We start from the raw sequence: 55830 nt of genomic DNA, 5'->3' as shown, positions 1-55830 counted from the left end.
TGGCGGACGGCCCGTCCATTCAGCGGGCCGGCCTGCGTGCGCTCGCCAATCATACCAAGCTGATCGACGTGATCTCGCTCGTCGCGCGCTTCCGCGAAACCGATCAGGAAACGCCTGTCATCCTGATGGGCTATGCCAATCCCGTGCATTCGCTGGGCTATGCGGCCTTTGCCGAAGCGGCCCATGCGGCTGGCATTGATGGCACGATCCTCGTTGACCTTCCGCCGGAAGAAGACGCAGAGCTGCGCGCCGAATATGCCAAGCACGACCTCTCCGTCATCCGCCTCGCCACGCCAACCACGCATGAAGCCCGCATGGCTAAAGTGGCCGATGGCGCTTCTGGCTTCGTTTATTTTGTCGCCGTTAACGGTGTTACAGGCGCCGGATCGGCTGATCCTGAGTCCATCGCCGGGAACGTCGAGATGGTGCGACGCGTATCAGGATTGCCCGTCTGCGTTGGTTTTGGTGTGAAAAATGGTGTACAGGCTGCAGAAATGGCTAAAATCGCCGATGGGGTTGTCGTAGGCTCCGCTTTCGTGGAGCATGCTCAGTCAGCCCACGAATCGGGTGATTATTCAAAAGCGCCGCGGGGAATGGGCGCATTGGCAGGGGAACTGAGCGCAGCGATCGCTGCGGTGGTTAAAGCGTAGAGGCTGTTACGGTCTTTAAGGAGTTAAGGCATGAACTGGATCACGAAGGTCACTCCCCCTGGCCTGAAGACCATGCTCGCCAAGAAAGAGACGCCGGATGACCTTTGGGTCAAATGTCCTGCGTCCGGTGAACTTGTCTACAAGACGGACCTTGAAGAGAACTGGTGGGTCACGCCCGCCGGCGCACACATGCGCATCAGTCCGCGCACGCGCTGCCGCCTTCTGTTCGATGAAGAGCGCTGGGAGCCGATCCTGCTGCCGCCTGTTCCGTCCGACCCGCTGAAATTCAAGGACGACAAGCCCTATCCGGCCCGCATCAAGGCGGCCAAGGCCAAGATCGCCGCGCGCGAGAAGCGCGAAACCGAGAATGGCGGCGCGCCTCTTTTGCAGGATGACTGCATGGTTGCGGCCTATGGCAAGATCGGCGGCGTGCCCACCGTGTTGCTGGTGCAGGATTTTGACTTCATGGGCGGATCGCTCGGCATGGCGGCGGGCGAGGCCTTCGTCACCGCTGCGCAAATGGCCCTCGCCCGCAAGGCGGCCTTTGTGGTTTGCACGGCTTCCGGCGGCGCACGCATGCAGGAAGGCACGCTCAGCCTGATGCAGATGCCGCGCACAACGCTGGCCGTGAACGAACTGGCTGAAGCCAAACTGCCTTATATCGTTGTGCTGACCGATCCGACATCCGGCGGTGTCTCGGCCTCCTATGCCATGCTCGGCGACATTCATTTGGCCGAGCCGGGCGCGATGATTGCCTTCTCCGGCCCGCGCGTGATCGAACAGACCATTCGCGAAAGCCTGCCCAAGGGCTTCCAGCGCTCGGAATTCCTGCGCGAAAAGGGCCAGGTCGATATCGTTGTCGACCGCCGCGAGATGAAGGCGACACTGACGCGTATCCTGTCGCATCTCCTGCCCAATTCCCGCCGCCGCGATGATGCGCGCATCACGGCGCTCAGCCAGCCCAAGACCCATGTGCCCAAGGCCGCGGAGACCAAAGGCAAGACTGCTTGATCGGAAACAATGCGGCCCTTGCCGCAGCGCTGGCGCGTTTCGAAGGGCTCTATCCTGAAACCATCGAGCTGTCGCTCGGGCGGGTCGAGGCCGCGCTCGATGCGCTCGGCCGTCCGCAGGACAGGCTGCCGCCGGTCATTCATGTGGCAGGCACGAACGGCAAGGGCTCGACCTCCGCCTTCATGCGCGCCATGGCCGAGGCGGCTGGCCTTACGGTTCATGTCTTTACCTCACCGCACCTCGTGCGCTTCAATGAGCGCATCCGGCTGGCGGGTGAGATTGTCGACGATGCGCGCCTGATCGCCTGGCTCGACCGCACCTTCGAGGCCGTTCAGGGCCTCCAGATCACGCATTTCGAAGCAACCACGGCCGCCGCCCTGCTGGCCTTCAGCGAAGTGCCCGCAGACCTCCTCATTCTCGAGGTCGGCCTTGGCGGGCGCTATGACGCGACCAATGTGATCGCCAAGCCCGCGCTCTGCGTGATCACGCCGATTGATTTCGACCACAAGGCCTTCCTCGGCTCCGATATCCGCAAGATCGCGGGCGAGAAGGCGGGCATCATCCGCCCGGGTCGGCCGGTTGTGACGGCCATCCAGCGCAAGGTATGCGACGAGGTGATCGCCAACGAGGCGGCCCGTCTCGGCGCCCCGCTCTACCGGCTGAAGGCGCACTTCATAGATGCCATGCCGGACGACATTTCCCTGATCGGCGAACACCAACGCGGCAATGCGGCGCTCGCCGCCATGGCCATGCAACTCTTCGGCGCCTCCACCCGCATCAGCCAGGACGCCATCTTCGAAGGTGCGCGCACCGCCACGTGGCCCGCCCGCATGCAGCGGCTGAAGCCGGGTCCGGTGACGGCACTGGCGCCTGAAGCGGAAGTCTGGCTCGATGGCGGGCATAATCCGCATGCGGCGCGGGCGATTGCGCACCATCTGAAAACCCTGCCGGGGCGAACGGTGCTGGTGACGGCCATGCTCGCCTCGAAGGATGCGACCGGCTTCTTCCTGCCCTTCCGCCACCTGAAGCCGGACGTTTTCACCCTGCCCAATGCCCCCGGCCATCGCGGCGCCGAGCCGCACGACCTTGCCGATGCGGCGCGCACGGCAGGCCTGAATGTCACCGCCTGCGCTGACCTCAATGCGGCCGTCAGTGCCGCGGCCGCAACAGACGCCGACCGTATCCTGATCTGTGGCTCGCTCTATCTCGCCGGTGAAGTACTGGCGGCCAATAACGAGCCGCCCGCCTAAGCGTTTCGGTAGCCCTGCCATGCGCAGGGATCGGGTGGCTTGTCCTTGCGCGCCCATGCGACCAGACTGGTACGCAAACGGAGGGACACAGAGATGACCACGCAAAAGGACAAGGCTTTCGCCTTCAAGGCGCTGCACGACAATCCGGGCATGTTCGTGCTGCCCAATCCCTGGGATGTCGGTTCGGCCCGCGTGCTTGCCGGGCTTGGCTTCAAGGCCCTCGCCTCCACCAGCGCCGGCTTTGCCGCCAGCACGGGCGTCGCCGACTACCAGATCACCGGCGACCTGAAGCTCGCCCATATCCGCGCGCTTGCCCCGGCAACGCCGCTGCCGCTGACGGCAGACCTAGAGAACGGCTTCGGCCACAGTCCCGAAACCTGCGCCGAGACGATCCGCCTTGGCGCCGAGGCCGGCCTCGTCGGCGGCTCGATCGAGGATTTCACGGGCGACAGCGCCCGGCCGCAATACGGCATTGCCGAGGCGGCAGACCGCGTGCGCGCCGCCGTCGAGGCCGCCAATGCCTTGCCGTTCCCCTTCCTCGTCACCGCCCGCGCCGAGAATTTCTTCACCGGCGTGCCGGACCTGTCAGACGTGATTGCCCGCCTTCAGGCCTATCAGGAGGCGGGCGCCCATGTGCTCTACGCGCCGGGCCTCAAGACCATGGACGATATCAGGACCGTGCTGGGCGCCGTCGACCGGCCCCTCAATGTGCTGATGGGCCCGCGTAGCCGTTTCGTGCCGATGGCGGAGCTTGAAGCGCTTGGCGTCAAGCGCGTCAGCATGGGCTCAGCCCTCGCCAACACGGCCTATGGCGCGCTGGTCAGGGCAGGGGAGGAACTCCTCGGCCCCGGCACGCTCGGCTTCCTGAAGGGCGCCGCACCGGGCAAGGACCTCGCCGCCCTGATGGCCAGGGGCGCAGACAGCTAGCCGTCATCCGCGCCGACATCCTTCAGGAGATGTGGCGGCAGTATCGTGTGAAGGATCGCATGCGCGCGCCTTTTGTCGGATTGGGTATCTGAAGGGACCTTTGGTTTACCGGAAAAGGGCCAAACCCGTCTGGCGCGGCGCGCCAGCACGTGGAGAATGTTCATCTGAACCTGAAAGCTGGATGTGGAGACGGGGGCTGATCATGGCTTGGTCTCCTTTCAGAGCTTGGAGGTTGGGGCGCGCCGAGGTGCGCCAATGAACGAACACACGTGATACACGAAACGCAAACATTACAAAATGAAAACCGCGCCAAATTGACCGTTACGTCAACGTAAACCTTGCGTCTTTTGCGGTGGACGTCTACTCACGCCGCCATATGTCAAACGTCTCTAAACCAAAAGGGAGCACCGCATGAAGGTCCTCGTGCCCGTCAAACGCGTGATCGATTATAACGTGAAGGTCCGCGTCAAGCCGGACAAAACCGGAGTCGACCTCGCCAACGTCAAGATGTCCATGAACCCGTTCGACGAGATTTCCGTCGAAGAGGCCGTGCGCATGAAGGAAGCCGGCACGGTCACCGAGATCGTGGTTGTCTCCGTCGGCCCGCAACAGGCCCAGGAAACCCTGCGCACAGCGCTCGCCATGGGCGCTGACCGCGGCATCCTGATCAAGACCGACGCGACCGTTGAGCCACTTGGCGTTGCCAAACTGCTCGCCAAGGTCGTCGCCGACGAAAGCCCTGACCTCGTGATCCTTGGCAAGCAAGCCATCGATGACGATAGCAACCAGACCGGCCAGATGCTGGCCGCGCTGCTGGACTGGCCGCAGGGCACGTTCGCGTTCAAGCTGGAGAAAGACGGCGATAAGCTGAAAGTCACACGCGAAGTCGATGGCGGTCTGCAGACTGTCTCGCTCACGTTGCCGGCCATTGTCACGGTTGACCTTCGCCTCAACGAGCCGCGCTATGCGTCGCTGCCGAACATCATGAAGGCGAAGAAGAAAGAGATCGTCGAGAAAACGCCGGAAGAGTACGGCGTCGACATTTCGCCGCGCCTCACTGTCGTCACCGTCACCGAGCCGCCTGTGCGCCAGGCCGGTGAGAAGGTCGAAGACGTTGCGACGCTCGTCTCCAAACTCAAAACCGCAGGAGCTGTGTAATGGCCGTCCTCGTAATTGCTGAACATCACCACGGCGCCCTGTCGGATGCCACGCACAAGGTCGTCACGGCCGCTGCGAAATTTGGCGGCGACGTGGATCTCCTCGTGGCTGGCGAACACGCTGCCGAGGTCGTCCCAGCGGCGGCGAAGGTCTCCGGTGTCCGCAAGGTCCTGAAGGCTGAAGGCGAAAGCCTTCGCAAGCAGACCGGTGAATCCATGGAAGCCCTGGTTGTGCCTCTGATGGCCAACTATGACGCTGTCTTCATCGCGGCCTCGACAACCGGCAAGAATATCGCGCCGCGCATCGCCGCCAGGCTCGATGTCATGCAGCTGTCCGAGATCATCGATGTGGTCGACTCGTCGACCTTCACGCGTCCGATCTATGCCGGCAACGCCATCATGACCGTCAAATCCTCCGACGCGAAGAAAGTCATCACCGTGCGCGGTACGGCTTTTGAAGCGGCTGGCAATGAAGGTTCGGCTTCGGTTGAAGACGTTGCGGCGCCAGAAGGCCCGTTCAAGTCCGAATTCGTGTCCGAAGAGATGGTCAAGTCCGACCGTCCTGAGCTGACCGGCGCCAAGCGCGTCGTCTCCGGCGGCCGTGCCCTCGGCTCGGCTGATGAGTTCAACCGCCTGATCGTGCCACTCGCTGACAAGCTCGGCGCGGCTGTTGGTGCCTCGCGCGCTGCTGTGGATGCTGGCTATGCGCCCAACGATTACCAGGTCGGCCAGACCGGCAAGATCGTTGCGCCGGAACTCTACATTGCCATCGGCATTTCGGGTGCCATCCAGCACCTTGCCGGCATGAAGGATTCCAAGATCATCGTCGCGATCAACAAGGACGAAGAAGCGCCGATCTTCCAGGTTGCCGATTACGGCCTCGTGGCAGACCTCTTCAACGCCGTTCCGGAACTGACCGAGGCGCTCTAGTCATAGCGTTTCCTCCCAAACGTTTGAAAAGCCCGGCCCTCGCGCCGGGCTTTTTATGTTCGGGCGCCTCTGCCCCTTGTCGACGGTGCCTTCCGGTACTGAAGCGTGGTCTTTGACGCAGTGCACAAAAAGGATATGGCTAGGTGTAGCAAAACTTGCACATTCAGGATGGTATCGAGATGGCAGAGCTGAAAACTGTTGGCGTGATTGGTGCGGGCCAGATGGGCAATGGCATCGCGCATGTTGCCGCCCTTGCCGGCTATGACGTCATCATGACCGATATTTCTGACGAGGCACTGGCCAAGGGCGTGACCACGATCGAGGGCAATATGCGCCGTCAGGTCATGCGCGACATGATCACAGACGACGCCATGATGAGCGGCCTGAAGCGCATCCGCACTTCCTCCTCGATCAAGGCCCATGAAGATGCAGACATCGTCATCGAAGCGGCCACCGAAAAACGCGAAGTGAAGGAGCAGATATTCCGCTCGATCTGCGAAATCGTGCCCGCGCACACCTATCTTGCCACCAATACCAGCTCCATCTCGGTTACGCGCCTCGCCTCCGTGACGGACCGGCCCGACAAGTTCATCGGCATGCACTTCATGAACCCGGTGCCGCTGATGAAGCTGATGGAAGTGATCCGCGGCCTTGCGACCAGCCAGGACACATATGAAACCGCCATCACCTTCGCCCAGCGCCTCGAAAAGACCACGACCAATGCCGAGGACTATCCGGCCTTTATCGTGAACCGCATCCTGGTGCCGATGATCAACGAAGCCGTCTACACGCTGTATGAAGGCGTCGGCACGGTGGAGAGCATCGATACGGCCATGCGCCTTGGCGCCAACCATCCGATGGGCCCGCTGACGCTGGCCGACTTTATCGGTCTCGATACATGTCTCTCGATCATGCAGGTCCTGCATGATGGCCTCGCCGACACGAAGTATCGGCCGTGCCCGCTGCTGGTGAAATATGTCGAGGCCGGCTGGGTCGGCAAGAAAGTCGGCAAGGGCTTCTACGACTATTCCGGCGAGCACCCCGTCCCGACACGTTAGGCCAGCGCCGCCCTATTTAACGGGCGTCGATAGTATCTTGAGGGCAGCCGCGCCGAAAAACACGGCAAACACGCCGTCGAACCAGCGCCGCATCCGCGTATAACCGCGAACAATCGCCGGGCTGGAAAACACGATTCCATAGCCAAGGAAAATGCACGCGGCCATCAGTCCAAGCAGGGCGATGATCGTGAACAGGCTCTGGAACGGCGTGCCGACTGGAATGCCGATCGAGTAGAGCGACCCGAAAAACAGAATCGCCTTCGGGTTGGTCAAATGGAGGGCGAGCCCCTTGGCGTAGGCTGCTCTGAAAGACGCCTGCGCGATTCCCACAATCTCTGTCTTGTGCGGGCGGGTGGCCGATATGGCCGACTTGAACGCCAGAAACAGCAGATAGGCGGCGCCGAGATATTTCAGGATACCGAACACCCAGGCGTTCGACACCATCACGGCGCCAAGGCCATAGGCCGCCAGCACTGACCACATTACCGAGCCGGTCGTGACGCCCAGGGCTGTCGCGAGTCCCTGACGGCGCCCTGATGCCATGGAGGCGCCTGCAATGGCCAGTGTTGCGGGGCCCGGGCTCGCCATGACCATCAATGCGGCCAGCAGGATCAGGGAATAATTTACGCCATCCATCACAATCGACCCCTTTGGAAGATCAATAGGCGCGGGTGAATTACAGAGCAATCCCCGCCTTCTGCCGCAGACCTTAATCCGGGATTAACCCCTGCGCCCCAGTTTTGCCTCCTTTCGAGGAGGCTAGAATGGCTCACATATTCAAAGCTCCGCCGTGGCTGACAGCGGCGCTGGTTCTGGCATCAGGCGCGGGGGCCGTGGCGCTCGCTGCGCAGGCCGCGACAGGCGATCCCGCTCCGGTCTACTGGTCGGATGGCGACAGTGGCCGTCTGCCCGATGGTACAAAGTTCCGCCTCCACGGCGTCGACTCACCCGAAACCGGCAGTATGAAACAGCGCGGCGGCGCCAAGTGCGAGCTCGAGCGCATCAAGGGCTATGAAGCCAAGGAAGCCGCTGTCGAGCTGACCCGCGACAAGTCAGCCAAGATCGCCAAGTCCTACGGACCTGACCGCTATGGCCGCCTCGTTGTCGATCTGCAGGTTGCGGGCAAGGACGTGGCAACCACGCTCATCTCCGAAGGCACGCACAAGGCCTGGGATTATGATGGCGGCGAGCGCAAGCCTGACTGGTGCGCTGCGCAGGCCCGCGTGCCTGTTGCCTTCGTCGGCTAGTCCTCCGCCCAGCGCCTGACCAGATTGGAGATGACTTTCTCCAGCGCCAGGTGCTCCGGCTCATCGGCCGCCAGCTTCGTGCCCAGCGCCGCGCGCAAATTCTCCAGCTCGAACAGGGCTGCGCGCGCCTGAGGGTCGCGCACTGCGCTCGCGATCCATCCCACACAAGCCAGCCGCTCGCCGTGTGTCACGGGCCGCACTTCATGGATGTCGCCTGAGGCATAGAGTACGAGGTCGCCCGCTGCCGGCTTGGCCGCATGCGCGCCGCTCTGCGATTCCACTACCAGCTCGCCGCCATCATAGCTGGCCGGGTCGCTGAGGAAGAGCGTGAAGGAGAGGTCGGTCCGCACGCGCTCTTCGCCCGTACCAACATGGGCATTGTCGACATGTGGGCCATAATGGCTGCCGGGCCCTGTGCGGCTCAGCATCAGGCGTGAGAAGCGCGCAGGCTGGGCCGCCGCCTTCAGCACAGGATGGGCTGTAATCGCGTCCATCAGGAATGTGTGCAGGCCTTCGCCCGGCCCGCTTCGCAAATTGGCCTGCAGGTTACGCTTCACCACGCGCGCGCGCCCGCCTGCCGTGCGGGCACCGTCCACCCAATCCAGGGCATCGGCTTTCTTCTGGACGCGGGCCACGTCGCGCGGGCCGAGCAGGTTGGCGATGGTAAGGAACATGGATTGTCCGGACTGCGATTAGTGTTTGAGAATGACTTGCAGATGCCAGCGTATCGGGCGTAGGTTCGGGGCGCAATCGAAACTCCGGGAGCTGCGACAATGACCTACACTCCGAAACGCTGGGCCAGCCTTGGCCTTGGCGCCGCCTTGCTGGGCACGACGAGCCTGACGGCCTGCGGTGACCGCAACGAGCCCGTCCGGGCTGAAGCGCCCGTTGCGGCCCCGGCCCCGGCGCCTGCGCCTGCCGCAATGGCGGGCGAGGGCGGCGAAGGCGGCACGGAGAATGGCGCCATGGCTGGCATGGCGGACATGCAGACCCTGCCGGTCGACAAGCGTATCGCCTTCATGTCAGGCCATGTCGCGGCGGGGCTCGCCCTCTTCCGCGCGGGCGCGCCGGATCAGGCCTCTCGCCACCTGCTTCACCCGGTATCCGAAACGCACGCAGCTGAGCGCGCAGGTATCGATGCGCTCGGCTTTGATGCGGCGATCTTCGAGAAGGTCTCCGCCGACCTTGCCGCCGGCAAGTCAGCCGAAGAGATCGCGCCCGAACTCGACGCCGCCGAGGCAAATATCGCGCTCCTTCAGCAAAACGCGAACGCAGATCCCGTCGGCCAGATCGACTTCCTGATGGACACCTGCATTGCCGAATACAAAGTCGGCGTCGTCAATGGCGACATCGTTGAGGCGGGCGAATATCAGGACGCCTATGGCTTTGCCGTAACGGCCCGTGATATCGCCAAGCGTATCGACAAGCCGGAAGCCGAGGCCGTTGTGATGGAACTGGAACTGCTGGTGCGCATGTGGCCATCCGAGGGACCGCTGGCGGAAAGCATCCCGGCGCCGGTCAACGAGATCGCCGCGCAAGTCAGCCGTGTGAAGCTCGAACTATCCGACCTTCGCTAGGATAGCGTCGATAAAGTTCACCGCTTCGATGGATGACCAGTCGGCATCCCCGGCCAGCCGGGCGATTTCCTTGCCGTCCGGGCCGTAGATCACACTGGTCGGAAAGCCCTGCACGCCGGAATCATACACGATTTCGTAGTTTTCCGGGGGGGCAATATGGAAGGAGATATTGGCGGCGCCAAGTTCGCCGAGGCGCTGAGCGGCATAGTCCTTGTCCTCACTGGAATCGACGCTGACCGCCACGATCTCGAATGCGTCGCCCCCGCGCGCCGTCTGCAGGGCGCCAAGCGACGGCATTTCGCGCTCGCAGGGCGAACACCATGTGGCCCAATAGTTCACCAGCACGGTCTTGCCTTTCCAGGCGTAAAGTGTGACGGGTGTGCCATCGGCAGCAAACATGTTGGCTGTCGGCGCAGCTTCGCCCGAAGAGGCAAAACTCAGCTTCGCCATATCGCCTGTGGCATAGCGTTCGAACGCGTTGGAGGGCGGCTTTCCGCCTGCTGCGCTGAACAGCACATAGACAATTGCACCAAGGGCGACCAAGAAGAGGCCGATAAAGGCTAGGCGGGTCATCGGGAACGGTCTCCTCGCGTCGAATAAAGGATATGGCAATGAACCAGGGCAAAGGCCAGACAATGTGGGGGGGACGCTTTGCCGCGACCCCGTCCGAAATCATGGAAGAGATCAATTCTTCACTGGATATTGACCGCCGCATGGCCGCCGAGGACATCGCCGGATCCCGCGCCCATGCCGACATGCTGGCCGAAATGGGCATCATTACCGAAGCCGACAACGAGGCCATCCAGGGCGGCCTCGACAGCGTGCTCGCCGAACTGCGCGACGGCACATTCCCATTCCGCCGGGCGCTTGAAGACATTCACATGAATGTCGAGGCGCGTCTGAAGGAGCTGATTGGCGAGCCGGCTGGCCGGCTTCACACCGCCCGTTCGCGCAATGATCAGGTCATCACCGACTTCCGCCTCTGGACGCGGACTGCGCTTGATGGCGCGGGGTCGCTGCTGGCGGGCCTGCAGGCCGCGCTCGTCACACGCGCCGATGAAAACGCCGGCACGATCATGCCCGGCTTTACCCATTTGCAGACGGCCCAGCCGGTCACGCTCGGCCACCACCTGCTCGCTTATGTCGAGATGGCTTCGCGTGATCGTTCGCGCCTCGCTGATTGCGCCGTGCGCCTCAATGAAAGCCCGCTTGGCGCTGCCGCCCTTGCCGGCACCGGCTTTCCCATCGACCGCGACATGACCGCCGAAGCCCTCGGCTTCGCCCGGCCCATGGCCAACTCCCTCGATGCTGTTGCCTCGCGCGATTTCGCGCTGGAGGCCCTCGCTGATCTCTCCATCGCCGCCACGCATCTTTCACGTCTCGCCGAAGAGATCGTCCTCTGGACCAGTCCGCAATTCGGCTTTGCAGCTCTCACGGATGCCTGGTCAACCGGCAGTTCCATCATGCCGCAGAAGCGCAACCCGGACGCGGCTGAACTCGTGCGCGCCAAGGCGTCGCTCATCACCGCGAATTACAGCGCCCTGCAAGGCGCCATCAAGGCCCTGCCGCTCGCCTATGCCAAGGACCTGCAGGACGACAAGCGCCTCACTTTCGAGGCCTTCGACACGTTCAACCTCTGTGTCCGCGCCATGACCGGCATGATCGAGACGATCCGCTTCAAGCCGGATGCCATGCGCGCCGCTGCTGCCAAGGGCTTCTCCACCGCGACAGACCTCGCCGACTGGCTGGTGCGCGAGCTTGGCCTGCCCTTCCGCGACGCCCACCATGTCACGGGCACGCTGGTCGCCAAGGCCGAGGCGAAATCCTGCGACCTGGCCGAGCTGTCGCTCGCCGAAATGCAGGACGTGAATGCCGGAATCACGCAAAGCGTATTCGATGTGCTGACGGTCGAGGCGTCCGCCTCATCTCGGACATCTTATGGCGCTACAAGCCCTGTTCGCGTCGCTGAACAAGTGGCACAGTGGAAACAGAGATTGCGACTGGAGTAACCCGAATGAAACGTCCCCTTTTGCTCTGCGCCGCGCTGCTGGCTGCCAGCAGCCTGTCGGCCTGCGGCCTGACCGGCGACCTGAAGCGCCCGGCGCCCCTGTGGGGCGATCCGAACCAGAATACCGAAGCGGCCGACCTGCCGGATACGGCTAAATCCGACCTGCCACCGCTGCCCGAGCGCGATTCCGAAGCCACGACCGATGATGCCGACGACGAATTGCTCGGCGGCACCGACGGGAACTAATCCATGCGCAGGACTTTCGTGCGCATTCCCCGGCTAGGTGCCGGCACACTCGCCGGCGCCCTGCTTCTAAGCGCCTGTCAGGCACCCGGCCCGCGTGTGACGCCCCCTGCGTCGCCCGTCATGCCCCTCACCGTGCTCGTCGAGCCTGTCGAACAGGACGGTGATCGCATCAATCAATGGGGCGGCATCGTGCCGGATACTGCCCCGGCCGTGCCCGTCGAAGATGGCGGCCTCAGCGAACCGGAACCGCGCTAGACCATGCATCATTTCACCTATTCCGATGGCAGCCTCCAATGCGAAGGCGTCAGCCTCGACGCGATTGCCGACGCCGTTGGCACGCCCTGCTATGTCTATTCTGCCGCGACGCTGACACGCCATGCCCGCGTCATTGCCGAAGCCTTTGAAGGGCAGGACTGCCTGATTGCCTATTCGGTCAAGGCCAATGGCAACCTTGCGGTCCTTTCGACGCTCGCACGCGAAGGCTGCGGCGCGGATGTCGTCAGCGGCGGCGAATTGCAGCGCGCCCTGAAGGCCGGCATCCCGGCCAACCGCATTGTGTTCTCGGGTGTGGGCAAGACCGCCGTGGAAATGGATCTCGCGCTGGAAAAGGGCATCCACCAGTTCAATGTCGAGAGTGCCGGCGAGCTTCGCCTCCTGTCGAAAGTGGCAAGTGCCCTTGGCCGCAAGGCGCCGATCGCCCTGCGCGTGAACCCGGATGTTGCCGCCGGTGGCCACCCGAACATTTCCACCGGGAAGAAGGGCGACAAGTTCGGCATCCCGTGGAGCGAGGCCGAGGCCCTCTATGCCGAAGCCGCCACACTGCCCGGCATCCAGGTTGTGGCCGTCGACGTCCATATCGGCAGCCAGATCGGCGATCTTGTTCCCATGCGCGCCGCCTTCGAGAAGATTGTCGGCCTGACACGCCGCCTGCGAGAGGCAGGCCATGAGATCAGCCGCATCGATGTCGGCGGCGGTCTCGGCATTCCCTACAAGGCGGGCGATGCCCCGGCCCCCCCATCGGCCTATGCCAGCATGATTGCTGAAGTCATGCTGGGCATGGATGTTCAGGTCATCCTCGAGCCGGGCCGCGTCATTGCCGGCAATTCAGGCGTCCTGCTCACCACTGCGCTTTATGAGAAGCCCGCACCCGATCGCACATTCCTCATCCTTGATGCCGGCATGAACGATCTCATGCGCCCGGCGCTCTATGACGCCCATCACGATATCGTGCCCCTGAAAGAACCCGCCGCCGATGGCCCCACAGCCACCTATGACGTTGTCGGCCCGATCTGCGAGTCGACCGACAAGTTCGCCGTCGCACGCGAACTGCCGAAGGTCGCCCCGGGTGACCGGCTCGCTTTCATGTCGGCCGGGGCCTATGGCGCGGTCCTGTCCTCGGCTTACAATGCGCGCCCGCTTGTGCCTGAAGTGCTGGTGACAGGCGACAGGTTTGATATCGTGCGCAGGCGCCCGTCCTTTGACGAAATGATTGAGCTCGAACAGGTACCCGATTGGCTGACACAGACGGCATGAAGGCGATCAACGCCAAGGTTTCCGCCACGTGGCGGACACTGACGCTGTTTGCCCTCGGCCGGGCCTTCTGGCCGCTATTCGTGTTCACCTGCCTCTTCATCGCCATGGCGCTGGCGGGCGTGTTCGACCGTGTCCAGCCGGCAATCGGTGCGGTGATGACGCTGGTCTTCTTCATCGGTGGCGGCCTGTTGCTGCTCCGGGGCCTGCGCCGCTATGATGCCCCGACGCGCCAGGCTGCGCTTGAAGCCCTCGACCGCCAGTCAGACCTGCGCCCCCTTACCAGCCTCGCCGACCGGCCCGCTGATCCATCGCGCGGCGCCCAGACGCTCTGGCGCCACCATCGTGCGCGGCTCCTTTCAGAGCTTGGCAATCTCCACCCGCCTTCGCTCAGTGCGGCATGGAAAGCGCTTGATCCCTATTTCCTGCGGGCAATCCTGCCGGCAGCCCTTATCGCCATTGCCGTTATTGCCTGGAGCGATGCGCCCGGCCGTGTCTACCGCGCCTTCGCGCCAGACTATGGCGCGCTGATGGGCGCTGACGACATGGTCGTAGAAGCCTGGATCACGCCGCCTGAGCATACAGGCCGCGCGCCTATCTTCCTGAAGCCCGGCCTTGATGGTCTGCGCATCCCGAAAGGCTCTGAGGTCACTTTGCGGACGCAGGCGCCGTCTGCGCCCAGACTCGTGATGAAAGGCCGCAAGACCCACAAACAGGCTTTCGTCGCGACGCCCGATGGCGCCTTTGAGGCCAAAGCCAAGGTCATGGAAGACACGCGTCTCTCCGTCCGCTGGTGGGGCGAGCGGGCGGCCTGGCGGCTTCTTGCCTCGCCTGATGATCCCCCGACCGTCAAATTCGTCGTCATTCCGTCCGTCGGCAAGCAGGACCGCATCGAGTTCACATGGAGCGCCAGCGACGACTATGGTGTCACCGCCCTCGAACTCGCCATTTCGCTGCGCGACCCCAACCCCGCGGCGCCAGACGCTGAAGACCGCATGCCGGTGCCCATGCCCGGCGTCACACCCACTGAAAGCACGGACGCCGCCCAGCTCGATCTGACACGCCACCGCTGGGCAGGCCTCCCGGTCAATGTCCGCCTCGTCGCCACGGACGGCGCCGGTCAGGAAGGCACGAGCGACAGCGTTCCCTTCATCCTGCCAGAGAAACTCTTCCTCGAGCCTATCGCGCGCGTGGCGCAGGAAGTGCGCGTCACCGTCCTGCGCGAGCCGCGGCCCTATGCCGAACTGCCGAAAAACGAAGACGCCCTGCATCAGGATGCCCTGAACGCCGAGGCCGCCAACCGCCTCGCTGCCGCCCCGCCGGATGTCCAGAAGGCCGTGCTCATGCTGGACGCGGTCACTTATAAGGGCGAGCAATTCATGCCGGACCTTGGCGCCTTCTTTGCGTTTCGCACCGCGCGCGGCGTGCTTGCCGCGGCCAGCACCAAGGAAGAGGCCGACGCGATTGATCCGCTTCTGTGGGCTCTCGCGCTGAAATCCGAATATGGCAGTTCCGCCGATGCACTCCGCCGCCTCGAAGCCGCTCGCAAGGCGCTTGAACAGGCCCTGCGCGACGGCGCCTCGGAAGACGAGATCAAGCGCCGCATGGAGGCCTTCAAGGACGCGGCCAGCAATTATCTCGCCGCCAAAATGGCTGAGGCCATTGCCAATGGCATGCAGGATGCGCCCTCGAATGAAGACGGCCAGCAATCGGCCGGTGGGCCAAACCTGGGTGGGCAGGATTTTGAGGACATGCTCAAAGCCCTGCAGGATCTCACCGAAACCGGTGCGACAGATCAGGCCCGCCAGCTCCTTTCCGACATCACCAACATGCTGCAGAACCTGGAATTCCAGAAGGGCGGCGGTGGCGGCAAGGGCATGCCTGGCATGCCGGGCGAGAATGCCGAAAATGACGAAGACCTTCCGCCCGAAGAGCAGGAGCTGACCGACGCGATGAAGCGCCTGTCCGACATCCTGCGCGAGCAGCGCCAGCTAAATGATGATACGCTCGCGCAGGAACGCGGCGAACGACCCGGACAGCAACCGGGCACGGAGCCCGGCCAGCAGCAGGGCCAGCAACCCGGCGGCGAAGACCCCTCCGGCGATCAGCAGGCCGGCGATGGGTCGCAGCCGGGCGAGACGCCGGGTGAAGGTAGCGGAGATAGTCAGTCAGCCGACAATCAGCAAAACGGTTCAGGCCCTGGCAAGCCCATCACCGAAGGCACGCTGGCCGAACGTCAGGCCCGTCTCGGCGAACTGGTCGAAAAGCTCGCGCGTGAAAAGGGTCTGGGGCAGGGCGGCGAGGCGGGCGATGATGCCCTGGCAGGCCGTATCGACCCGGACGCAATGGAAGATATCCGCCGCGCCCAGCGTCAGGCCGAAGATGCGCTCAATCGCGGTAACGGGCGCAGCGCCGCCCGGAATCAGGAGCAGGCCACGCAGCTTCTCTCCGAACAGTCGCGCGAACTTGCCCAGGCGCTCGATGCTATCCGCGCCGCGCGCAATGGCGAAGGCGATCCCGGCAATGCGAAAGACCCGTTCGGCCGCAATGCCAGCGGCAGTGGCAGCAATGGCGACAACGTCAACATTCCCGATGTCGGCGAACGCCAGCGCGCCAAAGACATCCTCGACGAACTCCGCCGCCGCTACAATGACGCCGACGACGAAGACGAACGCGAATACCTCCGCCGCCTCCTCGAACGCTTCTGATCTTGCCCTGACGGGCCGACCCAAGTTCTGGGCCGGCCGCTGCTGAGGCACTCTTTTGAATCTGCGCTCTCAGGCCTTGATAAATGCAAGTAGGTCCGGGTTGATGACATCGGCTTGCGTCGTCGCCATGCCGTGCGGCAGGCCTTCATAGACTTTCAATTCGCCTTTCCTGAGGAGTTTGACGGCGAGCAAGGCGGTGTTGGCGATCGGTACGACCTGATCATCATCGCCATGCATCACCAGTGTCGGCAGGTTAATACTCTTGAGGTCAGATGTGAAATCTGTCTCCGACCAGGCCTTGATGCCATCATAGTGCGCCTTCGCAGACCCCATCATGCCCTGGCGCCACCAGTTCCGGATCGCGCCTTCAATGACCGTCGCATTTGGCCGGTTGAAGCCGTAGAAGGGTCCACTTGCGATATCGAGATAGAATTGGGAGCGATTAGCTGCCAGTCCGGAGCGGAAGCCGTCGAAAACGTCCATGGTGAGGCCGCCGGGATTCTCTGCGGTCTTCAGCATGGTGGGCGTGACGGCGCCGATAAGAACGGCTTTCGCAACGCGCCCCTGAGGCTGGCCGTAGCGCGCCACATAGCGCGCGACTTCGCCGCCGCCCGTTGAGTGTCCGATATGGACAGCATTCTTCAGGTCGAGATGCTGGACGACTTCTGCAACATCCGCCGCATAGTGGTCCATGTCGTGGCCGTCGGAGACCTGAGCGGACCGTCCGTGGCCGCGCCTGTCGTGAGCGATGACGCGATAGCCCTTGTTGACGAAGAACAGCATCTGGGTGTCCCAGTCATCCCCGCTCAGCGGCCAGCCGTGGTGGAAGACGATGGGTTGCCCGTCTCTGGGGCCCCAGTCCCTGTAGAAGATTTCGACGCCGTCTTTGGTTGTGATGGTACTCATGATCATATGTCTTTCGTTTAATGGGGGGTGCGGAGAAACGGATTGTGCTGCGGCGGGCAGTACGGCGAGCGTCGCTGCGCCGAGGCCGAGACCGAGACCGAGGAAGGTGCGGCGGTCGGTGTGAGACGGACCAGCCAATTCAGGTTCGGACATGTCTGTCTCCATGCTTCGATTTGTTCGTTGCTCGGTCATTCCTTGGCGCGACCGCTCAGCGACGCCGCGCGCGCGGCCTGATCAATGACGTCAGAGACGGCAAGCGGCTGCGTGAGAAACACGACATGGCTTCCCTCGATCTCCGTAATGTCAGCGCCGATGCGCTCAGCCTGCTGCCTCAGCAAGCGCGGGTCGATGGCGTTATCTTGCGTAGCGACAACGAACCAGCTGGGCTTGTCATGCCAAGCGGCCTGAGTCAGCGGCGTTCCGAATATCGCCATGTTGATCGGCACTTGCGAGTCCCGCAGGAAGGCCGCGTCACCCTCAGTCGTATCGTCGGCAAAGCCGAGCTTGAAGAGCTCGGTGTTGACGAAACCGAACCCGTCCGGTCCCGTCTCTATCACGAACTCGGGCGGCGCCGGAATCTCGGCGAACTGATCGCCCGTGGTCTCTCCGGCATCAGGCGCCAGCGCCGAGACATAGACAAGACCCGCCACGGTCTCGTCCGTTCCAGCCTCGGTGATGACGGAGCCGCCATAGGAATGGCCGACAAGGATGCTGGGCCCGTCCTGCCGCGCCAGAATCCGCCGTGTGGCGGCAACATCATCCTCGAAGGAGGTCAGCGGATTTTGCACGATGGCGACGTGATAGCCGCGTGCTGTCAATTCGTTATAGACGCCATGCCAGCCTGACCCGTCGGCGAAGGCGCCGTGCACGAGCACGATATTGCGCACCGCCTGGTCAGCCGGGACTTGCGGGGAAAGATGGGCGCAGCTTGCAAGTCCGATAACGGACGCCGCAGCGGCGGTTTGACGGAGTGTGTTGATCATGTCGGTTATCCTTGTTGATTTGATGCGTGCCTTTTAACTTAACCCTCCCGGAAGGTGCTCTCTAAGTTGACTGCCATTTTTTCATAATGGAAAAGAAGAGAGACAATTTCTGGGTAATGAAGTGAAATCTCTAGGTGATTTATGGAAGAATCTTTCAAAGGGGCATTGGACCGGATTGATGCGAAGATCCTGCGCGCGCTCCATACTGATGGCCGCTTGACCAATGCAGAACTTGCGGCGCGCGTGAGTGTCAGTCCCGCCACCTGCCATAGACGGACACAAAGACTGTTCGACGAAGGCTGCATCATGGGTGTCAGGGCGGATGTTGCGCCATTGGCGGTTGACCTCGGAACGCTTGTGATGGTCGGCGTTGTCCTTGACCGGTCTACGCCGGAAAGCTTCGCCGCCTTCGAGGCGGTCATCCTCAAGATGAAGGAAGTGCTCGATTGCAATCTGGTTGCGGGGGATTTCGATTATCTGCTGAAAATCCGGGTGCGCGACATGGCGGATTTCAACAAGCTGCACGGGCAGAAACTGATCGCCCTTCCGGGCGTCAGGCAAACCCGAACCTTCTTCGTCATGAAGGAGGTCAAGGAGAACGCGCGGTTGCCATTCTGACATGCCATCCAGGATGCGCCCCATATCGCCCCGTGCCCCCTACGCCGTCGGTATGGTGCCGCCGTCGATGACGTATTCGGTCCCGGTAATGGTGGCCGCCCGGTCAGAGGCGAGAAAGGCAATGAGGTTTGCAACCTCCTCGGGCTTCGAGGGCCGCCCGATCGGAATGCCGCCCAGCGCATCCATGATGAGCTGCTTGCCGCCTTCAATGTCAGTTCCCGCATTGCTTGCCACACGCTTCGTCAGTTCCACGGATGACTCCGTTTCGATCCAGCCCGGCGACACCCGCACGACGCGCACGCCCTGCGGCGAGACTTCCCTGGAGAGGCTCTTGCTATAGGTGGAAAGCGCCGCTTTGGCCGCCGCATAGGCGGTCGTCGAATCCGGCAGCGGTAGCTGGCTCTGGATCGACGTGACGTGCACCACCACGCCGCGCTTTCGCGCGACCATTGCGGGTACGAGCGCGCGATCAAGCCGTACCGCCGCCATCAGGTTGAGATCAAGCTCCTTGTCCCATTCGTCATCGCCCAGCGCGGTGAAGCCCCCTGCAGGCGCCGACGAGCCGCCCAGCATGTGAACCACTATGTCTATCTCTCCCAGCCGCTCCGTCGCCGCCGCCGCAAGATCGGCGCAGCCTTGCGCGGTGGTGAGGTCAGCCGCCACGAACATGTCTTCGGGCATGTCGTCTGGCCGTGTCCGCGCCGTGGTCACCACGCGGGCGCCAAGCGCGCGGAACAGCGAGACGGTTGCCGCCCCCGCCCCCCGCGTGCCGGACGTGATCAGCGCCCGCTTGTCCTGAAGGTTAAGGCGCTCATACGGTGATCTCCAGTTCCTTGATCTGGTCGTCATCGAGCTTGAACTTGAAGGTGAGCATGGCCGGGCTGCTGGGGAATTGCCCGGTCACTTCCGCGCGTACGATTGTCAGTCCGCCATCCTCGGAGAGTTCGAGCGGCTCCGAGCTGTGCTGGTTCTCTTCTTTCGCCTGGCGGAACCAGGTTCCTATGGCGGCGCGGCCGACATGGGTCTTGGCTTCGTCATGGACAATCGCATCATTCGCGAAGGCGTCCACGGGCGCTGCGCCATGCGGGTCCTTGTCGGCATCGAAAAAGGCTTGGACGGGGGCTGGAAGTTTCATCACTGTCTCCTTGGTATGGGTTGGTCCTGTCAATTTAGGTGTGGACAACCATCCCGATAATTAGGACAAATCGGGATCAGGAATTGCGATTTTCGGGATAATGGACAGGGTCAGCCTCACCGAGCTTGAAGCCATCGTCGCCGTTGCGCGCGAGGGATCCTTTCGCAAGGCGGCCCTGGCGCTGGGCATGTCGACGACGTCGCTGAGCAATGCCGTCGCCAAGCTGGAATCCCGCCTCGGCTCGCGCCTGTTCAACCGCACAACCCGCAGTGTCTCGCTGACCGATGCCGGTCGCACCTTCGTCCTGCAGGTGGAGCCGTCACTGCGCGACATTGAGGACGCCATGGCGGGCGTCCGTTCGCAGCAGCAGACGCCCTCGGGCACACTCCGTATCAACACGTTTGCGGCCGGTGCGCGGCAGATCATGTCACCGCTCGTGCTGGAATTCCTGCGCCGCTATCCGGATGTCCATGTGGATCTCGTCACCGAGGGCCGCATCGTCGACATTGTCGCTGATGGGTTTGATCTGGGCCTGCGGCGGGCGGACCTTGTCCCCGCCGACATGATTGCCGTGCCGCTCAGGCGCCCGCAACGCTACGCCGTGGTCGCATCATCGGCCTATTTCGAACAGCACGGAAAGCCGCTCACGCCGCCGGACCTCTACCGGCACAAATGCATCCGTGTGCGCCTGCCGAATGGCGCGCTCTTTCCATGGCATTTTGAGAAAAGAGGGCAGGCCTTCCAGATCGATGTGACCGGGCCGATCACACTTGATGAAGCCAGCCTCGCGCGGACGGCTGTTCTCGAAGGCGTCGGTATCGGCTTCTTCCTGGAGCAGAATGTGCACGATGATCTGGAGGCGGGCCTCATGCAGCGCGTGCTGGCCGACTGGACGCTCCCGACCGGCGACCTCTGCCTCTACTATCCCGGCCGGCGCCATCCCTCCGCCGCCCTCAAGGCCTTCATCGCCCTCGCCCGCGAAGTCAGCAAGACTGACAGGCGTTGAGGCTCACGGATCAGCGCGCAGAACAGATTCAGGCATGTTCGCGTATCGCTCCAGCAAGACGTGTTTGCGTATGTTCCAGTCTTCGGGTTGATCGCGAAGGTTGGGCGACTGTATCAGAGCCGCCAGAGCCATCGCCTGATCAATTGACAATGATGCAACCGACTTTCCGAACAGGCTGTTGGAGGCGACATCAATGCCGTACTCACCTGCGCCGAAATACAACTGGTTGAAAAGCGCTCTAACGATTGCATCCTTGTCGTGACGCGTTTCCAGCTTGCAAGCCAGGAAGAGCTGCCCGATTGCGGCTCCTAGTGTCCCACCTTGATATGAGTCGCCGTTCAACTCACGTGCCAGAAGGTCTACCGCCCGCATTCCTGCTCTATCAGATGAGAACCGTCGTTTGAGTGTCGGACAGAGCCAGCTTTCGCCCTGCGAATCTTCCCCGAAGATGACCATCGAAATCGCAATCTCTGAAGTCGATAGGGATCCCGTCGGCGCTCCCTCGAAGGCATCGGATATCTCCAGAGTTTTGCTGGCCTGGTTCCAATAGGAGGCAGAAATAGTCACCACAGTGACAATTAGCACGCTGGAAACAGCGGCTAGGATGATCAGGCCCCACTTTACCACGTCCTAATACAGATCCTTTATCGGCCCCTAGGCATTCTGTGAGCAAGTATGGATTGGGTATCTGACGAAAGTGAGACAGCAATGGGGCTAAGGGGCACTGGTCGCTACCGGTTCGCCCCCGGCACCCACTTGATATCATCCGCGCCATTATTGTTCGCAACGCGGCCGATGACGAACAGCCAGTCCGACAGGCGGTTGGCATAGGCGAGCGCTTCCGGGCTCACCACTTCGTCTTCCATTGCAAACAGTTCCGCAATCATCCGTTCCGCGCGCCGGCAGAGCGTGCGCGCCACATGCAGCTGCGCCGCGAGCGGGCTGCCGCCCGGCAGAATGAAACTGTCCAGCGGCGCGAGGTTCACGTTCATCGCGTCGATCTCGCTCTCAAGCCGCTTCACCTGCGACTCGATAATCCGCAGCGGCGTCCATTCCAGCTTCGTGCCCCGGTCCGGTGTCGCGAGGTCCGCGCCAAGATCGAACAGGTCATTCTGCACACGCCTAAGCGCTGCCAGCGTTTCGCCCTCGGCATGCAGCGCGGCCACGCCGAGCGCCGCATTCACCTCGTCCACCGTGCCATAGGCCGCGACGCGCGGATCCCACTTGTCCAGCGGCTCGCCGGTCGACAGGCGCGTTTTGCCCTTGTCGCCGGTCTTGGTGTAAATCTTGTCGAGCTTGACCATGATGGCCTCCTAGAAGCCGATCTTGAAGGCACCGGCCAGCGCGCCGAGCGCCACGAGAATGGCAATCACGATGGCCTGCACGAATATGCGCAGCCGCATCAGCTTGTTCGAACGGCTCGCCTGATTGTCGTCCGTGCGCGCGAGGTTGGCGATACCAAGGAACAGCACGATCACGAGGGCGGCAATGCCAACATAGAAGGCAATCGACAGGAAGGTTTGCATCTGGGTCTGCCTTTCCGGCTGTGTCAGCCCTCAATATGGGCGCTTGGGGCCTGCTCGGCCATGCGCAAAGGGTCGCGGGGTCTGCTTTTCAGTGGCTGCCTTCAACCCGCGCCGCCAGTGCCTCGATCCGCGCGGCGGCATCGCTCAGTGCCTTGGCCACCTTGGCTTCAGCCGCCGCATTGCCCGGCACAGCCCGGCGCGAGGCGTCCAGCTCGTCGAGCAGGGCGAGCGCCGTGATCAGCAACAGGCGCTCCTCGCCAATGTCGCCCACCGCCCCGGCAATCTGGTTCACCCGCGCGTTCAGCTGCTCTGCCAGCATCTGGATGCGGGTTTCCTGGCCGGGCGCGCAGGCGATGGCATAGGCCTTGCCGCGCAGGGAAATGTCCGCTTTTGCCATCTATTCCGGGCTTTCTTCGGGTGTTCCGCCGGCCAAATCGCCATTGCCCAGCGCCGCACGCACCTCTTCTATGGCGGCGCCGAGCGCCTCGCTGGCCTCGTCGGCGAGGGACTGCAATTCCTCCTCCCGGGCGAGTGACGCATCCAGCTCTTCGGCCATGCGGGCACGGTCTTCCACCAGCGCCGCCAGCTCTGCGCGGGTCACGGCCGGGTCGCCCGTTCGCGACATGAGCGAGTCGAGCGCGCCCTCAAGGCGCTTCAGGGCCGCATCAAGGCGGCGGGCAGATGGGTCAAGGTCACTCATTTCCTCAATGAAGTAACGGCATTGCTGCCATCCGCCAAGCGGCTTGACGTTGGGGCGGGAGTCTGGCCTACGACACGCGAAGATTTTTTTGGAGATAGCAGAATGGCTGTTACGAACCGGGATATGGCAAATGCCGTCCGCGCCCTGTCGATGGATGCAGTAGAAGCGGCCAAGTCTGGCCACGTTGGCCTGCCGCTGGGCATGGCCGATGCGGCGACGGTCCTGTTCCGCAAATTCCTGAAATATGACCCGACAGACCCGAAATGGGCCGACCGTGACCGCTTCGTGCTCTCCGCCGGTCACGGCTCGATGCTCATCTATTCGCTGCTCCACCTCACCGGCTACAAGTCGGTCAGCCGCGACGATATCCGCAATTTCCGCCAGGTCGGCTCCAACACGCCGGGCCACCCGGAGAATTTCGTCACCGAAGGCGTCGAGACGACCACCGGCCCGCTCGGCCAGGGCATCGCCACCGCTGTCGGCATGGCCATCGCTGAGCGCCACCTCAATGCGCGGTTCGGCGACGACCTTGTTGATCACAAGACCTATGTCATCGCAGGCGACGGCTGCCTCATGGAAGGCGTCTCCCAGGAAGCCATCACGCTGGCCGGCCACCTGAATCTCAACCGCCTCATCGTCCTTTTCGACGACAACCATGTCACCATCGACGGCGCCGTCGGCCTCTCGGACAATACAGACCAGTGCGCCCGTTTCGAAGCCTCCGGCTGGGTCACGCGCAAGGTTGATGGCCATGACGAAAAAGACGTCACCGCCGCCCTCAAATGGGCCCAGACACAGAAGAAGCCGGTCTTCCTTGCGGTCAAGACGATCATCGGCTTCGGCGCGCCAAAGCTTGCCGGCACCGGCAAGGCCCATGGCGGCCCCTATGGCGCCGACGAAATCGCCGGCATCCGTGAAAGCCTGAAATGGCCCCACGCGCCGTTCGAAGTGCCTGCCGCCATCGAAGATGCCTGGAAAAAAGCCGGCCAGCGCAGCAAGGATGATCGCGCTGCCTGGAAGAAACGCCTCGCAGCCTCCCCGAAAAAGGGCGAGTTCAACGCTGCGATTGCTGGCCGCCTGCCCAAGAATCTCGGCAAGGCGCTGGTCAAGCACAAGAAGGCCGTTGTCGACGGCGGCCAATCGAAAGCCACCCGCCAGTGGAGCGGCGACGCGCTCGAAGTCATCACCGGTCTCGTGCCGGAAATGATTGGCGGCTCGGCCGATCTCACCGGTTCGAACAATACGCTTACCTCGCACACGCCTGCGCTGACGCCCACCAATTGGGGCGGTCGCTACATCCACTATGGCGTGCGCGAGCATGGCATGGCCGCCGCGATGAATGGCATGTCGCTGCACGGCGGCATCATCCCTTACTCGGGCACGTTCCTCGTCTTCGCTGATTACAGCCGCCCGGCCATCCGCCTCGGCGCCCTGATGGGCACACGCGTCATCCACGTCATGACGCATGACTCCATCGGCCTCGGCGAAGACGGCCCGACGCACCAGCCGGTCGAACATGTCGCCAGCCTTCGCGCCATGCCGAACATGCATGCCTTCCGCCCGGCGGACGGTGTCGAGACCGCCGAGTGCTGGGAACTCGCGCTGGAGAATGCCGAAGGCCCGTCCACGCTCGCCCTAACACGCCAAGGCCTCAAGCCTGCCCGCACGACGCACACAGAGGAAAACCTCTGCGCCAAGGGCGGCTATGTCCTGTCAGACTGCAAGGGCAAGGCGCAGGCCGTCATCATCGCCACGGGCTCGGAAGTCGAAATCGCCCTCGCCGCGCAGGAACAGCTTGCGAAAGACGGCGTGAAAACGCGCGTCGTCTCGATGCCCTGCATGGAGCTCTTCGAAGCACAGGACGCGAAATACCAGTCCGACACGCTGGGCGGCGACACGCCGAAAGTGGCCGTCGAGGCCGGTGTCCGCTTCGGCTGGGATCGCTGGATCGGCCACACTGGCGGCTTCGTCGGCATGGACGGTTTCGGCGCCAGCGGCCCTGCCAAGGACCTCTACAAACACTTCGGCATCACCGCCGAAGCTGTCGCAGAAGCCGTCAAGGCGCGGGTCTAGTTCCGCAACTGCGGCTGCCGAAACCGATCCACCGCCACTGACTGGCCCGGCCGCCGCGCGCCGGCCAGCAGGCGTTCCGTCAGGCGCTGGTAGTGCAGGATGAAGCGGGAAACCCATGCCTGCCGCTCAGGCGCCAAGCCGCCCGGCGCGACGCCCCGCGTCGTCTCCTCCTGCTGCATGCGCCAGTCCTTCACCACGTCAAAGCCCGGCGCGTCGATATAGAGAAACGCGTCGGCCATGTTCCAGAGGCGCTGATAGGGCCCGGCGAGCTGCGGCTCCTGATACGTGCGCCACGCACCGTCCACATCCTCCGCCTCCACCGCATTCAGCGGCGGCCCCGCAGGCGCTGACAGGTCCGCCGCGACGCCCATCATCCAGCCTTCCACGAAAATCACGCGCGGCGCCCCCGCCAGCACCGGCCACTCCGCCTCAGGCCGTCGCTCATCGGCCGCCTTGTCAAACGCAGGCACGGCAATCCGCTCATCCGCGCCCGACGCCTTGAAGAGCGCGATTGTCTCCATCAGCAGCGCCACATCATGCGTGCCCGGTGGCCCGCGCGTTCCAAACAAGGGGTGAACGTCCCGCGCCAGCGCCAGGCGCTCGCCGCGCGTCAGGTAGAAGTCATCCAGCCCCAGCACCACCGATCCCGGTATGGCCTCCGTCAGCGCCGCCATCGCCGTCGACTTGCCCACGCCCTGCGGCCCGGACACAAAGATCACCCGCGCCCCGCGCGCCATTTCGCCAGTCGCCAGCGCCAGCAGCGCCTCGGCCAGCGGCGTCACGCGGCGGTCTCCTTGTCCTTCCATCGGAAGCTCCACAGGCAAAGACCGAACATGGTCACCGACATGGCGAGCGCCAGCAGCGCCGTGCCATGCCAGCCAGCCGCATCATACACCGCCGTCCCGGCCCAGCTTCCGGCGCCGCCACCGAGGAACATGATGACGATATAAACGGTCATCAAACGGGTGCGGATGTCGGGCGCCCGGTTCAGGAACGTCATCCGGTTGCACACGTCCAGCGCAGGCCCGCCGACATTCATCATCACGATCGGGATCATCAACAGCCACAGACTGCTGCCGACGAAGAACAGCATCGACACGCCCAGTAACTGTGTTGCCGCCAGCACAACGCGCGCCCGCCGTGGCCCCACCTTGTCAGACCAGGCGCCAAAGCGGGGTGTCGTATAGAGGTTCACCACGCCCAGCACGGCCAGATAGCCCACAACATCCACGCCATAGCCCATTTCCGGGCTGGTCAGGTGTAGGCCGATCCCCATCCACACCGCGAGGAACACGCCAAAGCCGAGCGCCTGTATCGCGCCCGACAGCAGAATTTCCGGGAAGTCCCGCACGATCCCGCCAATCGAGAGGATGAGCCGCCAATAATTCTGCCCGGCCTGGCGATCATTGCCCGCCTCACGCGGTTCCATGATGCGCGGCAACAGGAAGGTCACGGCCAGCATGAGGCTTGCGGCAATGAAATAGACCGTGCGCCAGCCGAAATATTCCGCCACCACGCCCGCCCCCGCGCGCGCCACAAGAATGCCACCCACAATGCCCGTCGTGATAATGCCCGTCGCCCGGCCCAGGTCGCCCGGCGCAACGCGCTTCGACACATAGGCCGGCAGCAGGTAGGGCGCGATGGTGAAGAAGCCGAGCACGGTCGAGCCCAGCACGAACAGGCCATAATGCGGCGCAAAGGCCATCACGCCCACCGAGGCGCACTGCGCCGCCACCAGCACAGACACAAGCCGCCGATTGCTGAACCAGTCGCCCAGCGGCAGCAGCAACAGAATGCCCAGTGCCAGCGCGATCTGGTTGAAGGCTGGCACCATGCCGATCATCGCATGGCTGACGCCAAATCCATCCGCCACCAGCGAGATGATCGGGTGGATATAATAGGCATTGGCAATCACCACCGCCGTCGCGCCCGCCAGAACATAAAGCTCGCGATTGCTGAGATATTTCGGTGGGGGAGGGGGCAGTGTATCGGCGGGGGCAGGGGCAATATCCATGCGCCACCCCACCCCGATTAGGCGCCCGGCGCAAGCCTTCACCATGAGGCAGGCGCAGACGGGCGGTTTTCCCCTCCCTGCGCCCAATCCCTGCGGGCGATCCCGCGCGTCTTGTCCGCCCCCTGCCGGGACGGGCCTATAATCCCCGCCATGGAGCCTGAATACATCTCCCTCTACCGGCACGTTATGGTGCTCTACTGGCCCTGGCTCTGGTGGCAGCTGCGGATCATTACCCGATGGCGCATCGAAACGGGCCGCGCCCTGCTGATCGACACCGATCGCCGAGGCAATATCCATATCCGCGCAATCGGCGACGATCCCCGAGCGCCGCGACCCGGCGTCATCAAAGCGCCCGTCTCGGCCAGGCTGGCGCTCGCGTTGAGTGAACCCCTTCCCCCTTTCGTCCCGCTTTCCCAGCGCACGCTGGGATCCAGTGCCGCAGGATCGGGTCTTGGTCTCTCTGGGCCCCAGCATACGCTGGGGAGACGGCGCTTTGCGAAAACTGAAGCCCCCATCCCGGACACCTGACCCCCGCTCACATCCTGAAAATCCAGCCCCCACCCCACAGCGCCTCACCGGGCGCCGCACGTGCAGGCGGGAATGTCAGCCCTCGTTCGACTCGAACAGGTCCAGCTGGTTCGGGTCGACAAAGCGCTTCCGGCGACCGGGCTTGGTCCGTCCGGAGCGGAAATAGAGATCATCGGTATGGTCGGTTTCGTCGGCCTTTGGCTCTGGCGCCGGCGCAGGCTTTTTCGGTTTCGCGGCCTTCTTCGCCGTCGCCGGATCAACCAGACGCCAATAGCTCACCGCCAGAACCGGCGCGCCCTTGTCGTCTTCATAGCGCTGCAGGAAGCCATGCGTCAGGCCGTCCGCCGTCCCGGCCATCTTTGCCGCGGCCTCTTCCTCGCTCACGCTCATCCATTCGGTGTGCAGGGATTCCACGACCAGTCCGCCCGCCAGCTTTTCGGCTTCGACGCGTGTACGCGCGCCACGGGCCGCCGGGTCCAGGGCTTCGGTCACATTGCGGGCAAGGGGATAGGCGTGGCTCATGAGCGGCGTCAGGTAAGCGAGACTTGGCGGTCCGTCCAGCCCGCATCATTGACCATCTGCAACCGGCACGCCGCCAGCCGGGCGAATTTCAGCGTCACGGCCTTGCGCCTTGCCCCTGCCAGCTTGGCCACCGGCGCCTCGCGGATCACCGCCCCGCCAAAACCATCGGCCACGATCAGGCCCACGTCTTCCGGGATCAGGTCCTGCGGAAAATCCGCCATCACGGCAAAATAGAACCGGTCACAAAAGGGCATATAGTCCTGCCATTTGGCATCAGACCGGAAATCGGCGACGGACGACTTGATCTCCACAATGGCAATCTCGCCCGCCTGGCTTACGGCGGCAATGTCCGCCCGGCGATTGTTCGCCAGCGTCATCTCCGTCACCCCGTAATAGCCGAGCCCCGCCAGAAGGCGCAGCGTGCCACGCGCAATCTCGCCCGCCCGCGAATTCGGCAGGGGTATTTCACTCGTCAGGTTCTGTCCGTCCGCCATGCGCCGAGATTATTCGTTCCGCTATTGTTCTCATAGGAAGCCTACGCCCGGCGGCCCGTCAGGGTCAAGCGGGCCGCCGCCCGTGAAAATATCAAGGCCCGCTGATCCGATCGCAGCGCCGATGCGTAAAGCAAAGGTATCGGAATTGTCCGGATCATTTCGGGAGAGTCTGAACCATGGCGAGCGCATACGATTCCAACGGACCGGCCGACCGAGCCTTTGTCCGCACCGCCATGAAGGCGCCCATGCTCGAGCAACAGCACGAGCTGGACCTCGCCCGCCGCTGGCGCGATGAGGAAGATGAAGCCGCCCTCCACGAACTCACCACCGCCTATATGCGTCTCGTCATCTCGATGGCCACGCGCTTCCGTCACTATGGCCTGCCCATGTCCGACCTTGTGTCGGAGGGCAATGTCGGCCTGATGATGGCCGCCGCCCGGTTCGAGCCGTCGCGCGAAGTGCGCTTCTCCACCTATGCCAGCTGGTGGATCCGCTCCTCGATCCAGGACTATGTCCTGCGCAACTGGTCCATCGTGCGCACCGGCACAACGTCGGCCCAGAAATCCCTCTTCTTCAATCTCCGCCGCCTGCGCGCCCAGATCGACGACACGGGCGATGGCGTGATGACCAAAGAGAACACGTCCTGGATTTCCGAACATCTCGGCGTCCCGGTCCGCGATGTTGAATCCATGGCCTCGCGCCTGTCGGCCAGCGACCGCTCGCTGAACGCCCCCATGGTCGCCGATGGCGATGGCGAATGGCAGGATTTGATTGTCGACGGTTCGGCCATTCCGGAAGACCAGGTCATGACGGACCACGATTCCACGCGCCGCAAGGAATGGATCGCCGATGCCCTGAAGGCGCTGAACGAGCGCGAGACCCATATCATCCTGCAGCGCCGCCTCTGCGACGAGTCCGTTACGCTGGAAGCGCTCGGCATCGAGCTTGGTATCTCAAAGGAACGTGTCCGCCAGATCGAGCATCAGGCCCTCGGCAAATTGCGCAAGGCGCTCGTGCGTATCGTTGGCGATCCGGAAGACTCAGGCCTTATCCCGAACGTCTGAGGCGGCTACCAGCCACCGCCGCCACCGCCACCGCCGCCCCCACCGGAGAAGCCGCCCCCGCCAGAGCCGGACGAGCTTGAGCTTTGCGGCATTGAACTCGTAACGCCCGAGCTGATCGAGCTGACCATGCCGCTCGTCATATGGCCCACATCGCTGAACCCGTTCGCGGCCATATTGGTCCAGACCGGATTATAGGCCTTCGCCGCTTCCGGCATCAGTTTCTCGAAATGCTTCGTCCACGGCTTTTCCACGTCCAGCGCAATCGCATAGGGCAGGAAGGTCTCATAGCGCTCTGCCGTCATCGGCGGCGGCGCTTCGCTCCCCACCTCGACAGCGTTCAGCTGCAGCTTCTCGGCCGTCTCCATATACAGCTTGAAGCCTTCAATTTCGGTGCGCACATTCTGGCCGAGTTTCGTCGGCGCCGGCATCAGATACATGAACCAGCCATTCAGCGCGATAATGCCGATGACCAGGCCCATATGCCACCACGACCATTGCGTCGCCTGCAACACGGCCAGTGTGATCGCCCCGCCGCTCAGCAGGATGGCGATGATAGTGTAGCCGATATTCCAGCGGAAATACGTGTCGCCATATTTGCGCTCAAGCGTCGATGTGAATTTTGTATAGGTCTTGAGGAAGGCGGGATCAGTCACCTTGCCCAGCATCCGCGTTGCTTGTGCGCCGAAAAGGCCTGCCTCCAGATTCAGGTCTTCCGCCGCCAGCGTGGCGGACTTCTGCCGGGTTTCGGTGCGCGTCAGTGTCGTAACCTTGTCCTTGCCGGCATCGATGATGAGGTGCCCCTTCACGGCCAGGTTCATCAGTGTGGCGATCAGCGCCTTGTGTCCCGAAAGGCCCCGATTGTAGATGTAATGCACGGCGGCCGGTGAATAGCCTTCTGGTGGCGCATAATGCGGAAACACCGGCCCCTTCACAGGGTCGCGCCCGACGCGATTGAAGTTGCGCCATGAAAACCAGAACACACCCAGCAGGGACGCGATCAGGATCGCCAGCGCGCCATTGCGTTGCCACCAGCGCCGCGTCTCGTCCGCGTTCGAAGGCGGGTCGATCAGTCCTTTCTCAATGCCGACAGTGACGGTCAGGCCTTGGCCAGGCTGCAAGGGACGTGTCGTTGTGAACCGCTGCACATTGCCTTCGTCACGATAGGAAGAGTCGGAATGTGCGGCGCCCACCGCACCCGTATAGGACGCGTGTTCTTTCACCTGAACGCCTTCGGGAAAGGTGATTGTCACGTCGGCCACATCAATCGGGAAGTCCCAGTAATTGCCTGTGGCATTCCAGTAGAATTCATCCATGTCGTCGAAATAACGCACCTGATTCTTCACCCGGTAGCGGATCTCGTAAATATGCTCACCATTCTCGAGATAGGTATTCGCATCCCCGATTCGCAGCTGCATCGCATTGCCGTCGGTCGAGGTCTCATAGGGCTCGCGCACCCCGTCCCGCGTCACGCTCAATATCTTGTAGTCGAAGGGCAACTTGGCGCCTTCATCTTCATAATAGCGCGGCAGCAGACGGAATATCCCGCGCTGGATCTGGTAGCCCTCCGCCGTCACGTCGAGCGTCTCGCTGACCACGATATCGCCGTCGCGTTCCACATTGATCGCCACATCAAACCGGTTGATCCGCTCCTCCGCCGTGGCGGTTAGTACGAACAGCGCGGCCATCAGGCCCAGAAGAAAGCGACGTATACCCATCATGCGCCCCGGAAGTTGACGTTCGGCAACGCCCGGTCGGCCGTCTCGATCTCGAAGAACGGGCTCTGCTGGAAGCCGAACGGTCCCGCCATCAGGTTCGCGGGGAAACTCTCCACCGCAATGTTCAGCTCGCGCACCGCGCCATTGAAGAAGCGCCGCGCCATCTCGATCTTGTTCTCGGTGTCGACCAGTTCTTTCTGAAGGTCGAGAAAGTTCTGGTTCGCCTTGAGGTCCGGATAGGCCTCAGCCACGGCCACCAGCCGCGCCACGGGTTGCGACAGGGCCGACTCGGCCGTGCCGCGCGCCACGGGGTCATCGCCCGCCGCCAGCGCCGCGCCGCGTTTCGCCACCACTTCCTGGAACAGCGTGTTCTCGTGCGCGGCATAGCCCCTCACCGTCTCGATCAAGCGCGGGATCAGGTCCGCCCGCCGCTTCAGCTGAACGTCCACATCGGCCCAGCCATTGCGCACCATCTGCCGCTTCTGCACCAGTCCGTTATAGATCAGGATGACCGCGACCAGCACGATAACGCCCAGTCCGATCAGGATATATATGCCCAGCATGCGCGTCGTCTCCCAGTGGTTTGACTGTCCTTGTATCGGACAAACGCAGCCGCTTGTGAATGCCCGCCCCTAATCGCGCGGCAGTGTCTCCAGGTTCAACGGATGCGAAATCTCCAGCTTGCCCCTGTAAACATAGCCTCGTGCCCGCACCGCCGTGCCCATTGGCGTCTGGCACAGCGCCGCCGCCGAGGTCTGGATTTCCAGCGTCAGCGCCGACTCCGCGAGCGCCAGCTCGCACGAGGCGCCCTGCTCATCGGTGCTGAGGCGCTCGCCCGTCACGCCCTCCACCAGCTGGAACTTCTCGAACGGCTCCGGCAGGTCACTCGCCACGGGAATGCGATAGGCCTTCGTCTTCCAGAGGCCCAGTTTCGCCTCACGGGCCTTGGCCTCCGGCGCCAGCAGCAAACCGTTCGCCCCGGCCGTATCCGGATACACCCGCACCCGCGCCCCGCCGCGCGCCACCATCTCCCGGTTCAGCCAAAGGTCCGGCCCCAGCGCGTCGGTCGTCATCACATGCGCCAGCGCCCTGTCATACCGGTCCCGCGTCAGCCCGGCATAGAAGAGTTGCACCTCGCGTCCCAGCGCCATGTCCTCCAGCATCCGCTTGGACTCGGTATGGAAGGGCGCCCCCTTCCGGTCCTTGTAGGGCCCGGCCGGCGCCTCGATCCCGATCAGCCGAACGCTCTGCCCTGTGTCCAGTACCAGCGCGTCGCCATCGATGACGCGCACCACGCGGCCATGCTCACCGGGCTGCGTGCCGGCCAGCGGATCGGGCCCCTTACAGGCCGCCAGCACCAGAAGCGCCCCGAAAAGGCCCCGCCATACCCCGGTCACGCCCCGCAAACTCCCCTGAACAACCCTTGAATACCCCACGAACACCCTGTCTTAACACGCGGAGGCCCCGCGAAAACCACCCATGACAGGCTTCAATCCCGCACCGGCATGCCGTATAGCCTACCCCGTGTGGTCCCGTAGCTCAGCAGGATAGAGCAACAGATTCCTAATCTGTAGGTCGCGCGTTCGAATCGCGCCGGGATCACCAAAAAAACAATTAAAACAATGTATTATAAATGGGCAAAAGTTAGACTTTGCTCACAAATGGCTCCGTGGTAACCATATGGTAACCGGAGATCAAAAACTCATGGCAAAACTGCGCCTTACGGACACCTGGCTTTCGGCTGTGACCGACCCGGGAGACTATTCCGACACGATCGAATCCTGCCTAAAAGTGCGTGTGGCCAGGACCGGTGCGAAGACTTTTTCGGCTGTGCGGAAGCTTGGCGGCAAGACGGTGCGGGTCCGCATTGGTGCCTATCCCGAGATCGGCCTGAGAGAAGCGAGAGCGCGCGCCGGAGAGTTCCGGGAAATGCGCGCGCTGGCGCCGACGCCGGCCGCGCGGGCCGAGGAAGTGGCCGATGCTGTGTCCGCATCCGCTGCCAATTTCTTTCACGACTATGTCGCCGACATGCAGGCGCGCGGTGTGACATCCTATGGGCGCGTCAAGGGTACGCTGATTGACGGGAAGTATGCTCTCCTGCCCTTTCTGGTCGCCCGCCACGGCGGCATGCCGCGCGCCGGGGACGTTACGATCCAGGACCTGCAGGCCTGGATGGCAGAGAGCTATGCCCGGAGTCCGAACTATGCACCGCATCTTCGCTCTTACATTGTCACGGCCTGGAAATGGGCGGTGAAGAACCGTTACGATTATCGCGGTGGCGCGCGGGACTATGGCATTACCTATAATATCGCCGAGCAGCTGCCAACGACACCCAAGAACAAACCGGGCGACCGGTTTCTCTCCAACGACGAACTGAAAGCGCTCTGGCATACGCTGGACGAGAACCATCCCACACACCGCGTCCTGAAACTGATGATCGCCATGGGCGGCCTGCGCGTGACGGAGGTCACAATGAGTCTCGCTGCGAACTGGCGCGATGGCTGGCTGCTTTTGCCGGAGACAAAGAACGGCAGGTCGCATCAGCTGCCGATTACCAGGACCGCTGCCCCACTCGTCGCACGGTGTCTTGAGCTCGCTCACCCGCGCTCGCCATATCTCCTGTCCAATCCTCGCGACCCGGAGGAACCACTCACCATGGCAGCCATTTCACGTGGCGCGAAGCGTCTGAACAAGCAGCTCAAATTACCGGACTGGAATCCACGTGACCTGCGCCGCACGATGAAGACACATCTCATTGATGCTGGCGTGGACGAACGCTGGCTCGATATCTGGCATAACCATGGCCAGACGGCGAGCGTGGCGCGCAAGCACTATATCCGGGCGGAGTATGCAGATCTGAAGCGGGATGTGGCGGAGGCGATTGATGGGTGGTTGGGGCCGTTGGTGCTGAAACGCTGAAATTGGGACAGCTAAGTGTCTGTTCGTAATGCGGGGGTCAGGTGTTCAAGTCACCTTAGCGGCACCATTTTTTCTCAATAATAACATTGCATTAGGTAATAATTGTGAGTGATCGTGCGGTCACTTATTTTTTGTGCCCGCACCATGTCCGTGCCGAATGGTGTGATCTGCATAATGTTCTGGGGTCGGCTTTTAGGGTGCCTGCCGTCAAGGAAGCTTCGAAAGCGGGACAAAAAAGGCTGGATATGTACGCGATTCCGCCTTGGCGTTCCTGCACCGAAAGAGGAGCGCTCTCAAAAGGTCCTCTTTTGAGGCTGAAGTCTTCGAGGCTACCTCACTTTGGTGGGTTGAGGATGCCAGCGTAGATCGTTGGCGCGTCCGGCTCGATGTCACACAAAATGCTTCGAATGAGCAAGTGGACTTCCTTGTTCTCATCGGGGTGAACGAGCGCCAAGGCAACGAGCAGCTTGCTCGAGAGCCCATGCGTAGTCGTTGCGTCTGACTTTGATATCCTGCCGAGCAGTTTCCTGTTTAATTCGTATAGCTCATCAAGGCGATCACTGATCACGTCCAAGGGAGCAGCCTCAACATAGTCCGCAAGTTCCTGCTTGCTGAGTTGAAACAAATTGTGCTCGCGCATCAAAAAGGATTCAAGTTTTTGCCAACGCTCCGCGAGTTTTCTTTGATCGGAATGTCGGTCCAGCCACTCGGCACAGACTTTGGCTGCTAGGTCGGGATGGGACTTGCTAAAGTCGGACCGCACGGGAGAAGTATGTTTCGCTATGGAGCGAAATTGCAACTTGCTGAGCATGTGGCATCTCCTGACGATGGCCAACCAAAAAGCGAAACTCCAACCGAATACATACTATAGTACATAACACTAAAATATGTAAGCGTTAATCTGCCAGCATGGATATGCGAAAGCTGGTAGGCCGTAATTTTGCGCGCATTCGTCGTGAAAAACACCTCACGCAGGAGGAGGTCGAAGCACGCTCAGGATTCAGTCAGCAGTATTTGAGTGGATTGGAGCAGGGTAGACGCAATCCGACGGTAGTGACTCTCTATGAACTGGCGCGGGCGCTTGGGGTTTCGCACGTCGACTTGGTGATGCCGGATTGACGATTTCATTCTTGCATCCGTGCGTATCGCGGATGCGGTAATAGCCCCTGTTTTGTAGAATGGTCGGCCAACAGAGAGGTCTTTCTGGAGACGGCGCTCAAGGGAGGCGCGATTTTGCTTTCGCATGGGTTTAGCAAAGCTGACTGACGGTCAATTGAAGCATTCCGACTCGCGGTGCATTCGCGATTCAAGGTTGAACCATTTTGCAAAGCAGATTTGGATGCAGCGAATTCAAATTCTTTTGAACTGGCGAACTCCATCAGACAGAGAAAACTTCCACCTCGTGCCGCCTCGCTGATCGAATCTCTCAGGGATCTCGGATATTCGCTCGAGACCGCGATTGCCGATATCATCGACAACAGTATCTCGGCCAACGCGACCAAGGTGGACATCTGGTGTGCTGTGGATGCGGAGCCACTTGCGCTGGCAGTTGTCGACGACGGCCACGGGATGACCGAAGACGAGCTGATCGCAGCGATGCGCCCGGGTTCGACGAGTCCGACAGAGGCACGTAGCGCCGGGGATCTTGGAAGGTTCGGCTTGGGCCTGAAGACCGCATCCTTTTCACAGGGTCGCCGACTTACAGTCGTATCCCGAAAGGGTGGAGCCACAAGCGCCGCGATATGGGACCTCGACGCGCTTGCCGAGCATGACGACTGGATCCTGTCCTTGCCCGAACCCGAGGACATCGAAAGCCTTCCATGGCTCGAAACGCTGGGTGATCACGGGACAATGGTTCTCCTCGAGAAGCTGGATCGCCTGGCCGAGGAAACAGAAGGCCAAGCGCGTTCGGATCTGCTCAGCGGCAAGCTTGTCGTTCTTCAACGACACCTGTCCTTGGTCTTTCATCGCTTCATCGAGGGGGACACGGTCGATCGGAGAAAGCTCAAGTTCCGCGTGAACGGGATTGTCGTGGAATCATTCGACCCGTTCTGCAGGGGGCAGACCGCCACGCAGGAACTGCCCGTTGAAAGGATGTCCATCGATGGTGAGACGATCGAGATCCGGCCCTACATCCTTCCTCATCACTCTAAACTGTCGCCACAAACCTGGCGGTACTACAAGGACCGGAGCGAATTTCTCTCGAACCAGGGAGCCTACGTCTACAGGAACGGGCGATTGATGGCTTGGGGCGACTGGTTCCGGATGATTCCGCGAGGTGAAGCGACGAAACTTGCACGCGTCCGGATCGACTTTCCATCAACACTCGATGCGCTTTGGACGATCGACATCAAGAAATCCCGAGCCCATCCGCCGCCTGCTGTCCGCGCGAGGTTCAAGAGAATCATCGAGCGAATCGCGGGACGGAGCGTGCGGGTGCACCAGGGACGAGGCGAGCGTATCCTTCAGCCAGGCGCCTCTCCCGTCTGGACCCGCACAGTGGGTCGCGACGGCATGATCTCCTATGCCCCCGATTTCGATCACCCGCTGTTGCGAGCAGCCATCGAAAGCGCAGGGCCCAACAGCGAGGCACCTGTACGAACAGCGCTGTTGGCGCTGGGCGCCGCCTTTCCCGTCGACGCCATCTATGCGGACTTCGCCGACGATCCGAAGCGTGTAACGCTGGCGCGTGACAACCCCGACGAGCTTCGCGAGACGATCGCCGGACTGAAATCGGTTCTCGATCCCGATGGTGATATGGAGCCGCGAGACTTCGCAAGACTTGTCCTGTCGACTGGACTCGCGGGCCGAAGTATCGAAGTGATCGATGCCGTCTCTCTTGAGTTGTATGCGACCTGACTTGGAGTTCGATCATGAACCATGATGCAGAAGCACAACAAGTGTTGAGAACGCTTGTCGGGCGGTTCGGAAGCCAGCTGGTGCCGCCGACGGTCGAGGAGCTCGAAGCAACAGCCAAGGGCCTTGCAGATCTTCTGGGGTTCACTGTGGACGTCGGGGCTATCGTCCTTCAGGCCAGAGAGCAGATTTCCCATCGCATGGGCGAGGGCGTTTCACTCATCGGGCCGGATGCCGCTCACGATCCGAACTGGCTGTCGCATCGTGCCATCGAGTGGAAGTATTCCGATTCCTACCTCGAATTCCTCCGCCAGGATGGATGGCCTCCGCGCGTCGCCGACTCACTCGGCATGGTGACGCGGCGACTTGTCGGTTACCTTCAGGATCCGGAGGTCGAGGGCAGCTGGGACAGGAGGGGACTGGTCATCGGTCACGTCCAGTCGGGCAAGACGGCGAACTATCTCGGCCTGGTCGCACGCGCTGCCGATGCTGGATACAAGTTCATCGTCGTGGTTGCGGGAATCCACAACAATCTGCGGCGCCAGACACAGGAGCGCGTGGACGAAGGCTTTGTCGGCGAAGTCAGTGACCCGACCCGAAAGGAGAAGTTGAAAGCGCAGACAGGAACCTCGAAGATCGGCGTGGGTCTGGTTGACCCCGATCACAAGCGCCCGGTCGCTCTGACGTCCACCGCAGACGATTTCAAGAAGGCCGTCGCCAATTCGCTACGCGGCGGCCTCGAAGACTGGAGCAAGCCGGTCATCGTCGTAATCAAGAAGAACCGATCGACACTCGTGGCGCTGAACAAGTGGCTCGAAGATTTCAATCGCATGCCCGGACAGAAGCAGATTGCCAACATTCCGATGCTGTTCATCGACGACGAGGCCGACAATGCTTCCATCAACACGAACAAGCCCGAGCTCAAACCGACAACCACGAACAGGCTCATCCGCAACCTGCTCGGACTGTTCAGGAAGAGCTGCTATGTCGGTTACACGGCCACGCCCTTCGCCAACATCTTCATAAACCCCGAAGCCTATGACGAGGAATCTCGGAAGGATCTGTTCCCCGAGCACTTCATTCACTGCCTTGATGCACCAAGCAACTATTTCGGCGCAGAGCGTCTGTTTCTGGAAGAGGAATCGAAAGCGCGGCATATCAGTGCCATCGAGGACTGCGAGACGATCATTCCCCTGAAGCATGCAAAGACGCACGAGTTCGCCGAATTGCCTCCATCGCTGAAGAAGTCGATCCGGTCCTTCCTTCTGGCTCGCGTCATCCGAACGGCACGTGGACAAGGTGCCAAGCACTGTTCGATGCTGATCAACATATCGCGGTTTGTCGATGTACAGAGCGAAGTCGATCGGCAAGTTACGGTCTATCTCGAGGAGTTGCGCAACGCGATTCTGGCAAGCGCAGGAATGCCCGCCGACATTGCCCTGAAGAACGCTCATCTCGCCGCAATCAGATCGACCTTCGAAACCGAAAAATACGATGATGCCGGAGTCGACTGGAAGTCTGTACAAGAGCTGCTCCCCGATGCCATTCGGTCGATCATCACGGCCGTGGTGAACAGCAAGTCGCCTGACGGACTGAACTATGCTGACTTCTCCGACCGGGGGGAAGCGCTGAACGTGATTGCGATCGGTGGCTTGAGCCTGTCTCGCGGGTTGACGATCGAAGGGCTCACGATCAGCTACATGTACCGCAACACCAAGATGTACGATACGCTTCTCCAGATGGGGCGATGGTTCGGGTATCGACCTGGCTACGAGGATCTGTGTCGCGTCTGGCTGGCGGCGGACTCGATCGGCTGGTACACGCATATTTCCGAAGCTTCCGAAGAGCTGCGGGATCGCATCAAGGAAATGAACCGGTCCAATGCAACGCCTCGCACGTTCGGACTGATGGTGGAATCGCATCCCGACAGCCTGACAGTCACCGCGATGAACAAGATGCGGGCTGCTGAAACGCGTACAGTTAGTGTCAGCTATGACGGCAAGCTTGTCGAGACCTATGTTCTTTCGAGCAAGACCGAGCCACACGAAGCGAATATCGAACTGTTCAGGAATCTGCATGACCGTCTTCTGGTCGAATATGCGGGGCAGAAGATCGAAGGCGGAGAGCGGCCTGCATCCCGGGTCTGGCGAGGCATTCCAGCGGATATCGTCAACGATTTTCTCGCAGACTTCCAAGTGCACCCCCTAAGTGCCGAGAGGGTGATGAGTGCCCGAAAGTATCTTTCCCTGATCAAGGACCGCTTCCCGGTCTGGGACATTGTATTTGTATCCTTGAAAAATGCGGACGGCGAAAGCCCTTCGACCTCGCTCGGCGATTTCCAGATGGTGCATCAGACACGTTCGGCAGGCACGAGCGAAGACCAGCTAAAGGAGATCGATGGCGGTCTTTTCGTGACGAATAACCAGCGTGTTGCCGGCACGGGCGATGAAAGTGCAGGTCTGTCCAGGATAGAAATGGAGGCGGCACTTCAGGTTGCCGCTTCCCGCAAGCGAAGCAAGTGGACCGACAGGGATACGCGCCATGTGAGTGTCAGGGGCGCGCCATTGCTGATGCTTCACCTGATCGATCTCGGGAATCCTCTGGAAAAGTCAGCCGAAAAGTCACTTCTTTCGGGGGCTCCGGCGATCGGGCTGAGTTTTCCGGCGACCGGCGACTTTTCGACGGTAGAATACGTTCTCAACCGCGTGATGGTGAACCAGCTGGAAAGCGAGCGCTTCGACTCGGCAGACGACGAGGACGACTACGATCGCGACGATGTAATGAACGACCCCGAGGATTTGACATGAGGGGTCTCTGGAGCCAGCTGCAGCCACCCAGCGCTGACTACATCTGGAAGCTGAGAACTTCTGTGTCACCGATCCGGACCTCAGTCGGCCGGCATGCGGACGGACATATCGCGTTCATGCTGGAGATGAAGTTCGACCATGCGGATCTGCTGATGCGGTTGCCCGAAATCCAGGGTCTGACTCTCGATCATCGCATGTTTGCCGGGGCCGGTTCGTACGGTTTGATCGTGGCCCTTCGTGAGGCGAAGGACGAGGAGCTCTTTGCTACCCTTTGCGAAGACCTCGCCGCCTGCATCGAAGACCTCACCGAGGAACGTCAGGCAGTCCTGTCCTTTCTATCACGGCTAGACCGATGGCAACGTTTCCTGGCGCGAGATGGTCGACGTCTGTTGTCGACAGATGGCATTCGCGGGCTTGTCGCCGAGCTCGAGATTCTTGGGCTTCTTATTTCGGACAACGGCCGATCGGCAGCCGACGCCCTGACGGGCTGGGTGGGGCCCTTGCGAGCTGCTCAGGACTTCAGGTTCGCGGACCAGTTGATAGAAGTGAAGTCGTGGGGCGGATCGGGCGGAGCAAAGGTCCGGATTTCCTCCGAGTTCCAGCTTCAGGTCGATGATGTTCCCGTGTTCCTCGCTGCTGTGCAGCTTGTAGAAGAGGGAGAGCCAAAGCTTGGACATTCACTCAACGAGGTGGTGACGGCGTTGAAATCGATCCTCCCCGCAGACGTCCTGGATCTGTTCGAGGACCGGCTTGGTGCCGCCGGCTACATCGAGCTTCCCTACTACGATGCGCCGAGGTTCAGGCTGGGCGCCATCGACTTCTTTGGCGTCACGGAAGAATTTCCGGTGCTGACGCCCCGGCAGCTGCCCACCGCTGTGTCTGGCGTCCAGTACACGCTAGACCTCGTTCAGCTGTCCGGTTTCAGAGTCGCAGAACTACCGGGACCAGCCCTATGACGGATACGACAATAGAAGACACGTTCGAGGAATTTCGTCAGGAAGTTCTCGCCTCCGCTATGGCGAACAAGGATTTCGAGAAGATCGAGTTCCTGAATGCTTTTGGCCGGGAGCTCGAGCAATGCGACGAGATCGAGGAACTGCAGACCTGTATTTCTCCGAATGTGCGTGGGGTCCAGATAGATGGTTTCGGGTTCAATTCGGACGACGGGCTGGATCTATTCATCGCCGACTTCAACCAGAGACCGGTCCTTGAGACGTTGACGCGGACTGAAGTCACGGCTTTCGTGAAGCGCCTGACAGCCTTCTTTTCGCGGTCCCTGTCGGGCGAACTTCATCGCTCACTGGAAGAGACTTCGGAAGTCTATGCTGTGTCACGGGCCATTCACGAGCGCGGACGCCAGTTCGGACGGGTCAGGCTCTACGTGCTTTCGGAACGCCAGTTGAGTGACCGGTTCGACACGATCGATCTGTCGATGCACGATGACGCGATTCCAGTCGCGCTTCATATCTGGGACATGAGCCGCCTTCACCGGCTCAGGACGTCTCGGAATCAGAAGGAAGCCATCGAAATCGACTTCGAGTCCTTCACCGCAGGCGCAATTCCCTGTCTGCCTGCGCATCTGGAAAGCGATATCTACAAGTCCTATCTGCTTGCGCTGCCAGGGTCGGTACTGGCGGATTTGTATGCGCGATACGGGGCGAGATTGCTCGAACAGAATGTCCGTGCCTTTCTCCAGGCGACCAACAAGGCCAACCGCGGTATTCGCGACACTATCCTCGGGGATCCGGGCATGTTCTTCGCCTACAACAACGGAATCACCGCGACCGCTTCCGCCCTGGATGTGGTTTCGGATGGTGGAACGAGCCGGGTCAGGACAATAAAGGACCTGCAGATCGTGAACGGTGGACAGACGACGGCGTCCTTGTTTCACGCCCGCAGGAAAGATCGTGCCGATCTTTCCAAGGTCTTCGTCCAGATGAAGTTGACTGTGATCGACGAGGCAAGATTCGAGGAAGTCGTGCCGAAAATTTCGCAATATGCGAATACCCAGAACACGGTCAACGCGGCAGACTTCTTCGCCAATCACCCTTTTCACATCCGAATGGAATCATTTTCGAGAAGACTCTGGGCTCCGGCGCCTGCCGGACAGCAGACGGAAACCAGATGGTACTACGAGCGCGTTCGAGGGCAATATGCTGAGGAACAGACGCGACTCGATGCACGGGGCAAACGCGTATTCCTGCAGCAGAATCCGAAGAGTCAGCTACTGCGCAAGACCGATCTCGCAAAGTACGACAATATCTGGGACGATGACCCGGTTCGCGTGAATCTCGGTGCCCAGAAGAACTTCGCCCGCTATGCTGTCCGCATCGGCGAGGAATGGAAGGAACACGCTGACCGGTTCGACGAGGACTATTTCCGGCAGGCCGTGATCAGGGCAATCATCTTCAAATCCAGTGAGCGTATTGTCTCTGCACAGTCCTGGTATGAGGGCGGCTACCGCGCAAACATCGTGAACTATGCAAATGCGCTTCTATCTCGTGCCCTTGATGCTGAGGTCCTGACGCTAGACACCGCTGCGCTGTGGCAGAAACAGCAGATTCCCGATTCGCTGACGGTGGTCCTTGCCAGCCTGTCGGAGACGGTCAATCGGAAACTGACGAGTTCGGGGCGTGGCCTATCCAACGTCAGCGAATGGGCAAAGAAGGCAGAGTGCTGGATATCCATTCTTGAACATCTGCCTCAGGCGCGCGAAAGCGTTCGCAAGTCTTCACAGGGCTGGTCGAAGCCTCTTGCGACGTCACGCCGCCTCGCTTCCGGCCTCTGAAACAAACAGGTCGCGCCCGCTTCGGCGAACGCTGTTGCCGCTAGCCAGGAGGCGCCAGACGACATCCGCTATGTTTCGGGCGAGGAACGGGGGGACAGCATTCCCGACCTGCACATATTGCTGAGTCCGGTTTCCGAGGAATACGTAATTGTCGGGAAACGTCTGGAGTCTTGCTGCCTCACGAACCGTCAGGCTTCTGCACTGAAGCGGATCCGGATGTATGAAATAGTGCCCGTCCTTGGATATATGGCTCGTGACTGTCGTGGAAGGCCGTGACCAGACCTGTACGCGAAACCTGTCGGAAAAGTCTCCGGAATTCCAGTTCTCGTGCTTCGGTGAAAGTGATTTCGGGAACTCGCCCGCTTTGGGGGAGCGCTTGTGAACCAGTGCGAAAACCGACGCAAAGAGATACCGACCGAGATCGGACCGTATGTGTGTTCTGGCCTCGTGGTTATAGGTGCGCCGGAGCTTGGGATCGAGTATCCATTGCGCCAGAGTGTCAGGACACCGGGACGAAACGCCCGGTACGCCCTGCTCGATCCGGTCGAGTGCGGCATTCCTGGTACGGAAGGCGTCAAGTCGGTCGGCGGCCTTGTCGTGGACCTTCGTGTCGGATTTCCGAGTCTCTCGCAGTATCGCTACATATGCGGCTTCGACAGCCGCGCGCCAGTTCTCGAGATTGTCGGTTTCCTTGCTTAGGCCCGACCTCAGGTGGGGAAGTCCCTTGAGAACATCCCGTGATATGGCGGGCATATGCTGTGCAAGCCCGACATCGGCGTTCGCTTCCCATAGATCGTTTCGGATGCCGATAATGATCACACGGTGTCTTGCTTGAGGCAGCCCCCACTCTTCGGCACGTACAAGGAAATCTCTCATCGAGAGTTCTTCGGACTCGTTGAAAAGGCTGTCTCTGGTCCCTAACGACACCAATCGATAGCCGACACCCTTCGAACCTGCATTACGAAGGTCATCGAGAATCTGCGAGGCAATCGTCTTGCCGTTGATATTAGACGATACGATACCCTTTACGTTCTCCATCACGAACAGAGCTGGATTCACGCGCTCGAGTATCCTGATGTACTCCCGATACAGGAAGTGTCGTTGGTCTTTTTCCGGCTTGTAGTCCTTGTTGCCGCTGTTCCGGGATCGGCCTGCCAAGGAGTATGCTTGGCATGGGGGTCCGCCGATGACGATACACCGGTCGGCTGCCTGCGCGACAATGGTATCAAGCCGCGCGTCGATGGCACGATCTGCCGCCTTCTTGCCGAGTTCGAGACACTGCGCTTCCTCAGTGGCACTCAACCATTCATCTGGATAGAGCGTCTGCCAATCTGGCTGACCGCTACCGCCGTTCAGCCAGGTGTAGTATTCGTCTGGAAAGCTACCCGAGAACTGGCGAAGAAAGGCCCTCAGCAGGAGCGTTTTGTGAGCAGCAGGATCCTTTTCGATAGACAGCGCGATGTTGAAACGACGCGTTCCATCTTCCGCACGTGCTGCGCAGAACCCTTCAGCGAGCCCTCCCGGTCCTGCAAACAGGTCGATGACATGATATGGGTCAGGCAAGTTTGGCGGTCTCCAGCGTTTTGGGGAGTCTATACAATTCGGCGCCTCGCGCCAGGGTGGAAATTCGTTGGTTGATGTAGTTTCTTCAATGGTCCGGTCCCGAATGATGGCCGGAATCGGGGGAAAGGACACGAGACCCGAACTCGACTTGCGAAAGGGACTCTTCGCCCGAGGACTGCGTTACCGGTTGCACGACAAGAAGCTGCCCGGCCGACCGGACATCGTGCTGCCGCGCTGGAATGCAGTCGTCTTTGTGCATGGCTGCTTCTGGCATCGCCATCCCGGCTGCAGATATGCTTCCACGCCATCGACGCGGGCCGAGTTCTGGATGGACAAATTTGCGAAGAATGTTGAGCGTGACGGGCGCAACATTGCTGCGTTGGAGGCGCTTGGCTGGAGGGTTCGAATTGTCTGGGAATGCGATATAAAGGCTGATATCGACGCAACAATCTTGAACGTTGAGCGATGGATACGCGACGAGCACTCCGCGTGATTTCGGTTTTGCGCGAACGCCCCTCTGGAGAGGGGGCTGTTCGGAGGCTTTGCTCACATCGCCTTGCTGCTGCCGGACTGTGCCCGGCACACCTTCGGCCGGCAGTCGAGCGAGGCACCGACCTTCCGTCCGGCGATCACGCACGCCTGCCTGATATGAGCACCGCCTCCGGCCCGGCTCGTCTCCGGTCACGCCGCGGTGCGGCGCGCTGCGGGGGCTCGCCGGCTAATCGCCGCGCCTGCGCTTCCTCGCTGCGGGGCAGAGGGGGTCGTAGGCGCGATGGGAACGCCGACAGGATCGTGTGAAGGCATCAGGGTGCGTTTCCGGAAAGCCGGTCCGGGGCGGACGGCGCGTATTCCAGCGCGCGGCCTAGCTGCAAGGGGGCGGGTTTGGAGGGCCGTCTGTTTCTGTGAGGCGTCCTACCTGTTCCCCCTTGCAGCCAGTCCTTGTGCGCGCTGGCTGACGCGTCTTCCGCCGCCCCATCCCGTCTTCCCGGGAAAAGCAACAGGGCGGGAAGGAGGAAGACATGGAGACCAGCACGACACCCGCACCGGCATTGCCTTGCCGGGCAGAACGCCCCCGGATCTATGTGGCATGCCTTGCTGCCTATAATGGCGGGCGACTGCATGGCCGATGGATCGATGCGACCGAGCCGGACGAGGTCTGGAAGGAGGTGCGCGCGATGCTCGCCGCCTCGCCGGAGCCCGATGCCGAAGAGCACGCGATTCACGACTATGAGGGGTTCGAGGGATGCACGATTTCGGAATGGGCGAGTTTCGACACGGTGTGCGCGCTGGCCGATTTCATAGAGCAGCAGGGACGCCTTGGGGCCGGGCTCTATGGCCATTTCGGGAACAGCCTGGACGAGGCCCGCGCCGCGTTCGACAATCATGCGGGCGAATACCGCTCCCTTGCAGACTTTGCCGAAGAGATCACGCGTGAGACCGGTCCGGAGATTCCGGACGCGCTGCAATACTATGTCGATTGGGAGTCGATGGGCCGCGACTTGGAACTGAATGGCGATGTGTTCACCGTCACGCTTGGCTTCGATGAAGTGCACGTGTTCTGGAATCGGTGACGGGGATTGCCTTGGGTTGCCTTGCGTTCCCTTTCGTCGGGCGGCCTTTTGGCCCGTCCTGTCCCTGTCTCTTGCCTTTTGACCTGGACGGCGCAGCCCGGCCCTGAAACCGGCCGTCCCCACGAATGTCCTCTGCGCGTTCCGCGCATTCATCGCGATCCAAATGCGCTTGTGCCTTGCCGGTGCGCCGCTTCGCTCTGCCCCTTTCGGGTTCAGGGCCGCTCCGCGCCGTCCTTCTGGTCAGGCGTCGACAGGGACAATCGGGTCCCGTTCGGCAGCCACGCAAACGAAAAGGAAAACATCCCATGGCAAACGCACTCGGCTACGTCAGCGAAACCAGAACCGGCTTCGAAGGCGCCCTCGCGATGATGAACCTAACCGCGCCCATCCGGATCGAGAAGAACGCGGACAAGACAGTCGATACCCAGCCCGACTATCGCATCTTCGCAGGCGAGATTCAGACCGAGATCGGCGGCGGGTGGATCGTCAAGGCAAAATCCAGCGGCAAGGACTATGTATCGCTGACGCTCGCCGATCCGAATATCGGGCCGCGCAAGGTCTATGCGAACCTGGCGCCTGTGAAGGGCAAGAAGGGGCGCTACGTGCTCCTCTGGAACCCCAGGGACTGATCGCACTGGTGACGGCTCCCAGAGGAGCCGTCACCTCGCATTCGTGTTTCGGACAACGTGCTCGCTCCACCAGTTCATCATCTCGACGCTCTCGCTCCAGTACTTCGCGCGGTTGTAGATGGACCTGGCGCTCTTTGTATCCACATGCGCAAGTTCAGCCTCGATGGCGTCGGGATTCCAGAGACCGCTTTCATTGAGAAAGGTCGAAGCGCTGGCGCGAAAGCCGTGCGGCGTCATCTCGTCTCCGGCAAACCCGAGACGCTGCAGGGCGAGGCTCTTTCATTGCAAACAAGTGATCGGTTGATATTGGTAGCGAACTGTTTCATCTAGCGGAAGAGCCACGCGCGATTCCGACACGCAGCAAGTAGTGATCTTAGGTCCGAAAACGGAAGCGGCACGATGAACGAAGATGTTGTTAGGAATATGTCCCCCGAAGAAGACATCGACGGCCTCGACAACAGCGAAGACCTCAGCAGTCATACCGGCGGGATCAAGCCGTGGGATCCTGGAAAGATTCGGATAACTACCAAATCTTTTACGCTACGCGAAGTCGTCGATCAGATCTCGGATGGCGATATCGATCTCTCACCGGACTTTCAGCGCGCTTATGTTTGGAAGGCTCGGCAACGAACGCGTCTGGTTGAGTCTATCCTACTCGGAATTCCTTTGCCGGCATTCTATTTCGATCAGTCAGAGAGCGGCGCCTATCAGGTAGTCGACGGAGTGCAGCGTCTTTCAACAATTGCACTTTTCATGGGCGACAAGCACCCTCTGTCGAGTGATGATCTGGAATATCTCTCGGATCTGCACAATTTGACATATAGCCAGCTGGATCCGTCAGCGGTCAGGCGATTCCGGAGCACACAGATCGTTGTGCACATCATCGAGCCGCAAACACCTGACGAAGTGAAATACGATATCTTCAATCGCGTTAACACTCTTGGCAGCCCGCTCTCGCCGCAGGAGATCCGGCATGCAATGAGCGGGCAACGTTCCCGGACTTTCATCGCCCGTCTGGCCGAAGCTGAAGTGTTTGATGCCGCTACAGAGCGCCAGTACTGGAGAAGGTTGTCTAACGGTGATGTTGAGCGAGACTCGGCGCGCATGGCAAATCGTGAATTGGTGCTTCGATTCTGCGCATTCCGGACCTGTTCGATGGAAGAGTACCGTGAATTTCGAAGTCTTGACGCCTTTCTGATGAACTTCACCAAAAGAATTGATCGGACCGCGAAACAGTCGTCAATTTCAGACGAAGTGCTCTCCACGCTAGAGGCAGATTTCCATCGAGCGATGGAAGCGGCGCATGGCATTCTCGGTACGGCTGCGTTTAGGCGCTGGCCAATTGGGGCTGAACGTCGCGGCCCGATCAACCGCGCCGTTTTCGAGGCGCAAGCTAATGCGCTGGCTGATCACAGTTTGGATAAAATGTTGCCTCACAGCGATGCGATCGTAAGCGCGTTTCGAAATGCCTTCTTGGAGCCTGATTACCTGAAGGCGGTTACCGTCGGCACGGGCGACACAAACAAGGTTTCCTATCGGCTTGAGCGCACTCGGGCCATCTTGGCGGATATCCTGAAGTGATCGTCTCGGCAAATATAAAGGGCTTTAAACGCTTCGCGGATGAGCATTTCGATCTGGCTCCGCTCACGGTGCTCACAGGCTTGAACGGATCCGGCAAAACGTCGCTGCTGCAGGCTGTTTTGCTCGTTGCTGAAGCCTCTACAGCGAAGTCAGCTTCTCTCCGACTGAACGGACCGTTTGGGCTTGAGCTTGGAACTGCGGAAGATGTGCTGAACTGGCAGAGTACCAGTCCGATCGAAATATCCTTTTGTGAGCATGGGACAGAAGCTTCGAAATGGCAATTTGCAGTTCCATACGAAGAGGCTTTCTACTTAGATATTAGTGAGCATCCGGCTTGCTCTCTCAAACCGTTCTCAGGCGCGCCTCGCGCATTTACATATCTGAGCGCCGAGCGACTTGGGCCGAGAGGGTTTACTGCCACATCGCCCGTTCCAGAAGCGGAACTCGTTGTGGGCGCGCGTGGAGAGTATTGCGCGCACGTACTGAGCGTCTTGGGTGATCGCCCTATCGACAATGTCGATCGGGCGCATCCGCTGAATCAAGATGCCTCTCCCCGGCTGCTCAAGTACGAAGTGGAGCAATGGCTCAGCGAGATAGCCCGCCCCATCGAAGTCACTGGCGAGCGTGCCGTTGGTGCGACGGTCGCCGAATTGAAATTTAGGACACCAGGTTCCACTTGGGTGCGCTCGACGAATATGGGTTTCGGTATCACTTATGCGCTTCCAATCGTACTTGCAGGCCTAATCGCCGAAACAGGGGGGCTTATGCTAGTTGAGAATCCCGAAGCTCACCTGCATCCTGCCGGCCAATCCAGAATGGGCGTGTTTCTTGCTTGGCTCGCAGGACGTGGTGTCCAAATCGTGGTCGAGACGCATTCGGACCACGTCGTCAACGGCATCCGCAGGGCCATAGCGGAACACTGTTATCTGCCTTCCGACTCTGCTTTACTGCACTGGTTCGGCGGCGAGACGGAGGCAGCAGGGCAGGCAGTCTCCGATACGCTATCCGTCAGTGACACTGGCAGTGTGTCAGACTGGCCCAAAGGTTTCTTTGATCAGTACCAGATTGATGTTTCGTCACTCGGCCGGATCCGACGGAGAAAGCGTTAAGCGTGATGTTCGTGATCAATGGTGCCGACTGGGATTTTGCAACCTTAACCGCAGATCAGATCGAAAAACTATTGGATCAAGCTCTAAGCTTTGTCGATGTGTCTCGCTCCCGCGGGGAGGACGTAGTGATCGGCGACGACTTTCAGACGCGTGCGATGCATGGCACGCTCAGCATTTGGGATCTATTTGGGAGTCAATCTCCCGTGCACTTGCGCCGTGAACTATTGCAAGAACTCACAGCGTGGCTTGCAACGGCGCGCCGCTATGCAGATGCACCTGATTGGCCGGATGGAATTGACGATTCTATGATCTCCATAGGCGGCGTACCTGGTTTAGATAATCCGGACGTGACTTGGGCGCACTGCTGTATGCTGGCAGGCCAGTCTGCAGCGTGCTTCACTTTTGGGGAAAGCGTGGTTGCGGAGACAAAAACCGGGTTCGGGACCACCCGCGTGCACTTTGTTGCCGATGAAACGAACAGGACACGATTTTGGCGGGAAATGATCGTATTTCACGGCGATAGTTTGGAGAGCCTGATTAGGCACGCGTCTCATGCTTATCCCCGATTATATTTCGTGGAGGGCACCCTTCAACATGCTGGCCAACTTGGAGGAGGGTACATTGCATCCAAGAGTAGTGTGCAGAGGGCGCTTTCGACATTAGACGACTGGGGGGAGTGGGCCTTCACTTGGCCGCCGCCCTCATTAAGACCGAATGAGGGGGAGCCGCTGAACGCCAACGAGCGACCAAATAACCAAGTGGTTCGTGATAGGTTTACTGGATTTGGTATAGACGCCGCTCCCGAAAATCCAAACGTGCGGAATCATTTGGCGAGCCGCCAAGCCCGAGAGGCGTTCGTGGGTACTCGCCGATTGTACTGCGAATGGCACGTGAAACTCGAACCGCATCGCAACCGAATTCACTTCCATCCACCCGTGCTGGAGAGTGACCAGAAAGTCGTGATTGGCATGATACATGAACACTTGCCGCTTCCATGACGGACTAGGATTTTTGCGTTGAGGTATGACGGGAAGCGGGAATTCAAGCTGTCTACTTTAGCAATTCTCAAAAAATCATATTCTTGCGATGACCGATTGAATCCGACGCCGGATATGCGCTTACACTCCATACTCACTTAATGGCGGTTCCTGACGAGTCTGCGCCGCATGCCAGATTGCAAAAGAAGGTCTGGAAGTCGGTCGATCGTAGATGTTGGCTCGCTTCTGATCCCCTCCGACCGTTGCACTTCCTGCGGGTGTAAGGGATGCATTATCGTGGAAACCGAACTGTGTGAAAATGAAGCGCTCCACGGGAGGAAAATGAGCTTGGAAGGTGACAGACATTCAGTCGGTTGCGGTGTGATCGTGGAAGCGGAGTGCAGATTCTGAGACAGGGCTTTCGGGCTCGTCCACAGGTTACAGTGCACGGCGAATGGGTTTCCACTTGATCGGTGCCTGCAGATATTAGGCCGGCTTTTTGCCTGCGCGGTGGCGAACGACGAGACCGCCTTCTGCGGGGGCTCACTTGAAGGGATATTCTTCCGGCGTTGAGGTGAACGTCGTTTTCGGTTTTGGCTTTGCGCGCAAAAGGTGAACTCCTGATGCTTCTCTGTCAGAGCACTAAATACTGCACATCCAGAAGAAGCGTTCAGGACAGAGAGGAAGCAGAAGTCTGGGTCTAGGTTGGCCTGTTCTCAAGGGCCGGAGATGGTGTTCAGCACTATTTTCGGACCGCTGCCTTCAGAGAGCAGACTCCTCAAAAGGAAGAGATGTTTTCCCAAATCGAACGCTGAAACGATCACTCTTTCCCTTCCGACGCCCCTCAAAAGAGAAGTTGAAAGAAGGAGAGTGGATGTCACACCCCAGGCATCTAAGCGATGCGTGTAAGGACGAAACATCAAGTCCGAAATGGCAATGATTTCAGAGGACAAGAGCCTCTGATTTGCCGGTCGAGCGCATATCGCGCTTTCGGGTCTTTCGACCCATAGGAGACTCTATTTCGGGATGGTTGTCAGATCAAGTCATTGGTTCCAATTCACACGGATCGTTTAGATGCCTGGGGTGAGACACCCACGTCCCTTCACATCTAACCTAGACACGCGACCCCCACCGCAGACTTGGTGGACCCGTCAAAGCCATCAAAGGATGTGTTTAAAACGTCGAGGGCTTTCTCAGAACGTGCAATACAGAGCCGTCATCGCCTTCAATCGGACGCGTAGTTCTGGTGACCAATTTTCCCTACCGTTTCATTCTTACGCCAGCGCCGCCTTTGTTGTCCTCTGGTGTGAAGAGGACGCCGCCATTTTCGAACGCCCTCCGGATCGCCTCACGGATTGGACTAGTGCTGCGGTCAGGTCCGCGATCACTTTCAATCCGCCTTATTGTAGCTAGCGACACGCCGCTCTCATCTGCCAATTCTTGCTGGCTCCAATCCAAAAGTGCCCGCGCAGCGCGGATCTGACCCGGTGTAAGCATTATTTTCACTCATATGCGCTATTTTGTTGCACCTACCGTGGTGCATGTGATACATTACCGCTCAATACATACTCAAAGGTCTGAACAATGTATCGACGCCCTGATGGAATGGCGAAAGAAAGTGCTGGCAAAGAAGGGCCTACGCGTAGGTCGGTCCTTGGAGCGAGCGCAGTACCATTGTTCGTCGATTTTGGTGCAGATCAAGTTGCCCTCGCGTGTGAGGCTTGGCTCGCTGACCATTCTGAGCGAGAGCGCTTGATCATGCGTTGGCAGCAGATCGAGACACAACTATTCAAGGCTCGCAATTGGACAAAGCTTTCTTACGAAGAGGGTAATCAGCTCGCCGAGAAACAAGAGATGGACAAACTCGACGAACGTATCGATGCGCTTGGCGACAGGAACAGAGAATTACTGGCGACTCTTCCAACGATGGTAGCAATTTCATCACGAGGCATCTATCGTAAGCTCACGGTCGCCACGACCCAAGTCTGTCCCAGTGAGAATGAGGAGGCCTATCTCCTTATCGCCAGTATCTTGCGCGACTACCGCGCGCTGCACGGCAGTTGACGCGAGTTCTGAAGCGAGCGTCTGACCTTCATTTCCAAGTGTTTGGCTCTTCAAGTTTCGCGCTTCTGACCTGGGCCCTTTGGTTCCTTCATTCATTTCGAGAGTCTGACCCTTTCTGGACTAAGACCCATCATGGCTCACGCGCCATGCTCAATGACTAGAAGAAAAGTGAATCAGAATTCGGCCCGATTGGCACCGACTTTTTCAACACAATCGCGCAAAAGACATTGGAGATTGTGCATTGACCGACCGGAGTTGGCCCTTACCCGCCGGTCGTAATTGTCGAGGCGAATATCGGTCATGGAGAAACTGGGATGTTCACGGCCCGTGAACCGGTCTCGGGATTGCAGTTCTCAAGTCGCTTGTTTTCCGTAATAATTAGCGGTCACTGACCCTGGTTAGAAATATTGAGGACTTAGTCTCGAATATTTTACGATCCGGTCGCATTTTTGTGCGCACAAAACCTATCGGGGAGAACTTTGATGCAAGCTGTGGTGAGAGCGGCAACGATAGGGCTGTTAGCCGCGTTGATGTGCGGCCAGGCTTATGCGTGTAGGTTCGATCAATCAGGGCCAATGCCTGTTTGTCGTACGCCGGTAACAGCGCCGCAAGAGCGGCTGGTTATCATCAAAGCGTTGGGCCGGGCTCAACACACAAATATCGTTGTCATGCCCGATGATGCGCCAGGCCCTAATGAAAGCAGGCCATATAAAGTCGACCGACCTGTCCATTTCGGGCTCTTCAAGGTTCATATAGAGGACGTAGGGGAGCCCATCACTTTGGTGCTTTCCAATGATGAACCGCTCATCTTTCAAATAGAAGGCCGAATTGACCTTGTGCAACGTGTCATTGTCCTGGGAGCAACCAGCGGAGGGAGAGAATCGGTTGGCGTTACAGGAATGCCGCCATCGAGGATAGAGTATGCCCCTGTCATTGGATTCGATGAGTCTAGATATACGAGCTGTAGCAAGCCACCCGATGCCTGTGTCCCGTGGCAGTTTTTCGGTGAACAACCGTCTTCTAAACCTGACGAGGTTGTTGCGAGCGGAGCTTACTCCTTCCTTGACAAAAATCCCTACACACATCGAAATCCAGTCGCATTGGATGCTTCTGACGCATATCAATACCTTGGCACTAGAATTCAGCTCAGGGACGGTCAGCTTGCAGCCGAGCGGATCACTTCTGATAAAGTGTTCTCAAAGTTATCTGCCGATGAATATGCCAGCTTGTCACCTGAGAACTCCTATTTCTTGGGCACCAACAGGGAGCTTGCGGAGCTAAACCCCGATACGATTGAGTCTACTTTGCGTCTGACCAAGGCGCCCGTGTTACAGGGCTGGTTTGGATTGAGACAATTGCAGGCAGAGGGCAAGCTTTTGCTGCCAGATGACAACCTTTTTGGGGCCATCTACGACCGCTATGTCAACACCTCGCCCGAATGGTCGACTGGGCACGAGCCGCCCGTGATGGCAATCCTCACCCAAAGCAACACCATGCTTCCAATCGGAGATCTGGATAGTCTGCGAGATACAGTTTTCAGGAAATTTCCTATTCTGGTTCCCGAAGGGGTAGAATTGTCAGATGTGCGGGGGTCATCTGACATCTGCTACTTGTTTCAAATCCCGCGCGATCACCGCTTGGCTTGCAATCCAGATGAGTTGTTTCCGCGTCAGCGCCGATAGTTCCAGACCATGTTTGATTTTGTAGATGACTAATTCACAGATAGTGCGGATCATCCCGGCGACCCAAACCCGGTCTTAAGCGGCCTTTCACGCAAACGGTCTATGCGGTCGTTTCTGGCGAGTGCCTGCCGCACGTCCAGGCCACAGCGATCTGGCGTTCTTGGCCCAAAGGCGACATTGCCATTGCGGGCGCGTTCTGCTTTTTTTCATTCCGGTGCTATCGGCTGAGACTGTGTGCGGAGAGAGAGCATATGAAAAACCCTGTTCCCATTGACGGAAGCGTATTCAGTTTCAGGACACGGCCGTTTTCTGAATTCGCCCCCCCCGCCACAGATCGATTTGCCGCGTTCAAGGTACTTGCGTCCAATCACCAGTTCGTCGTTGTGGCGGTACAAGGTGGAATATGGAATGCGGCGCCCACACTGAGTGATGTTTCAGTATGCGGAATTTTGCACGTGCGCCGATTTCTGGACACTGGCAGGCCGGCAGTTTGGGGCATCAACATCGAAGAATGGAAGCTTTCCGAGATCGACGAACCGGTATTGCTTGGCGCGCTTGAGGTATCTGCAGACGAAATCGGGCTGGCAGAGAAGATTTTCAATTTTCTGCCGGGCTCTGTCATCTCCTCGATGGATGGCGCAAGCATGGCTCCGGAAGGAGAATGGCGCTGGGTGAATGATCGCGGTGCGTTGGAGGCTGAACGGGAGCAAGTGCGCGCACGAGCAGCCGCGCAACGTGCGGCGCAAGAGACGCGAATGAAGAACAGGCTTCGCGGCCTCACCTGGGAAAAGTTACGAAGCGAGACGCCATTCGAGAGATGGACCACGTCGCCGCCATACCCCTCCGAGCAATTTACGCGCGAGGCACGCATGGCGATCCACCGCGCGTGCGAGACTCTTCAAGAGCTGGGCCCAAAACCGAAAAAGACAGATGTCCGCAAGGTATTGCGTACACTTGTCGAATGGTTCAACCGCGCTGATGACGAGGCAGGCGGCGTAATTGAAACCGAGGAGCGCGAAGATATTTGCGCGGCCCTTGAAGAGATCGCATTTGTGGCGCGGCAAGAATCTCTCGCGAATGAAATCGACGAATGGCGTACATGGTAGGAATGGCTAGAAATGGCGAATTCCCGCCGGACGACGAAGTGGCGTCGATCGGCTGCGATGGGCGCAAAACCAGTCATAAGAAATTGAGGTCAAGTGGCCGTCATTGGCCCTTACTCCCTCTTCGTATTGTTATTCTGGAACGACCGGATTGAAGAAAGACGGTCGCGGCTAGTGTCCAAATGTCTGCCCTCCCACCACTTCCGTTTGGGCTCTGCATTCGCGACAATGAACAAGCACGATGGACTGCTACCTTCGGAAGTTAAGCGCTAGATCTTTCAGTCTTAATCTGATCCTACTAACTCGAAATCCGGCTTACAGTCAGGCGGATACACCCACACCGGCTTACGTCCTTCGTGCAAATTCTCGAAACGCCTAAGTTCGAGCTTAGGTATTTTAACCTTTGCGAGAAGTTCCTGAAGGAACAAATTATAGTCGGCATGCTTCTTCGCGTTGATCCCGACAAGAATCACTGGGCGTAATTGTGGGTCGCGATCGGTCTTAGATTCTCGTGCAGACCCTCGATACATACCAATATCCAATCCAACCGCTTGCGTATGAGTGCGATTGTAACCGTCCGGTCTTCCCGCCCTTGTGG

At 60.3% G+C, this 55830-nt stretch carries 58 protein-coding genes and 2 tRNA genes (1 of these 60 only partly in view); 36 read left to right on the top strand and 24 right to left on the bottom strand.

All coding sequences use genetic code 11. The features are described from left to right. The 7 genes from trpA to HOC_RS04995 form a co-directional block, all read left to right on the top strand. Positions 1 to 650 carry the 3' portion of a tryptophan synthase subunit alpha gene (gene trpA, locus HOC_RS05025; RefSeq protein ID WP_035536355.1) on the top strand. Its footprint begins 178 nt before the window's first position, so the window shows 650 of its 828 coding nt (coding positions 179–828); the start codon falls outside the window, past its left edge; it ends in the stop codon at positions 648 to 650. Between the two features lie 30 nt (positions 651 to 680). Beyond that, positions 681 to 1661: an acetyl-CoA carboxylase carboxyltransferase subunit beta gene (locus tag HOC_RS05020; protein WP_035536354.1), complete on the top strand. Its 981-nt coding sequence runs from the start codon at positions 681 to 683 to the stop codon at positions 1659 to 1661. Beyond that, on the top strand, positions 1658 to 2911 hold the full coding sequence (locus HOC_RS05015) for a bifunctional folylpolyglutamate synthase/dihydrofolate synthase (RefSeq protein WP_035536345.1): 1254 nt from the start codon (positions 1658 to 1660) through the stop codon (positions 2909 to 2911). Before HOC_RS05020 ends, HOC_RS05015 begins: the two co-directional genes overlap by 4 nt. Before the next feature lie 93 nt (positions 2912 to 3004). After that, entirely contained in the window at positions 3005 to 3838 is an 834-nt protein-coding gene (locus HOC_RS05010; protein WP_035536343.1) for an isocitrate lyase/PEP mutase family protein, read from the top strand. A gap of 411 nt (positions 3839 to 4249) precedes the next feature. Beyond that, positions 4250 to 4996: an electron transfer flavoprotein subunit beta/FixA family protein gene (locus tag HOC_RS05005; protein ID WP_035536341.1), complete on the top strand. Its 747-nt coding sequence runs from the start codon at positions 4250 to 4252 to the stop codon at positions 4994 to 4996. Beyond that, positions 4996 to 5925 (top strand): electron transfer flavoprotein subunit alpha/FixB family protein, encoded by a 930-nt coding sequence (locus tag HOC_RS05000; protein WP_035536340.1) that lies wholly within the window; start codon positions 4996 to 4998, stop codon positions 5923 to 5925. The genes HOC_RS05005 and HOC_RS05000 overlap by 1 nt, the downstream gene beginning before the upstream one ends. Positions 5926 to 6104: 179 nt before the next feature. Continuing rightward, positions 6105 to 6983 carry a 3-hydroxybutyryl-CoA dehydrogenase gene (locus tag HOC_RS04995; RefSeq protein WP_035536338.1) on the top strand — a complete coding sequence of 293 codons (879 nt, stop codon included), beginning with the start codon at positions 6105 to 6107 and terminating at the stop codon, positions 6981 to 6983. A 12-nt stretch (positions 6984 to 6995) separates the two neighbouring features. On the opposite strand, the gene HOC_RS04990 is transcribed toward HOC_RS04995, so the two are convergent. Continuing rightward, the gene (locus HOC_RS04990; protein ID WP_035536337.1) at positions 6996 to 7619 is read right to left on the bottom strand and encodes a LysE family translocator; all 624 of its coding nucleotides are present in this window, start codon (positions 7617 to 7619) and stop codon (positions 6996 to 6998) included. A 128-nt stretch (positions 7620 to 7747) separates the two neighbouring features. Between HOC_RS04990 and HOC_RS04985 the strand changes: the two genes are divergently transcribed. Continuing rightward, on the top strand, positions 7748 to 8230 hold the full coding sequence (locus tag HOC_RS04985) for a thermonuclease family protein (RefSeq protein WP_035536335.1): 483 nt from the start codon (positions 7748 to 7750) through the stop codon (positions 8228 to 8230). Here HOC_RS04985 and HOC_RS04980 read toward each other — a convergent pair. After that, a complete protein-coding gene (locus tag HOC_RS04980; RefSeq protein WP_035536334.1) occupies positions 8227 to 8904 on the bottom strand; it encodes a Fe2+-dependent dioxygenase in 678 nt (225 codons plus the stop codon). The two genes, HOC_RS04985 and HOC_RS04980, sit on opposite strands and share 4 nt — an antisense overlap. 99 nt (positions 8905 to 9003) lie before the next feature. On the opposite strand from HOC_RS04980, the gene HOC_RS04975 reads away from it, so the two are divergent. After that, the gene (locus HOC_RS04975; RefSeq protein WP_035536332.1) at positions 9004 to 9807 is read left to right on the top strand and encodes a hypothetical protein; all 804 of its coding nucleotides are present in this window, start codon (positions 9004 to 9006) and stop codon (positions 9805 to 9807) included. Here HOC_RS04975 and HOC_RS04970 read toward each other — a convergent pair. Then, the gene (locus tag HOC_RS04970; protein ID WP_051624541.1) at positions 9790 to 10380 is read right to left on the bottom strand and encodes a TlpA family protein disulfide reductase; all 591 of its coding nucleotides are present in this window, start codon (positions 10378 to 10380) and stop codon (positions 9790 to 9792) included. The genes HOC_RS04975 and HOC_RS04970 overlap by 18 nt on opposite strands. A 38-nt stretch (positions 10381 to 10418) precedes the next feature. Between HOC_RS04970 and argH the strand changes: the two genes are divergently transcribed. Genes argH through HOC_RS04945 form a run of 5 tightly spaced genes read left to right on the top strand, consistent with a single transcriptional unit; the run spans position 10419 to position 16299 of the window. Next, positions 10419 to 11816: an argininosuccinate lyase gene (gene argH / locus HOC_RS04965; RefSeq protein ID WP_156950386.1), complete on the top strand. Its 1398-nt coding sequence runs from the start codon at positions 10419 to 10421 to the stop codon at positions 11814 to 11816. A 5-nt stretch (positions 11817 to 11821) separates the two neighbouring features. Then, on the top strand, positions 11822 to 12061 hold the full coding sequence (lptM, locus tag HOC_RS04960; RefSeq protein WP_035536329.1) for an LPS translocon maturation chaperone LptM: 240 nt from the start codon (positions 11822 to 11824) through the stop codon (positions 12059 to 12061). Between the two features lie 3 nt (positions 12062 to 12064). Further along, positions 12065 to 12316 carry a hypothetical protein gene (locus HOC_RS04955; RefSeq protein ID WP_035536328.1) on the top strand — a complete coding sequence of 84 codons (252 nt, stop codon included), beginning with the start codon at positions 12065 to 12067 and terminating at the stop codon, positions 12314 to 12316. Between the two features lie 3 nt (positions 12317 to 12319). Next, positions 12320 to 13594 (top strand): diaminopimelate decarboxylase, encoded by a 1275-nt coding sequence (lysA, locus tag HOC_RS04950; RefSeq protein WP_035536327.1) that lies wholly within the window; start codon positions 12320 to 12322, stop codon positions 13592 to 13594. Continuing rightward, on the top strand, positions 13573 to 16299 hold the full coding sequence (locus HOC_RS04945; protein ID WP_156950385.1) for a DUF4175 domain-containing protein: 2727 nt from the start codon (positions 13573 to 13575) through the stop codon (positions 16297 to 16299). The genes lysA and HOC_RS04945 overlap by 22 nt, the downstream gene beginning before the upstream one ends. A gap of 69 nt (positions 16300 to 16368) precedes the next feature. Here HOC_RS04945 and HOC_RS04940 read toward each other — a convergent pair whose 3' ends face one another. Together HOC_RS04940 and HOC_RS04935 are read right to left on the bottom strand one after the other, a co-directional pair. Further along, positions 16369 to 17211, bottom strand: coding sequence for an alpha/beta fold hydrolase (locus HOC_RS04940; RefSeq protein WP_035536490.1), 843 nt, complete (start codon positions 17209 to 17211; stop codon positions 16369 to 16371). 182 nt (positions 17212 to 17393) lie between these two features. Further along, the gene (locus HOC_RS04935) at positions 17394 to 18188 is read right to left on the bottom strand and encodes an alpha/beta hydrolase (protein WP_035536322.1); all 795 of its coding nucleotides are present in this window, start codon (positions 18186 to 18188) and stop codon (positions 17394 to 17396) included. Between the two features lie 141 nt (positions 18189 to 18329). On the opposite strand from HOC_RS04935, the gene HOC_RS04930 reads away from it, so the two are divergent. Continuing rightward, the gene (locus HOC_RS04930; RefSeq protein ID WP_035536320.1) at positions 18330 to 18806 is read left to right on the top strand and encodes an Lrp/AsnC family transcriptional regulator; all 477 of its coding nucleotides are present in this window, start codon (positions 18330 to 18332) and stop codon (positions 18804 to 18806) included. 39 nt (positions 18807 to 18845) lie between these two features. Here the strand turns inward: HOC_RS04930 and HOC_RS04925 are convergent, their stop codons facing one another. Both HOC_RS04925 and HOC_RS04920 read right to left on the bottom strand, forming a co-directional pair. Further along, on the bottom strand, positions 18846 to 19655 hold the full coding sequence (locus HOC_RS04925) for an SDR family oxidoreductase (protein WP_035536318.1): 810 nt from the start codon (positions 19653 to 19655) through the stop codon (positions 18846 to 18848). Next, a complete protein-coding gene (locus HOC_RS04920) occupies positions 19618 to 19941 on the bottom strand; it encodes a nuclear transport factor 2 family protein (RefSeq protein WP_035536316.1) in 324 nt (107 codons plus the stop codon). The genes HOC_RS04925 and HOC_RS04920 overlap by 38 nt, the downstream gene beginning before the upstream one ends. A gap of 100 nt (positions 19942 to 20041) precedes the next feature. Between HOC_RS04920 and HOC_RS04915 the strand changes: the two genes are divergently transcribed. Next, positions 20042 to 20947: a LysR family transcriptional regulator gene (locus HOC_RS04915; RefSeq protein ID WP_035536314.1), complete on the top strand. Its 906-nt coding sequence runs from the start codon at positions 20042 to 20044 to the stop codon at positions 20945 to 20947. A gap of 3 nt (positions 20948 to 20950) precedes the next feature. On the opposite strand, the gene HOC_RS04910 is transcribed toward HOC_RS04915, so the two are convergent. From HOC_RS04910 to HOC_RS04890, 5 genes are all read right to left on the bottom strand, one after another. Then, positions 20951 to 21574 carry a transglycosylase domain-containing protein gene (locus HOC_RS04910; protein ID WP_035536312.1) on the bottom strand — a complete coding sequence of 208 codons (624 nt, stop codon included), beginning with the start codon at positions 21572 to 21574 and terminating at the stop codon, positions 20951 to 20953. Positions 21575 to 21678: 104 nt separating this feature from the next. Continuing rightward, positions 21679 to 22251 (bottom strand): cob(I)yrinic acid a,c-diamide adenosyltransferase, encoded by a 573-nt coding sequence (locus HOC_RS04905; RefSeq protein ID WP_035536310.1) that lies wholly within the window; start codon positions 22249 to 22251, stop codon positions 21679 to 21681. A 9-nt stretch (positions 22252 to 22260) separates the two neighbouring features. Further along, positions 22261 to 22473, bottom strand: a complete 213-nt coding sequence (locus HOC_RS04900; RefSeq protein WP_035536308.1) for an HIG1 domain-containing protein — start codon at positions 22471 to 22473, stop codon at positions 22261 to 22263. An 88-nt stretch (positions 22474 to 22561) separates the two neighbouring features. Beyond that, positions 22562 to 22870, bottom strand: a complete 309-nt coding sequence (locus tag HOC_RS04895; protein ID WP_035536307.1) for a cell division protein ZapA — start codon at positions 22868 to 22870, stop codon at positions 22562 to 22564. After that, a complete protein-coding gene (locus HOC_RS04890) occupies positions 22871 to 23173 on the bottom strand; it encodes a DUF4164 family protein (RefSeq protein ID WP_051624539.1) in 303 nt (100 codons plus the stop codon). Positions 23174 to 23275: 102 nt separating this feature from the next. On the opposite strand from HOC_RS04890, the gene tkt reads away from it, so the two are divergent. Then, a complete protein-coding gene (tkt, locus tag HOC_RS04885) occupies positions 23276 to 25246 on the top strand; it encodes a transketolase (RefSeq protein WP_035536305.1) in 1971 nt (656 codons plus the stop codon). Here the strand turns inward: tkt and HOC_RS04880 are convergent. Further along, on the bottom strand, positions 25243 to 26052 hold the full coding sequence (locus tag HOC_RS04880) for a hypothetical protein (protein ID WP_051624538.1): 810 nt from the start codon (positions 26050 to 26052) through the stop codon (positions 25243 to 25245). The two genes, tkt and HOC_RS04880, sit on opposite strands and share 4 nt — an antisense overlap. Beyond that, a complete protein-coding gene (locus HOC_RS04875) occupies positions 26025 to 27260 on the bottom strand; it encodes an MFS transporter (protein ID WP_051624557.1) in 1236 nt (411 codons plus the stop codon). The genes HOC_RS04880 and HOC_RS04875 overlap by 28 nt, the downstream gene beginning before the upstream one ends. A 150-nt stretch (positions 27261 to 27410) precedes the next feature. On the opposite strand from HOC_RS04875, the gene HOC_RS04870 reads away from it, so the two are divergent. After that, positions 27411 to 27788, top strand: a complete 378-nt coding sequence (locus tag HOC_RS04870; protein ID WP_156950383.1) for a hypothetical protein — start codon at positions 27411 to 27413, stop codon at positions 27786 to 27788. A gap of 75 nt (positions 27789 to 27863) precedes the next feature. Here the strand turns inward: HOC_RS04870 and HOC_RS04865 are convergent, their stop codons facing one another. Both HOC_RS04865 and HOC_RS04860 read right to left on the bottom strand, forming a co-directional pair. Then, positions 27864 to 28310: a hypothetical protein gene (locus HOC_RS04865; protein WP_035536301.1), complete on the bottom strand. Its 447-nt coding sequence runs from the start codon at positions 28308 to 28310 to the stop codon at positions 27864 to 27866. 8 nt (positions 28311 to 28318) lie between these two features. Next, complete coding sequence (locus tag HOC_RS04860) at positions 28319 to 28804, bottom strand: MmcB family DNA repair protein (RefSeq protein ID WP_051624537.1); 486 nt, start codon at positions 28802 to 28804, stop codon at positions 28319 to 28321. Between the two features lie 176 nt (positions 28805 to 28980). Between HOC_RS04860 and HOC_RS04855 the strand changes: the two genes are divergently transcribed. Further along, positions 28981 to 29868: an RNA polymerase factor sigma-32 gene (locus HOC_RS04855; protein WP_035536300.1), complete on the top strand. Its 888-nt coding sequence runs from the start codon at positions 28981 to 28983 to the stop codon at positions 29866 to 29868. Between the two features lie 5 nt (positions 29869 to 29873). Here HOC_RS04855 and HOC_RS04850 read toward each other — a convergent pair whose 3' ends face one another. The 3 genes from HOC_RS04850 to HOC_RS21055 form a co-directional block, all read right to left on the bottom strand. After that, complete coding sequence (locus HOC_RS04850) at positions 29874 to 31586, bottom strand: DUF2207 domain-containing protein (RefSeq protein WP_084146140.1); 1713 nt, start codon at positions 31584 to 31586, stop codon at positions 29874 to 29876. After that, positions 31583 to 32146 (bottom strand): LemA family protein, encoded by a 564-nt coding sequence (locus tag HOC_RS04845; protein ID WP_156950382.1) that lies wholly within the window; start codon positions 32144 to 32146, stop codon positions 31583 to 31585. The genes HOC_RS04850 and HOC_RS04845 overlap by 4 nt, the downstream gene beginning before the upstream one ends. 69 nt (positions 32147 to 32215) lie before the next feature. Then, positions 32216 to 32980 (bottom strand): thermonuclease family protein, encoded by a 765-nt coding sequence (locus HOC_RS21055; protein WP_051624536.1) that lies wholly within the window; start codon positions 32978 to 32980, stop codon positions 32216 to 32218. 131 nt (positions 32981 to 33111) lie between these two features. Between HOC_RS21055 and HOC_RS04835 the strand changes: the two genes are divergently transcribed. The 3 genes from HOC_RS04835 to HOC_RS22090 all read left to right on the top strand — a co-directional run bounded on the left by HOC_RS04835 (position 33112) and on the right by HOC_RS22090 (position 34569). After that, positions 33112 to 33188, top strand: a tRNA-Arg gene (locus HOC_RS04835). Between the two features lie 99 nt (positions 33189 to 33287). After that, positions 33288 to 34502 (top strand): tyrosine-type recombinase/integrase, encoded by a 1215-nt coding sequence (locus HOC_RS04830; protein ID WP_035536297.1) that lies wholly within the window; start codon positions 33288 to 33290, stop codon positions 34500 to 34502. Beyond that, positions 34481 to 34569, top strand: a tRNA-OTHER gene (locus HOC_RS22090). The genes HOC_RS04830 and HOC_RS22090 overlap by 22 nt, the downstream gene beginning before the upstream one ends. A 267-nt stretch (positions 34570 to 34836) precedes the next feature. On the opposite strand, the gene HOC_RS04825 is transcribed toward HOC_RS22090, so the two are convergent. Continuing rightward, positions 34837 to 35313 (bottom strand): hypothetical protein, encoded by a 477-nt coding sequence (locus HOC_RS04825; protein WP_035536295.1) that lies wholly within the window; start codon positions 35311 to 35313, stop codon positions 34837 to 34839. A 98-nt stretch (positions 35314 to 35411) separates the two neighbouring features. Between HOC_RS04825 and HOC_RS22920 the strand changes: the two genes are divergently transcribed. From HOC_RS22920 to HOC_RS04805, 5 genes are all read left to right on the top strand, one after another. Further along, positions 35412 to 35621 carry a helix-turn-helix domain-containing protein gene (locus HOC_RS22920; protein ID WP_084146137.1) on the top strand — a complete coding sequence of 70 codons (210 nt, stop codon included), beginning with the start codon at positions 35412 to 35414 and terminating at the stop codon, positions 35619 to 35621. A gap of 174 nt (positions 35622 to 35795) precedes the next feature. Next, positions 35796 to 37361, top strand: coding sequence for an ATP-binding protein (locus tag HOC_RS04820; protein ID WP_241766900.1), 1566 nt, complete (start codon positions 35796 to 35798; stop codon positions 37359 to 37361). A gap of 14 nt (positions 37362 to 37375) precedes the next feature. Further along, a complete protein-coding gene (locus tag HOC_RS04815; RefSeq protein ID WP_035536293.1) occupies positions 37376 to 40165 on the top strand; it encodes a Z1 domain-containing protein in 2790 nt (929 codons plus the stop codon). Continuing rightward, complete coding sequence (locus HOC_RS04810) at positions 40162 to 41121, top strand: PD-(D/E)XK motif protein (protein WP_035536292.1); 960 nt, start codon at positions 40162 to 40164, stop codon at positions 41119 to 41121. The genes HOC_RS04815 and HOC_RS04810 overlap by 4 nt, the downstream gene beginning before the upstream one ends. After that, a complete protein-coding gene (locus HOC_RS04805; protein WP_051624535.1) occupies positions 41118 to 42953 on the top strand; it encodes an AIPR family protein in 1836 nt (611 codons plus the stop codon). The genes HOC_RS04810 and HOC_RS04805 overlap by 4 nt, the downstream gene beginning before the upstream one ends. Here HOC_RS04805 and HOC_RS04800 read toward each other — a convergent pair. Continuing rightward, complete coding sequence (locus tag HOC_RS04800) at positions 42927 to 44516, bottom strand: DNA cytosine methyltransferase (protein ID WP_084146136.1); 1590 nt, start codon at positions 44514 to 44516, stop codon at positions 42927 to 42929. The genes HOC_RS04805 and HOC_RS04800 overlap by 27 nt on opposite strands. A gap of 67 nt (positions 44517 to 44583) precedes the next feature. Here HOC_RS04800 and HOC_RS04795 point away from each other — a divergent pair, with 67 nt between their 5' ends. The 3 genes from HOC_RS04795 to HOC_RS04785 all read left to right on the top strand — a co-directional run bounded on the left by HOC_RS04795 (position 44584) and on the right by HOC_RS04785 (position 46716). Continuing rightward, entirely contained in the window at positions 44584 to 45009 is a 426-nt protein-coding gene (locus tag HOC_RS04795; protein ID WP_084146135.1) for a very short patch repair endonuclease, read from the top strand. Positions 45010 to 45535: 526 nt separating this feature from the next. Further along, complete coding sequence (locus HOC_RS04790) at positions 45536 to 46087, top strand: antirestriction protein ArdA (RefSeq protein WP_051624534.1); 552 nt, start codon at positions 45536 to 45538, stop codon at positions 46085 to 46087. 305 nt (positions 46088 to 46392) lie between these two features. After that, complete coding sequence (locus HOC_RS04785) at positions 46393 to 46716, top strand: DUF736 domain-containing protein (protein WP_035536289.1); 324 nt, start codon at positions 46393 to 46395, stop codon at positions 46714 to 46716. 30 nt (positions 46717 to 46746) lie between these two features. Here HOC_RS04785 and HOC_RS04780 read toward each other — a convergent pair whose 3' ends face one another. Then, complete coding sequence (locus HOC_RS04780; RefSeq protein WP_035536287.1) at positions 46747 to 46953, bottom strand: hypothetical protein; 207 nt, start codon at positions 46951 to 46953, stop codon at positions 46747 to 46749. A 162-nt stretch (positions 46954 to 47115) separates the two neighbouring features. Here HOC_RS04780 and HOC_RS04775 point away from each other — a divergent pair, with 162 nt between their 5' ends. Genes HOC_RS04775 through HOC_RS04765 form a run of 3 tightly spaced genes read left to right on the top strand, consistent with a single transcriptional unit; the run spans position 47116 to position 50404 of the window. Beyond that, a complete protein-coding gene (locus tag HOC_RS04775) occupies positions 47116 to 48297 on the top strand; it encodes a DUF262 domain-containing protein (RefSeq protein ID WP_035536285.1) in 1182 nt (393 codons plus the stop codon). Next, on the top strand, positions 48294 to 49406 hold the full coding sequence (locus HOC_RS04770) for a DUF3696 domain-containing protein (RefSeq protein WP_035536284.1): 1113 nt from the start codon (positions 48294 to 48296) through the stop codon (positions 49404 to 49406). Before HOC_RS04775 ends, HOC_RS04770 begins: the two co-directional genes overlap by 4 nt. A gap of 2 nt (positions 49407 to 49408) precedes the next feature. Continuing rightward, complete coding sequence (locus HOC_RS04765; RefSeq protein WP_156950381.1) at positions 49409 to 50404, top strand: hypothetical protein; 996 nt, start codon at positions 49409 to 49411, stop codon at positions 50402 to 50404. Positions 50405 to 51643: 1239 nt separating this feature from the next. On the opposite strand, the gene HOC_RS22915 is transcribed toward HOC_RS04765, so the two are convergent. Beyond that, the gene (locus tag HOC_RS22915; RefSeq protein WP_035536281.1) at positions 51644 to 51880 is read right to left on the bottom strand and encodes a helix-turn-helix domain-containing protein; all 237 of its coding nucleotides are present in this window, start codon (positions 51878 to 51880) and stop codon (positions 51644 to 51646) included. A 177-nt stretch (positions 51881 to 52057) separates the two neighbouring features. On the opposite strand from HOC_RS22915, the gene HOC_RS04755 reads away from it, so the two are divergent. The 3 genes from HOC_RS04755 (at position 52058) to HOC_RS04745 (ending at position 55235) form a co-directional block, all read left to right on the top strand. Then, positions 52058 to 52447 carry a hypothetical protein gene (locus tag HOC_RS04755; RefSeq protein WP_156950380.1) on the top strand — a complete coding sequence of 130 codons (390 nt, stop codon included), beginning with the start codon at positions 52058 to 52060 and terminating at the stop codon, positions 52445 to 52447. A gap of 482 nt (positions 52448 to 52929) precedes the next feature. After that, positions 52930 to 54129 carry a hypothetical protein gene (locus HOC_RS04750; protein WP_035536279.1) on the top strand — a complete coding sequence of 400 codons (1200 nt, stop codon included), beginning with the start codon at positions 52930 to 52932 and terminating at the stop codon, positions 54127 to 54129. A 251-nt stretch (positions 54130 to 54380) separates the two neighbouring features. Beyond that, positions 54381 to 55235 carry a hypothetical protein gene (locus HOC_RS04745; protein ID WP_035536278.1) on the top strand — a complete coding sequence of 285 codons (855 nt, stop codon included), beginning with the start codon at positions 54381 to 54383 and terminating at the stop codon, positions 55233 to 55235. A gap of 281 nt (positions 55236 to 55516) precedes the next feature. On the opposite strand, the gene HOC_RS22575 is transcribed toward HOC_RS04745, so the two are convergent. After that, positions 55517 to 55830, bottom strand: a 314-nt coding sequence (locus HOC_RS22575) for a hypothetical protein (protein ID WP_206741536.1), incomplete at its 5' end; no start/stop codon positions are given.

The sequence above is a fragment of the Hyphomonas oceanitis SCH89 genome (genome assembly GCF_000685295.1).
Taxonomy (GTDB): Bacteria; Pseudomonadota; Alphaproteobacteria; order Caulobacterales; family Hyphomonadaceae; genus Hyphomonas; species Hyphomonas oceanitis.
The sequence above is the reverse complement of the archived record's forward strand: the minus strand, read 5'-3'. Positions and strand labels throughout refer to the sequence as shown.

Bases quoted from the DNA above. Each gene is read 5' to 3' on its own strand.
- HOC_RS04955 (WP_035536328.1), top strand. From the start codon at position 12,065: ATGCGCAGGACTTTCGTGCGCATTCCCCGGCTAGGTGCCGGCACACTC.
- HOC_RS04925 (WP_035536318.1), bottom strand. From the start codon at position 19,655: ATGACGACCAGATCAAGGAACTGGAGATCACCGTATGAGCGCCTTAAC.
- HOC_RS05000 (WP_035536340.1), top strand. From the start codon at position 4,996: ATGGCCGTCCTCGTAATTGCTGAACATCACCACGGCGCCCTGTCGGAT.
- HOC_RS05010 (WP_035536343.1), top strand. From the start codon at position 3,005: ATGACCACGCAAAAGGACAAGGCTTTCGCCTTCAAGGCGCTGCACGAC.
- HOC_RS04920 (WP_035536316.1), bottom strand. From the start codon at position 19,941: ATGAAACTTCCAGCCCCCGTCCAAGCCTTTTTCGATGCCGACAAGGAC.
- HOC_RS04895 (WP_035536307.1), bottom strand. From the start codon at position 22,870: ATGGCAAAAGCGGACATTTCCCTGCGCGGCAAGGCCTATGCCATCGCC.
- HOC_RS04990 (WP_035536337.1), bottom strand. From the start codon at position 7,619: ATGGATGGCGTAAATTATTCCCTGATCCTGCTGGCCGCATTGATGGTC.
- HOC_RS04975 (WP_035536332.1), top strand. From the start codon at position 9,004: ATGACCTACACTCCGAAACGCTGGGCCAGCCTTGGCCTTGGCGCCGCC.
- HOC_RS04870 (WP_156950383.1), top strand. From the start codon at position 27,411: ATGGAGCCTGAATACATCTCCCTCTACCGGCACGTTATGGTGCTCTAC.
- HOC_RS04830 (WP_035536297.1), top strand. From the start codon at position 33,288: ATGGCAAAACTGCGCCTTACGGACACCTGGCTTTCGGCTGTGACCGAC.
- HOC_RS04985 (WP_035536335.1), top strand. From the start codon at position 7,748: ATGGCTCACATATTCAAAGCTCCGCCGTGGCTGACAGCGGCGCTGGTT.
- HOC_RS04775 (WP_035536285.1), top strand. From the start codon at position 47,116: ATGAACGAAGATGTTGTTAGGAATATGTCCCCCGAAGAAGACATCGAC.
- HOC_RS04980 (WP_035536334.1), bottom strand. From the start codon at position 8,904: ATGTTCCTTACCATCGCCAACCTGCTCGGCCCGCGCGACGTGGCCCGC.
- argH (WP_156950386.1), top strand. From the start codon at position 10,419: ATGAACCAGGGCAAAGGCCAGACAATGTGGGGGGGACGCTTTGCCGCG.
- HOC_RS04880 (WP_051624538.1), bottom strand. From the start codon at position 26,052: ATGGAAGGACAAGGAGACCGCCGCGTGACGCCGCTGGCCGAGGCGCTG.
- HOC_RS04935 (WP_035536322.1), bottom strand. From the start codon at position 18,188: ATGATCAACACACTCCGTCAAACCGCCGCTGCGGCGTCCGTTATCGGA.
- HOC_RS04875 (WP_051624557.1), bottom strand. From the start codon at position 27,260: ATGGATATTGCCCCTGCCCCCGCCGATACACTGCCCCCTCCCCCACCG.
- HOC_RS05005 (WP_035536341.1), top strand. From the start codon at position 4,250: ATGAAGGTCCTCGTGCCCGTCAAACGCGTGATCGATTATAACGTGAAG.
- HOC_RS04805 (WP_051624535.1), top strand. From the start codon at position 41,118: ATGACGGATACGACAATAGAAGACACGTTCGAGGAATTTCGTCAGGAA.
- HOC_RS04780 (WP_035536287.1), bottom strand. From the start codon at position 46,953: ATGACGCCGCACGGCTTTCGCGCCAGCGCTTCGACCTTTCTCAATGAA.
- HOC_RS04940 (WP_035536490.1), bottom strand. From the start codon at position 17,211: ATGATCATGAGTACCATCACAACCAAAGACGGCGTCGAAATCTTCTAC.
- HOC_RS04930 (WP_035536320.1), top strand. From the start codon at position 18,330: ATGGAAGAATCTTTCAAAGGGGCATTGGACCGGATTGATGCGAAGATC.
- HOC_RS04915 (WP_035536314.1), top strand. From the start codon at position 20,042: ATGGACAGGGTCAGCCTCACCGAGCTTGAAGCCATCGTCGCCGTTGCG.
- HOC_RS04810 (WP_035536292.1), top strand. From the start codon at position 40,162: ATGAGGGGTCTCTGGAGCCAGCTGCAGCCACCCAGCGCTGACTACATC.
- HOC_RS04750 (WP_035536279.1), top strand. From the start codon at position 52,930: ATGCAAGCTGTGGTGAGAGCGGCAACGATAGGGCTGTTAGCCGCGTTG.
- HOC_RS04790 (WP_051624534.1), top strand. From the start codon at position 45,536: ATGGAGACCAGCACGACACCCGCACCGGCATTGCCTTGCCGGGCAGAA.
- HOC_RS22915 (WP_035536281.1), bottom strand. From the start codon at position 51,880: ATGCTTACACCGGGTCAGATCCGCGCTGCGCGGGCACTTTTGGATTGG.
- HOC_RS04845 (WP_156950382.1), bottom strand. From the start codon at position 32,146: ATGCTGGGCATATATATCCTGATCGGACTGGGCGTTATCGTGCTGGTC.
- HOC_RS04890 (WP_051624539.1), bottom strand. From the start codon at position 23,173: ATGAGTGACCTTGACCCATCTGCCCGCCGCCTTGATGCGGCCCTGAAG.
- HOC_RS04850 (WP_084146140.1), bottom strand. From the start codon at position 31,586: ATGATGGGTATACGTCGCTTTCTTCTGGGCCTGATGGCCGCGCTGTTC.
- HOC_RS04905 (WP_035536310.1), bottom strand. From the start codon at position 22,251: ATGGTCAAGCTCGACAAGATTTACACCAAGACCGGCGACAAGGGCAAA.
- HOC_RS22920 (WP_084146137.1), top strand. From the start codon at position 35,412: ATGGATATGCGAAAGCTGGTAGGCCGTAATTTTGCGCGCATTCGTCGT.
- tkt (WP_035536305.1), top strand. From the start codon at position 23,276: ATGGCTGTTACGAACCGGGATATGGCAAATGCCGTCCGCGCCCTGTCG.
- HOC_RS04995 (WP_035536338.1), top strand. From the start codon at position 6,105: ATGGCAGAGCTGAAAACTGTTGGCGTGATTGGTGCGGGCCAGATGGGC.
- HOC_RS04785 (WP_035536289.1), top strand. From the start codon at position 46,393: ATGGCAAACGCACTCGGCTACGTCAGCGAAACCAGAACCGGCTTCGAA.
- HOC_RS04900 (WP_035536308.1), bottom strand. From the start codon at position 22,473: ATGCAAACCTTCCTGTCGATTGCCTTCTATGTTGGCATTGCCGCCCTC.
- HOC_RS04815 (WP_035536293.1), top strand. From the start codon at position 37,376: ATGAACCATGATGCAGAAGCACAACAAGTGTTGAGAACGCTTGTCGGG.
- HOC_RS05020 (WP_035536354.1), top strand. From the start codon at position 681: ATGAACTGGATCACGAAGGTCACTCCCCCTGGCCTGAAGACCATGCTC.
- HOC_RS04855 (WP_035536300.1), top strand. From the start codon at position 28,981: ATGGCGAGCGCATACGATTCCAACGGACCGGCCGACCGAGCCTTTGTC.
- lptM (WP_035536329.1), top strand. From the start codon at position 11,822: ATGAAACGTCCCCTTTTGCTCTGCGCCGCGCTGCTGGCTGCCAGCAGC.
- HOC_RS04865 (WP_035536301.1), bottom strand. From the start codon at position 28,310: ATGAGCCACGCCTATCCCCTTGCCCGCAATGTGACCGAAGCCCTGGAC.
- HOC_RS04745 (WP_035536278.1), top strand. From the start codon at position 54,381: ATGAAAAACCCTGTTCCCATTGACGGAAGCGTATTCAGTTTCAGGACA.
- lysA (WP_035536327.1), top strand. From the start codon at position 12,320: ATGCATCATTTCACCTATTCCGATGGCAGCCTCCAATGCGAAGGCGTC.
- HOC_RS04825 (WP_035536295.1), bottom strand. From the start codon at position 35,313: ATGCTCAGCAAGTTGCAATTTCGCTCCATAGCGAAACATACTTCTCCC.
- HOC_RS04860 (WP_051624537.1), bottom strand. From the start codon at position 28,804: ATGGCGGACGGACAGAACCTGACGAGTGAAATACCCCTGCCGAATTCG.
- HOC_RS04970 (WP_051624541.1), bottom strand. From the start codon at position 10,380: ATGACCCGCCTAGCCTTTATCGGCCTCTTCTTGGTCGCCCTTGGTGCA.